We start from the raw sequence: 57671 nt of genomic DNA on the forward strand, positions 1-57671 counted from the left end.
AAGGTGAGACAAAATCCTGGTGAATTTTTCGCGATTAGCGCCGATTTCGGGATTCATTTTACGCCGACCGGCGGAATCCTCCAGATTATCGCCGGTAAAGGGACATTCGCGTGCCTCTGCGGGCACCGGACGGGCCTCTCATTGCCAGCCGCACACCCAGGACCTAATAGGAATCGAGAGATTGAAGGGAGCGGAGATGTTGCTTCTCAATGAAAAGCTGGTGCCGGCAGCACCGACCCGGCAAATTAAGATCCTTGCTTATCACCATGCGCGGGGCATGCGGGCGTGACATATAGAGTACCCCCATTGCCGGAGCTGCCGGTCTCGCATGTGCTTGCCGATATCGGCGCGGCACTCGCCAGCAAGCGGCGTGCCGTGCTTTCCGCACCGCCGGGCGCCGGCAAGACGACGCTGGTGCCGCTTTATCTATTGGGTCAAGGCTGGCGCGGCGATGGCAAGATCATTCTTCTGGAACCACGGCGGCTGGCGGCAAGGGCCGCTGCTGCCCGAATGGCCACGCTGCTTGGCGAACAGGTCGGCGATACCGTCGGCTATCGCATGCGGCTCGACAATCGCATCTCTGCCAAGACCCGCATCGAGGTGGTGACCGAGGGCGTGTTCGCCCGCATGATCCTCGACGACCCGGAGCTCACCGGCATCTCCACCGTCATCTTTGACGAATTCCACGAGCGCTCCTTGGATGCCGATTTCGGTCTGGCGCTGGGGCTCGACGTGCAATCGGCGCTGCGGGAGGACCTGCGCATCCTCGTGATGTCGGCAACGCTGGACGTCGAGCGTGTCGCGGCCCTGCTTGACCATCCGCCCGTGATCGAGAGCATGGGCCGCAGCTTTCCGATCGAGATCCGCCATCAGGATCGACCGGCGGGAGAGCGGGTCGAGGATACGATGACACGGGCAATCCTCGACGCACATACCAATGAACAGGGCTCGATCCTCGCCTTCCTGCCGGGGCAGGCCGAAATCATCCGCACGGTTGAACGGCTCGACGGCCGGTTCGGCCCGGAGACGGTGATTGTGCCGCTCTACGGCAATCTGAGCCAGAAAGAACAGGATGCGGCGATCCGGCCCGCGCCGCAAGGCACCCGCAAGATCGTACTGGCGACGTCGATCGCTGAAACCTCCATCACCATCGACGGCGTGCGGATCGTTATCGACAGCGGCCTGCAGCGCCTGCCCGTCTTCGAGGCCTCGACCGGCATTACGCGGCTGGAGACCGTGCGCGTGTCTCGCGCCTCGGCCGATCAGCGCGCCGGCCGCGCCGGGCGAACCGAGCCGGGTATCGCCATTCGACTGTGGCATCCGGGGCAGACGGCGGCACTCCCGGCCTTTACGCCGCCACAGATCCTTTCGAGCGACCTTTCCGGTCTCGCACTCGATCTCGCTCACTGGGGTGTACAGGATCCGGCAACGCTCTCTTTCGTCGACCAACCACCGGCAACCACGCTTGCCGAGGCGCGGACCCTGCTGCGGCAGCTGAGCGCGCTCGATGCGGAAAACGGGCTGACGGCACGCGGCCGACTGATGCGGGAGCTCGCCTTGCCGCCACGGCTGGCAGCCATGGTGATTTCGGCTGGCGAATTCGGCCAGGCGCGCGAGGCAGCGTTGCTTTCCGTGCTGCTGACGGAACAGGGGCTTGGGGGGCAGAGCATCGATCTCGAAGACCGGCTGCGGCGCTTCAAGACGGAAAAGGGCGAGCGGGCGGAAGCCGCGCGTCGCCTTGCGGGGCGCCTCGCCCAGGCAGCCGGCGGCAACACCAGCCCCACCGCCTCATCTATTCCGCCGCTTGCCGGTGCATTGCTGCTGCATGCTTTTCCCGACCGCATCGCCCTGCAGCGCGGCGGACGAGGACGCTTCGTCATGGCCAATGGGCGCGGCGCGGAACTGCCGGAGACCGAGCGGCTGGCTGGATCGCAAATGCTCGTCATCGCCGACCTGACGGGACGTGCGGCGCAGGCGCGCATTCTCGCAGCGGCGGAGATTTCCCGCCCCGATGTCGAAGAGCATCTGCCGGGCGAGGTCCGCACCGAGGATCAGAGCTTTTTCGATAAAGCGAGCCGGCAGGTGCGGGCGCGACGAGCAACGCGGCTCGGCGCCATCATCTTCGAGGAAACGCCTCTGCCGCGCCCCTCCGGCGAGCAGGCAGCCAAAGCGCTGGCCGCGGGCATCCGCGAACTGGGGATCGGCGTCCTCCCCTTCTCCAAGGAAGCGACGCAGCTGCGCGACAGGATCGGCTTCTTATATAGGACGATCGGCGAACCCTGGCCCGATATGAGCGACGAAGCCTTGGCCGCGCGGCTCGATGATTGGTTCACGCCGTTTCAGACCGATGCGCGCGGGCTTTCCGACATCTCGGCCGGCGGGCTTTCCAACGGGCTGATGTCGCTGGTGCCGCACGAACTGCAGCGCGATCTCTCCCGGATGGCGCCGACGCATTTCGAGGCGCCGACCGGCCAGCGCCATCCCATACAATATGATGGCGAGGAGCCGCTGCTCACCATTCGCGTTCAGGAGCTCTTCGGGTTGAAACAGCATCCGGCGATCGGCGGCGGCAGATTGCCGCTGGTGCTGGAGTTGACATCGCCGGCGCATCGCCCGATCCAGACGACGCGCGACCTGCCGGGCTTCTGGGCCGGATCCTGGAAGGACGTGCGCGCCGACATGCGCGGCCGCTACCCAAGGCATCCGTGGCCGGAGGATCCGGCCGAGGCCTTGCCGACGATACGCGCCAAGCCACGAGGGACCTAAGAATGGCACGCTTCTTCCGGGGACTGGAAAAACTCTCCGAAGCCGAGATGAAGGCGCAGGAGGGCCATCACACCAGCCGGCGGCTCAGGCTGCAGACGCTGGTGCGGCTGCGCTGGCTTGCGGTCGGCGGTCAGACGGTAACTGTGATGATCGTCGCCTTCTGGCTGAAATTTCCGATGCCGCTCCTGGCCTGCTGCGTGCTGATCGCCTGCCTTGCCTGGATCAACTTCTTCCTGACGCTGCGCTACCCGCCGACCCATCGGCTGGAGCCACCAGCGGCCTTCGCGCTGCTCAGCCTCGACCTTCTGCAGCTCTGCGGGCTGCTGCTGATTACCGGTGGCCTCGCCAATCCCTTTTCGGCGCTGGTCTGCGTGCCCGTCATCATTTCCTTCGCCTCGCAGCCGATCCGCTACAGCATGCCGCTGATAGGCCTGGCGATGATCTGCATTACCGGCCTTGCCTTCTCTCCCTTCCCCTTGCCCTGGTACGAGGGCGTTTCCGTCAGCGTGCACAGCGTCATGCAGCTGGGCGTCTGGTGCTCCATCGCTTCCACCATGGCCTTTGCCGCCTTCTATGCCTATCGCGTCTCCATGGAAGCCTCGCAGCTTGCCGATGCGCTCTCGGCAACGGAACTGGTGCTGCAGCGGGAAAAGCATCTGTCGCAGCTCGACGGGCTGGCGGCTGCGGCCGCACATGAGCTCGGCACGCCGCTTGCGACCATCAGCGTCGTCGCCAAGGAGATGGAGCGCGAGCTCAGGGAGGACGATCGGTTCCGCGAGGATGTGGCGTTACTGCGCAGCCAGAGCGAGCGCTGCCGCGATATCCTGCGGCGGCTAACGACACTCTCCTCCGAGGACGAGGCGCATATGCGGCGGCTCACTCTGTCGTCCATGATGGAGGAGATCATCGCACCGCATCGCGAGTTCGGGATCAACCTGGAATTCATCGAAAAGAGCCCGCGCGCGGGCGAACCTGTTCTCAGCCGCAATGCCGGCATCATGTACGGTCTCGGCAACCTCATCGAAAATGCGGTCGACTATGCCCGCAAGACAGTGACTGTTACGGTGGAATACACCGCCGAAACTCTTACAATCATCATTGAAGACGATGGCAGCGGTTACTCGCCGGAAATACTGGCGCGGATCGGCGAGCCCTACGTCACCTCGCGCCAGCGCGACGACACGGCGGGCGGCCTCGGCCTCGGGCTCTTCATCGCCAAGACGCTGCTTGAACGCTCCGGTGCTGTTCTTTCCTTCGGCAATCGCGATGCGGAAACGCCGGGTGCGCGCATCCGCGTCGAATGGCCGCGCGTTTTAATCGACAGTAATTCGACAAAATGATTTTCGCGGCTTAAAACAGCGAGCGTCAAAATCGGTAGGAATATGCAGGCGAATGATCGCCGGGATAGAAGATAGAATGACGGATAAAGAGAGCACTGCCCCGCAGGCCGGGGCGACAGATGTCATAGCCCATGTAGGCCCGGACGCCACATTGTTGATCGTCGACGACGACGGTCCCTTTCTGCGCCGGCTGGCGCGGGCAATGGAAGCACGCGGCTTTACCGTGGAGACTGCAGAATCGGTGGCAGAAGGTGTCGCCAAGTCCAAGGCCAATCCGCCGAAACATGCCGTGGTCGACCTTCGCCTCGGCGACGGCAACGGACTGGATGTGATCGAAGCAATCCGCCAGCGGCGCGACGACACGCGCATCGTGGTGCTGACAGGCTACGGGAACATCGCGACGGCGGTGACTGCGGTCAAGCTCGGCGCGGTCGACTACCTCGCCAAGCCCGCCGATGCCGACGACGTCTATGCCGCGCTGACGCAGCGTCCCGGCGAAAAGGCGGAAGTGCCCGAGAACCCGATGTCGGCGGATCGCGTGCGCTGGGAACATATCCAGCGCGTCTATGAAATGTGTGAGCGCAATGTGTCCGAGACGGCCCGCCGTCTGAACATGCACCGCCGCACGCTGCAGCGCATCCTCGCCAAGCGCGCGCCGAAGTAGATTACTCGGAAGCGAAAGACTTGCCCGTCGCCCATTCGGCCAACAGCAAGCGCTGGGCGGCGGCGCGCGAGAAATTGAGCGTCACCGACTTGCGCGTTGCCGGCGGCAGGCGATGCTCCGGCGCCTCGCGGATCATGTGGGCGCCATAGCCGTCGGACAGGAACAGCCCGCAATCCTCCGGAAAGATTTCCAGCGGCACGTCCTTGTGCGTCGCGAAGAACATGCGGTCGCAATGCTGCCGGTATTCGGGCCATTTGCGGTCGACGCGGAAATCCTCGATCGAGGTCTTGATCTCGATGATCCAGATCTCGCCCTTTTCCGAGAGACTGATGAGATCGGCGCGGCGACCGCTTGAAAGCGGCAACTCCGGCAAGACCGCATGTCGCATGTCATGCAGTAATAGTTGCACGCCCTTGCGTACAAGCATGGCCCGTTCCGACTGCCGGCCATCTATTAACGGATTGTTATTGTAAACGTTCAAAATCGTCATGAATTGTCTCGGGGACAGGCCCGGCGTTGTTGCAAAAAAACCATGTCCTTCTAATTTGCGCGCCGGCGCTATTTTTGTAGGGCCAGAGCAGCTTGCAAAGCCAAGTTTAATGGAAAATAAACTTTAGACAAAGATGGTTGACAGCCATCAGTTTCCCGCCACGAAAATTCAAGAGACTTCCATGCGCATCCGTAATGCTATGACCGCACTCGGCCTTGTCGCAACGCTCGCATCGGCTGGCTATGCCACCACCGCCGCAGCAGCGCCGGCCGCAACCGCAAATTCGGCCACCGAGACCATCAAGACTTTCGATGGCGACTACGGTGTCACGAGCGACAACGGCTTCCAGCTGCCGGCGATCCCGATCCAGAAGGTGAAGCCGCAGTTCCGCCGCCAGATCGTCGAATACAAGACGGATGAGGCCGAAGGCACGATCATCGTCAACACGCGCGAGCGTCACCTCTATTACATCCTCGGCAACGGCGAAGCGATGCGCTATGGCATCGGCGTCGGCAAGCAGGGCTTCTCCTGGTCCGGCACCGCATACGTCGCCTGGAAGCAGGAATGGCCGAATTGGCATCCGCCGAAGGAAATGGCTGTTCGCCGTCCGGAAATCGCCAAGTATGTCGATGGCGGCATGAACCCGGGCCTGTCGAACCCGCTCGGTGCACGCGCCATGTATCTCTACAACGAAAAGGGCCAGGACACGCTGTTCCGCCTGCACGGCACGCCGGAATGGGCTTCGATCGGTACCGCAGCCTCCTCGGGCTGCATCCGCCTGATCAATCAGGACGTGATCGATCTCTACAGCCGCGTTCTTCCAGGCCGCAGCACCAAGGTCATCGTTATCCAGTAATTTGCTGGCATTCGAATTGAAAAAAGCCGCCGGATATCGATTCGGCGGCTTTTTTGTTTGGAGAGCTCGGGATCGGTCCTAACCGTTCCACCCGCCCTCGTCCTTCGAGGCTCCGCCCCCTTCGACAAGCTCAGGGCCTGCGCACCTCAGGATGAGCGCTGACCTCTTTTCCCAGAGCCTTTGGGTTCTCGCAATTCCAGGAAAACCGCTACGCACTTTTCCTGGAATTGCGCTAGCCGCAAACTCACTCCACCTCATCCTGAGGTGCCTTGCCGTCGAAGCATCAGCGTAGACGGCAAGGCCTCGAAGGGTCGAGGTGGCCTCCGATGGAGAGAAGGATCACTTCGCCTGCTTTGCCTTCAGCTCGATGCGGCGGCGGTGCAAGACCGGTTCGGTATAGCCGTTCGGCTGCTCGCGCCCCTTGAGGACGAGATCAAGCGCTGCCTGGAAGGCGACCGAACCGTCGAAATTGCCGGACATCGCGATGTAGCTGGGATCGTCAGCATTCTGCTGATCGACGACGGCGGCCATGCGCTTCATGGTTTCGACGACCTGCGCTTGCGTGATGACCTTGTGGTGCAGCCAGTTCGCCATATGCTGCGCCGAGATGCGCAGGGTGGCGCGGTCCTCCATGAGGCCGACATTGTTGATGTCAGGCACCTTGGAGCAGCCGACGCCCTGATCGACCCAGCGCACGACATAGCCGAGGATGCCCTGGCTGTTGTTGTCGATCTCTCGCTGAATTTCCTCCGGCGACCAGTTCGGCCGCGAGGCGACCGGGACGGAGAGGATATCGGAGAGCTTGGCGCGGCCGCGGCTCTTCAGGCTCTTCTGCACGTCGGCGACATTGACGCGGTGATAATGCGTGGCATGCAGCGTGGCGGCCGTCGGGGACGGCACCCAGGCGGTGTTGGCACCGGCCTTCGGGTGGGCGATCTTCTGCTCGAGCATGGCGGCCATCAGGTCGGGCATCGCCCACATGCCCTTGCCGATCTGGGCATGGCCGGACAGGCCGCATTCCAGGCCGATATCGACGTTCCAGTTCTCGTAGGCGCCGATCCAGGCGGCCTGCTTCATGTCGCCCTTGCGGATCATCGGGCCGGCCTCCATCGAGGTATGGATTTCGTCGCCGGTGCGATCGAGGAAGCCAGTGTTGATGAAGACGACGCGCTCGCGGGCGGCGCGGATCGCTTCCTTGAGGTTCACCGTCGTGCGGCGCTCCTCGTCCATGATGCCCATCTTCATGGTGTTTCTGGGCATGCCGAGCAGGTCTTCGACGCGCGTGAAGATATCGACCGCGAAGGCGACTTCTTCCGGGCCGTGCATCTTCGGCTTGACGACATACATGGAACCTGTGCGCGAATTCTTGCGGCGGCCGTTCGGACCGATATCATAGAGCGCGATCAAGCCGGTGATGACGGCATCCATGACGCCTTCCGGCACCTCGTTGCCATCCCGGTCTAGGATCGCAGGATTGGTCATCAGATGGCCGACATTGCGCACCAGCATCAGCGAGCGGCAATGCAGGTCGAAGGTGCTGCCGTCGGGTGCGGTATAGGTGACATCGGGGTTGAGCCGGCGCGTAAAGGTCTTGCCGCCCTTGGCGACGTCCTCGGTCAGGTCGCCCTTCATCAGGCCGAGCCAGTTGCGATAGACCTCGGCCTTGTCTTCGGCATCGACGGCCGCGATCGAATCCTCGCAGTCCATGATCGTCGTGATCGCCGATTCCAGCCGGACGTCCGAAATGCCGGCCGGGTCGGTCTTGCCGATGGCTGTGCTGGCGTCGATGACGATCTCGATATGGATGCCGTTCTGCTTCAGAAGAATATGCGTCGGGGTGGCGACATCGCCGAGATAGCCGGCGAAATGGCCGCCATCGGCGAGCTTTACGGCGCCGCCCTTGGCCGCGATCGCCAGCGTGCCATCCTTGACCGCAAGGCCGGTGATATCCTTCCAGCTTGCGCCATCGAGCGGCACGGTGGAATCGAGGAAATCGCGAACCCAGGCGATAACCTTCTCACCACGCTTGGGATTGTATCCCTTGCCCTTTTCGGCGCCATCCGTCTCGGGGATGGCATCGGTGCCGTAGAGCGCGTCGTAAAGCGATCCCCAGCGGGCATTGGCCGCATTCAGGGCGTAGCGGGCGTTCATGACGGGAACAACGAGCTGCGGGCCGGCAATGTGGGAAATCTCGGGATCGACATTGGCGGTCGACACGGCAAAGGCCGGACCTTCGGGCACGATATAGCCGATGTCGCGCAGGAAGGCTTCGTAGGCGGCGAGATCGACGGGCGCGCCGTTCTTGCGATACCAGTCGTCAAGCGCTGCCTGCATGCGGTCACGCTTGGCGAGAAGCTCGCGGTTCCTCGGCGCGAGATCGTGGACGATCTCGGAAAAACCGGCAAAGAAGGCATCGGCATCCACGCCCGAACCCGGCAGCGCCTCCTTGACGAGGAAATCGTAAAGGACCTGCTCGATCTGAAGCCCGTGTTTATCAATGCGGCTCATGCCATATACTCCTCAAGGCCGTTCTACGGCTCAATTTTTACATGTTGCCACTTTGCTCACGGTTTCACTTCTGTCAATTTGGCAATAGTTCGAAAGATTTATGCTTCTGCGGAAATAATTAGTCCGCAGCGATTCGCGGGCGACCGCTGGCGATGGCGATAAACCGCGCCTCGATCAGTTTGCGATTGCCCTCAACCTCCGGCGCATCAATCTGCTCGTCCACCGCCACGACGAGATCGACCGCACCATTCAACCTTGCCTGCGCCATCGCGGCTTCGACGGCCCGCGAGCGGGCATCGGCAAAGCTTCTGCTCTCGTCGGTGAAGCGCAGGCTCTCGCCGGCGCCGTTCAGGATATAGATGCCATCTTCCGGCATGGTGACGAAGACGATGGCGCTGGCCCTCACCTGGCCGACGACAGCGCCGACGGCATTGGCGACATCCGAATCACCCGGAATGGCGCTCTCGGTCGCCAGCATTTCCGCGATCGCCGGATAATAGACCGGCGCGGACGCGCCGAGCCCGACGAGCGGGCGATCAAGGGAAATGGCGAAGCGGGCAATTCCCGGCGCGCGACGAAGGGCGCGATCGATGGAGGTGGATTTGGCGGGATCGAGATCGGCCACGCCGTCCTCGGCCAGGCAGGCGGCAAGGATGACATCGGCCGACTGGCGGGTAAGGCGATCGACGATCCTCTGCGCGAGTTCCTCGACAGATGCCGCGATGGGGCGGCCGGAGCCATCCTTCAGCCGCATCGCCAGCGCCAGTCCCAAGCTGGCCGCTTCGGCATTCCACTGGCTTTGCCGGCCAAGCACATGCATGGCATCCGATGGCGTCAGGCCGCTCAGATGCACGAGGCCGCGCGCGACAAGCCGGTCCAAAGTCGCCTTCTGCGACGTCATCGTCAGAAGCTTGTCGAGCGCGACGGGAACGGCACCGATCCGGTCGAACAACGCCTGCTCGGGTGCTGTAAGACCGCTGGCAAGATGATCAGGTACGCCGGTGCGGAGCGCAAAGCGGCCGGCGTTGCGAGCGAGATGCGTCGCCCGCAACTGCTGCTCCAGCACATTCAGGACGGCATCGCCATGCATGTGAGCGGCAAGGCTGAGCGGCAACAAGCGACGTGGGCCGAGCTCGAAGGCAGCGACAAGGCCGCGATCGCTGATCTTCACTTCGGAATCGCCGCCGAGACCATAGGTGCGCATGGCAACGGCCTCGACCATGGTGCGATAGCCTCCAACCACGGCGCCATCGGCATCCAGCCGCGGCCGGCCATCCTCCATGACGGCGACATCGGTAGTGGTGCCGCCGATATCGGAAACGACGGCATTGTCGAGACCGGTGAGATAGCGCGCGCCGACGAGACTTGCTGCCGGACCCGACAGGATAGTCTCGATCGGCCGGAGCTTTGCCTCATCGGCCGAAATCAGGGCGCCATCGCCGCGCACCACCATCATCGGCGCGGAAATGCCGCGCGTCGCCAAAAACCCTTCGCAGGCGCCGACCAGACGATCAATCATCGAGACGAGGCGGGCATTGAGCAGCGTCGTCAAGGCGCGGCGCGGCCCGCCGAGCTTGGAGGAAAGCTCATGGCTGCAGGTGACGGGCAGATGCGAGATCTCGCGGATGCAGTCCCGTACCCTGATTTCATGAGCCGGATTCCGCACGGCGAAATAGCCGGCGACGGCAAATGACGACACCGATTTGGCCAGTTCCGGCAAGGCCTCTTGCAGTGCTGTCAGATCGAGCGGGTTTTCATTGCCGTGAACATTATGGCCACCGGGAAGATAGATCACCGGATCCGACCCCAGCGCCTCCGCCAAACCATCGCGCTTGAGATCCTCCGGGCCGAAGCCGATCATGACTAGCCCGGCGCGGCCGCCCTGCCCTTCGACAAGCGCATTGGTGGCAAGCGTCGTCGACAGCGACACGAGGCCGATGGCTGAGACGGGAATCTCGGCCTTGGCAATCACGGCATCGACGGCGCCGGCAATGCCGACGGCCAGATCATGCCGCGTGGTCAGGGATTTCGCCTTGGCGATCACGCCATCGGTTTCATGGAAGAGAACGGCATCGGTGTAGGTTCCACCCGTATCGATGCCAAGCAGGAAGTGAGACGTCACGCTGATATAAAACCTCTGGAGCGGGTAATGACCATGAACTTCCACAACGTCTATGAAGATGTGAACGGAGCGGCGAGCGCAGAGCCTATCTCGCCCTTGGCGGGCGAGAAAGCAATTTCATTGGTTTAGGAATTGCGGCACCAGAAGTTCCACACGTCCAAAGCTCGGCGCAATTTCTAAATCATTGAAATTGCAAGAGAGGGGGCTTTTCTTGCTCGAATGATGTCGAGCAAGGTGCGCCCCTGCCTACCCCCGCCCTTGCAATTTCTAAGAATTAGATGAGGGAGAGCCCTCACCTAATCCCAAGAAATTGCTTTCCGCCCGCCAGGGGCGGGATAAGCCCGCATTCTCAGCCGTCAGCTCTTCGCTTTCGCTCCGAGCGTTCGTCACTGCAATCGATTCACCGGATCGATTGCTTCGGCTTTGCCGAACCATTCCTCACCGTGACCCGCATCGGCAATCCGCCGCGCGGCTGGGTCGTGAGCTTCTGCACCGGCCAGGGATCGGTTTCATCTGTCAGATCGAAGCGGAAGCGGCGCATCATGACGGCGAGGGCAATGACCGCCTCCTGAAGCGCGAAAGTCGCGCCGATGCAGACGCGCGGGCCGGCGCCGAAGGGTAGATACTGGAAACGGTTGATCTTCGCCCGGTTTTCCGGAAGAAAGCGCTCGGGCATGAAGGCGCGCGGCTTTTCCCAGTAGAGTTCATGACGATGCAGCGTCCAGGGCATGATCAGGACCGTGATCCCCTTCTCTATCGTCACCCGCTCGCCCTTGGCGCTTGTCCATTCGTCATCGGCGATCGCGGCGCGATTGATCGACGGCGCCGGCGGATAGAGGCGCATTGCCTCCTCGAAGGCAGCGCGGACATACGGCATCAGGTCGAGCCAGGCGACCGGCTCCGCATCGGTTGCGAGCACCCGGTCGATTTCCTCTTCCATAGCCTGGCGAATGTGCGGACTGTTGGCGACGCAATAGAGTGTCCAGGCAAGCGCACGGGCTGTCGTCTCGTGGCCTGCGCCAATGAAGGTGAGGATATTGTCCTCGATCTCCTCCATGGTGAGGCCATCCGGACCGGCCTTTTCCAGCAGCAGCGTCAGAAAATCATCCGGCGCGCTGGCGCGATCCCTGCGCATCTTGTCCAGACGCAAGTCCATGGTGTTGCGGACGATCCCGCGGAATTTGTCGAGCATGCGCTGACCGCCGATGCGGGTAAGGCGCGGCACCCATCCGGGTGCGCGCAGGAGATCCATGGGATCGACCCGACCCATGCGGTGCAGCAGCTCGTTGACGTCGTCGGAAAAACTCGTGCTTTCGGTGACGATCTCGCCGGAGAACAGGGTCTCCGCCAGGATGACGAAGGTCAGCTCGGTCATGTCGGCCGCGATATCGAACACCACGCCTTCGTCACCGATTTCCTCATACTTCTGCAGATAATCCAGGCTCTGGCTCAGCATCTGCCCGGCGAAACCCTGGGCATGGCGCGGCGTGAAGACCGGTGCAACCGCCTTGCGCGAGCGCTTCCATACCTGCCCTTCCGCCGTCAGCAGACCATCGCGCAGGATCGGCCGCAGCACGAGCTGGCGAATATCCGCCATGCGGTAGTTGGCGGCGTTGTCGACCAGAACATGCTTGATCAGGCCGGGATCGTTGACGATCAACGTCCGCTCGTTGAAGAACTTCGTCTTGATCCAGGGCAGCGTGTAGGAAGGCTCACCCCAAAGCTCGAGCGGATTGCGCAGGATGGTCTTGATGATCGTCCACCGCGACGGCGGGACGGTGCGCGGAATCGGCGCCGGCGGGGAGAAGGCTTCCGGAATCATGTCCATGGGATCCATTCTCCTCGAAACTGGGCGGTATTTGATCTAACACAGCATGAGCGACGCACCCATCCGATATGGTGGGTGCCGCCCGCAAAATCCAGACGATAAAACGTCGCGCCGCGCGCCTAAAGCGCATCGCGATCTTTCAGATTCGCTTCTCGCGCTTTAGGTTCTTGATTGTGCGCATGTCGCTATCGCAAAACCGCTGCGCAGTTTTGCGCGACATGCCTAGAGCAAAGACTTCAGGTCGCTCAGCTTATCATTGATGAGCCAGCCATAATAATTTTCTTCCGGCCAGACCGGCTGCGATGAGCCGCGGTTCTTGGCGGCAAGGGCAGCGGCGCGCTTGCGGGAGTTGCCGAGATTATAGAGCGTCGCGGTGATGCCAGGATTGCCTGAGATATCCATGCCGGCGATCGAGCGATAGTCGTCGATCGACTTGCGGATCGAGGCTGCGACAAAGGCCAGCGACAGATCCGGGTCCATGATCGCCTTGTAGACGCCACCCGCATCCTTCTCGTTGAGCTTCGGGATGCCCGAGGTGCGGCTGACGAGATCGGAAAGCTCCAGCGCCGTCAGCGGATTGACCTGACCAAGGCCGAAGGTCTGTCCGGCATAGAAGGGCTGGAAGAAGACCGCGCTGAAGCGGTTGTCGGGATAGGATTTGCCGCCGACCGTCTTGCCGCGGAAATCGTCGTCCCAGACATCCTCGCGGCAGGTCCAGAGACTATAGGAATCGCCCTTGGCCTTGCAGGTGTCGAATTGCGGGCGGGCGATGAAATCATCGACGTTTTCGCCATTATACGCGAAGCGGAAGCTCTGGCCGGCATAGGAGGCAGCCTTGACGTAATAGGACTGCAGCCCGTCATAGGCGTCGACATTATAGGTGTGCTCACCGACCAGCGCGCCGATGATATGGATCGGATCGATACCATAGGCCCGCGCCGTCGACTTGATCTTCGACATCAGTTTCGTATCGGTCGCCAGCAGCTCCCGCACCTTCTGGTACTTGCGGTCGAAGGTGGAATTGGTGCCGCGCGTACGCCGGACCGAAGCGCCGGGAACCGGCGGCTGTTCGGCGTTGCGGTTGCCCGGAGGCACTGAGGTCGCCGCCTCGGCATCGGCCGGGATCCAGGAGAGGCTGACGACTGCCAGAAGAAGAGTGATCAGTATCCGTCGCAAGATGGCTGTCCTGTCGAAGTTTCCACCGATGTTTCCGTGCGGCTGCCTGAAGGATAATCTTGGCCGAATAAAGCCATACGACACAAAGAAACGGGCCCCTAACTAAAAAGTTAACGGCCCGCTGTCGAGTGTTTACTGTTTTAAATCGCTTCCGCCGCCTGCTTACAGGATAAAGCGGGAGAGGTCGGTGTTTGTGGCGAGGTCGCCGACATGCTCGCGGACATAGGCGGCATCGATGGTTATCGAGACGCCGGCGCGATCCGAGGCGTTATAGGAGATCTCGTCGAGCACGCGCTCCATGACCGTCTGCAGGCGACGGGCGCCGATATTCTCGACGGTGGAGTTCAGATGCACGGCAACATCGGCGAGAGCGTCGATCGCGTCATCCGTGAAGTCGAGCTTCAGGTCTTCCGTTTCCATCAGTGCCTTGTACTGGCGGATGAGGCTTGCCTGCGGCTCGGTGAGGATGCGGCGGAAGTCTTCCTTGGTCAGCGGACGGAGCTCGACGCGGATCGGCAGACGACCCTGCAGCTCGGGCAGCAGATCCGAGGGTTTCGAGACATGGAAAGCACCGGATGCGATGAAGAGGATGTGGTCGGTCTTGACCGGGCCATACTTCGTCGAAACCGTCGTGCCTTCGACCAGCGGCAGCAGGTCGCGCTGCACGCCTTCGCGGGAGACACCGGCACCCATGCCGCCATCGCGGGCAGCGATCTTGTCGATCTCGTCGAGGAAGACGATGCCGTCATTCTCGGCCGACTGCACGGCTTCGCGCTGGATCGCCTCATTGTCGATCAACTTGTCGGATTCGTCGCGGATCAGCTCCTTGTAGGAGTCCTTGACCGTGGTGCGAACCTTCTTCGTGCGGCCGCCCATGGCCTTGCCGAACATTTCGGAAAGGTTGAGCACGCCGATATTGGCACCCGGCATGCCGGGGATTTCGAAGCCACCGGGCATGCCGGAGCCGGTGTCGGAAACTTCGATGTCGATTTCCTTGTCGTCAAGCTGACCGTCCCGCAGCTTCTTGCGGAAGCTGTCGCGCGTCGCCGGCGATGCAGTGGCACCGACCAGCGCATCGAGCACGCGCTCTTCGGCGCTCATATGCGCCTTGGCCTGCACCTCGGCACGCTTCTTTTCGCGCACCAGGCCGATGCCGACTTCGACGAGGTCACGGACAATCTGTTCGACGTCGCGGCCGACATAGCCGACTTCGGTGAATTTCGTGGCTTCGACCTTGATGAAGGGCGCGCCGGCAAGCTTGGCAAGGCGGCGGGAGATTTCCGTCTTGCCGACGCCGGTCGGGCCGATCATCAGGATGTTCTTGGGCATGACTTCGTCGCGCAGCTCGGGCTCGAGCTGCTGGCGGCGCCAGCGGTTGCGCAATGCGATCGCCACGGCGCGCTTGGCCTCATGCTGGCCGACAATGTAACGATCGAGCTCCGAAACGATCTCGCGGGGGGAAAAAGTGGTCATTTCGTATGTTCCCTGTCAGGGCTAGAAACTATCAAGAGAGGAACTCAGGCTTCGGCATCGAGCGTTTCGACAACCACATTGTGGTTGGTGTAGACGCAGATGTCGGCAGCGATATCGAGAGCGCGGCGGGCGACATCTTCGGCAGACTTGTCGCTATCCATCAGCGCACGCGCGGCGGCGAGCGCATAATTGCCGCCGGAACCGATCGCGAGCGCGCCATGTTCTGGCTCAAGCACATCGCCGTTGCCGGTGATGGCGAGCGTTATATTCTTGTCGGCAACCAGCATCATGGCTTCGAGGTTGCGCAGGTATTTGTCCGTGCGCCAGTCCTTGGCGAGCTCGACGGCAGCGCGCATCAACTGGCCGGGATATTGTTCGAGCTTCTTTTCAAGACGTTCGAGCAGGGTGAAGGCATCGGCGGTCGCGCCGGCGAAACCGGCGATGACATCGCCCTTGCCGATGCGGCGAACCTTGCGCGCATTGCCCTTCATTACGGTCTGGCCAAGACTCACCTGGCCATCACCAGCCATCACGACCTTGCCGTCCTTGCGAATAGTCACGATTGTCGTCATTTAACACCTGTTTGCCCCCGTTTCGGCGGGCTTTCTGCCGGGCCGCGGATCGGCCCCGTCAGCACCTATGTAAGAGGGGTTTTTCCGATTGCAAATGGCGGCCGCACCCGAATGATTGCGGCAAGCCGGCTAAACGCGTAAGGCCCATGCGTAACTTCTGGATATTTCCCGATACGCCTGATAAGGAACGGCCGTATTCCGATGGAGCATCCCATGGCAGAGACCGCAGCGAGCCGCACGGCAAGCATTTCCCGCAAGACCAACGAGACCTCGGTCTCCGTTTCCGTCAACATCGACGGCAGCGGCAAATCGACGATTTCGACGGGGGTCGGCTTCTTCGACCATATGCTGGAACAGCTGTCGCGACATTCGCTGATCGACATGGAGATCGACACCAAGGGCGACCTGCACGTCGACGATCACCATGCCGTAGAAGACACCGGCATCGCGATCGGCCAGGCCATTGCCAAGGCGCTGGGCGACCGGCGCGGCATTACCCGTTATGCCTCAATCGACCTCGCCATGGACGAGACGATGACGAAAGCGGCCGTCGATCTCTCAGGTCGGCCTTTCCTCGTCTGGAACGTTTCGTTCAGTGCGCCGAAGATCGGCACCTTCGATACCGAGTTGGTGCGCGAGTTTTTCCAGGCCTTAGCGCAGAATGCCGGCATCACGCTGCATATCCTCAACCATTATGGCGCCAACAATCACCATATAGCCGAGACATGCTTCAAGGCCGTTGCGCGCGCATTGCGCACCGCAACCGAGATCGATCCGCGGCAGGCAGGCCGGGTGCCCTCGACGAAAGGCACGCTCGCCTGAGCCCCAACCTGGGGAAGTGAAGAATGGCAAGCTATCTGATTTTGACTCCGCCCGGAGCAACGAGCCGACCCAAAGTATCGGATCGGTATCGCGACGAAACGCGCTTCATCCGTGACGGCTTTTCGTGGAAGGCGTTCCTGTTTCCGACGCTCTGGATGCTCTTTCATCGCCTGTGGCTCTATGCGATCGCGACCTTTCTGTTGCAGAGTCTCGCCTTAGAACTGATGCGCCAGCCTGGCTTTCTTGCCGCCGGCGCGGCACTTCTGCTTGGTGTGCATATTCTCGCCGCCCTCGAAGGCCCGCAAGCGCTTGGCAATCGCCTTGTCGGTCGCGGCTGGAAGGTAAGCAATCTCGTCTCGGCGCATGATCTGGCGACTGCGGAGGAAATCCACTTTTCCCAGCTTGAGCAGGAACCAAACCTGGATATCCATCCGAAAAATTGGGATATTCCGGCCAAAAACACCAATACCAGCCGCCCAGGCCCGAGCTTCGGCCTTCCCGGCTATGACGGAGGACGCTGACCATGCGGGTCGCGATTATCGACTATGGTTCCGGCAATCTGCGCTCGGCCACCAAAGCTTTCGAGCGGGCCGCCCGCGAGGCAGGCATAGACGCTCACATCGACCTGACCGATGACGCTGAGCGCGTCGCCACCGCAGATCACATTGTGCTTCCCGGCGTCGGCGCTTATGCCGATTGCCGCCGCGGCCTCGATGCCGTGCCCGGCATGACGGAAGCGGTCATCGATGTCGTGGAACACAAGGCCCGCCCCTTCCTCGGCATCTGCGTCGGCATGCAGCTGATGTCATCGCGCGGGCTGGAAAAGACGATCACGCAGGGATTCGGCTGGATCAAGGGCGACGTCAAGGAGATGACGCCAAGCGACCCCAGCCTGAAGATCCCGCAGATCGGCTGGAACACGCTGGATATCCGGCATCCGCACCCGCTCTTTGAAGGCATCGAGACCGGGCCGGACGGCCTGCACGCCTATTTCGTCCATTCCTACCATCTAGCGGCTGACCACAGCGACGATGTCATCGCGACGACGAACTATGGCGGGCCGATGACCGCCTTTGTCGGCCGCGACAACATCGCCGGCGCACAGTTCCATCCGGAAAAGAGCCAGAAGCTCGGCCTTGCCCTCATCGCCAATTTCCTGCGCTGGAAGCCGTAAGGCTCGCGCTAAAAGGACAAAAACATGATTCTCTTTCCCGCTATCGACCTCAAGGACGGGCAATGCGTGCGCCTCAAGCTCGGCGACATGGAGCAGGCGACCGTCTACAACCCCGACCCCGGCGCCCAGGCGAAGGCCTTTGAAGACCAGGGCTTCGAGTGGCTGCATGTCGTCGATCTCAACGGCGCCTTCGCCGGCGAAACCGTGAACGGAGCCGCCGTCGACGCCATTCTCAAGGCAACCAAGAATCCGGTGCAGCTCGGCGGCGGTATCCGCACGCTCGACCATATCGAAAACTGGCTGTCGCGCGGGCTTGCCCGTGTCATCCTCGGCACGGTCGCCGTGCGTGATCCAGCGCTCGTCGTCGAAGCCTGCAGGCGGTATCCGGGCCACATTGCTGTCGGCATCGATGCCAAGGGGGGCAAGGTGGCGGTCGAGGGTTGGGCGGAGGCTTCCGAACTCAGCGTCATCGAACTCGCAAAGAAATTCGAGGGCGTCGGTGTCGCCGCGATCATCTATACCGATATCGACCGTGACGGCATTCTCACGGGCATCAACTGGGACTCGACGCTGGAGCTGGCCGACGCGGTTTCCATTCCGGTCATCGCTTCTGGCGGGCTCGCTTCGCTTGAAGACATCAAACGCATGATCCAGCCGGATGCCCGCAAACTTGAAGGTGCGATTTCTGGCCGCGCGCTCTATGATGGCCGCATCGATCCAGCTGAGGCACTCGCCCTGATCAAGCAGGCCAAGGAGGCAGCGCAATGACCCTGAAAGCCCGCGTCATCCCCTGCCTCGACGTTAAGGACGGCCGCGTCGTCAAGGGCGTCAACTTTCTCAATCTCGTCGATGCCGGCGATCCGGTCGAAGCCGCCAAGGCCTATGACGCCGCCGGCGCCGACGAGCTTTGCTTCCTCGACATCACCGCCTCCTCCGACAATCGCGACACGATCTTCGATGTCGTGGCCCGGACGGCGGAGCAATGCTTCATGCCGGTCACCGTCGGCGGCGGCGTGCGCACGATTGCCGATATCCGCAAGCTGCTGCTCCGCGGCGCCGACAAGGTCTCGATCAATTCGGCGGCGGTCAACAATCCGGATTTCGTGGCCGAAGCGGCCGACAAGTTCGGCAACCAGTGCATCGTCGTTTCGATTGACGCCAAACGGCGCCGGACCGAGGCACTGGGCGGCGACAATATGAGCGCGTGGGAGATCTATACTCACGGCGGCCGCAACGCGACCGGCATCGATGCCGTCGATTTCGCGCGCAAGATGGTCGAACGTGGCGCCGGCGAACTGCTCGTCACCTCCATGGACCGCGACGGCACCAAGGTCGGCTACGATCTGGAGCTGACGCGGGCGATTGCCGATGCAGTGCGCGTACCCGTCATCGCGTCGGGCGGCGTCGGCGACCTCGACGATCTTGTTGCTGGCGTCAAGGAAGGGCATGCGACGGCGGTGCTTGCCGCTTCGATCTTCCACTTCGGCACCTATTCGGTGGGCGAAGCAAAGCGCTACATGGCCGAGCGCGGCATTCCGATGCGGCTGGATTAGGAGACAGCGGACCGATGAGCGGATTTACCCTTTCCGACCTCGAACGAATCGTCGAGGAGCGCTCCAAGGCTTCGCCGGATGAATCCTGGACGGCGAAGCTTGTTGTTGCCGGCCAGCCAAAGGCGGCGAAGAAACTGGGCGAGGAAGCGATCGAAGCCGTGATGGCTGCCGTCACCAACGATCGCGACAACCTTACCTATGAGGCCGCCGATCTGCTATATCATCTTATGGTCGTATTGAAGATTGCCGGCATTCCGTTGCAGAATGTCATGGGTGAGCTCGAAAGGCGCACCGCCCAATCCGGCCTTCAGGAAAAGGCCAGTCGGTAAGAATGCGATGACGATAGCGACCAAGACCCAGCCCGCACCCGAGACGCTCGATATTTTCCAGGCGAAAGCCTATTCGCCCTATTATTTCTTCTCTTCGGAAGAATGGGCGAAATTCCGGGCCGATACGCCGCTGACGCTGACCGCCGACGAAGTGACGCGACTGCGCTCCATGGGCGACCCGATCGATCTCGACGAAGTCAGGCGCATCTATCTGTCGCTGTCGCGGCTTTTGTCCTCTCATGTGGAATCCTCGCAGATCCTATTCGAGCAGCGCAATCGCTTCCTCAGCCTCTCCGATATCGCCAAGACGCCTTTCGTCATCGGCATTGCCGGCTCGGTCGCCGTCGGCAAGTCCACCACAGCCCGTATCCTGAAGGAATTACTCGGCCGCTGGCCGTCGAGCCCGAAGGTCGATCTCGTCACCACGGACGGCTTTCTCTATCCGAACGCCGAATTGCAGCGCCGCAACCTGATGCAGCGCAAGGGTTTTCCAGAAAGCTACGATACGGCGGCGCTGCTGCGCTTCCTCTCGGCGATCAAGGCGGGCCAGCCGAACGTGCAGGCGCCCTCTTATTCGCACCTCGTCTATGACGTGCTGCCGAACGAATTCAAGACGGTCGACCGCCCGGATATCCTGATTTTCGAAGGCATCAATGTGCTGCAATCGCGGCATCTGCCGGCTGACGGCAAGATCGTGCCGATGGTCTCGGATTTCTTCGACTTTTCGATCTATATCGATGCCGATGAGGAGCTGATCCACAACTGGTACGTCGCCCGCTTCATGCGGCTGCGTGAGACAGCCTTCCGCGACCCCAACTCATTCTTCCACCGCTACGCTTCGATCAGCGAGGAAGAAGCGCTGGCGATCGCAGAGGGGCTCTGGAAGAACATCAACCTGAAGAACCTTCGCCAGAACATCCTGCCGACGCGCCCGCGCGCCGATCTCATCCTGCAGAAGGGCAAGAACCATCTGATCGAGCAGGTGGCGCTGAGGAAGCTCTAGACCTTATCTCAGTCACCAGGACTGCAACGACAAAGGCGATTGGAACAAAAATAGCGATCCCGACACCAAGGTCGTTGGGAATATGCAAAAATAGCGGCCAGAGATACACAAGGGCCAAAAGCCATCGATTAAGCGTCCGCTCCGCTAGAAAGAAATACGCAGCCGCAATGCAAAGGGGGATGGCATCATAGCTGTACCCATATGGTGTCGCGATTATTGCCAATACTCCGGTTATGCAGACTCTTTTCAGGTGGCTCACGCTGCTGCTAGGCCGCCAGAGCCAGATCGAAAGAGCAAGGCACGCCGCAATCGCCAGTCCCTGGACCAGATAAGCGCCGGATAGGTCGAATCCCGCCCAACGCGCGAGAATAAACACCGTCATCGCGTTCTTATGGTAGGGCTGGGGGTAGGCAGCCTCCATGATTGCCCTCATGAGAGGAGCCGTTTCCGTGAGGAAAAGTTTCCAGCTTTCATAGCCGAAACAAAGAGCTGTCAAACAGACCAACACCAAGGTCGTCAGAGCGGCAGAAAAAAACGCTCGATAATTTCGGGAGGCAAGCAGGCAAACCGGCACCAATATTCCCAGATGCGGCTTGATGGTCAGCAAGCCGAAAAAGAGACCCGCGAGCCAAGGGCGCTTGGGCGCTAAAGCCAATCCACTCATCAAAAGGGCGGCCGTCAACGCACCGTTCTGTCCAAAAATCATGCTCATGATCGTGGCCGGGCTGAAAGTGACGAGCAATCTCGCTACTGGCGGAAAGCCGAATGGCTTCAGCGCACCATAGAGCAGCAGCAGGGTACACAGCGTCCAGACGATGTAGGCCCAACCTATTGGCAGTTGAGCCAGGGGCGCGCCAATAAGAAGAACCGACGGAGGGTAGCTCCACTCCTGATCCGCCAGCGATTGCCCGAACATCTGCCGCAAAGCCGCGCGGTAGCTTTCCATGTCGAACAAGTCATCGACATGGCCATGCAGCGCCATCATGGTTCCCGCCCAGAGGTTCGTGAAATCCCAATATGGCAACCGTTGGGACAGCAGCGAAAAGCCGCGCTCGTCCAGGGTCCACAATTCAAAGAGATACAGGAGGCCGGTCAGTATGCCCGCGAGTGCTACGACGATGGCAAAGCGAATCTCAGTTCTATCGCGCGCAATGACCATCCGCATCCCCGTGAAGTATTGGCCAAAATGCTAATTCACGCGTCTTAAAGTCAGGTTTATCCGCCCGCCATTCTTCAGCAATGTCGACGTTGCCGGATAGATGCGGTCGACGCCGTGGAAACACAACCGTCCCTCGCCGCCGAGAATGACGATATCGCCGCTCGCAAGCTTGAAAGACAGTGTGCGGTCGTTGCGGCTGAGACCGCCGACACGAAAGAGGCAGGCGTTTCCGAGCGAGACTGACAGGACGGGTGCGTTGAGATCCTGTTCGTCACGATCCTGATGCAGGCCCATGCGGGCATCGTCGCCGTAGAAATTGACGAGGCAGGCTTCGGGCGGCTTTTCATAGCCGGCTATATCGCGCCAGAAATCCAGCAATTGTTGCGGCATGGCCGGCCATGGGCGGCCGGTGGCCGGATGCGTCGGTTGGTAACGATAGCCGCGCTGCTTGTCCGTCACCCAGCCGAGCGAGCCGCAATTGGTCATTCGTACCGACATTTCCTTGCCGGTACCGGGCATGACCGGCGTGAACAGCGGCGCGTCGGCCACGACGGCGCGGATCGCTTCGACGAGCGCTTCCTGAGCGGGGCGATCGAGATATCCGGGCAGATGGCGAATTCCGTTCGGAAGCTGCATTTTGTTTCCTGCGATGGTGTCGGTCAGGTGAATGAGCCGATGTCGCGCCTTGGTGCATGGCCTCTCACCCCGGCCCTCTCCCCGCAAGCGGGGCGAGGGAGTTTTCGTGCCTTAAGCTAGCTGCCGCGAGCGAAAGCTAGCGAGTTTCGCTCGATCGTCCCTTCTCCCCGTCCTGAGCTTGTCGAAGGGGCGGGGAAAAGGCTAGGATAAGGGGCTAGGCTGATAGCGTCCACAAACTCGGAGCCGCCTGACTAGGCACTTTGACCCATCCAGCTCCAGACCGCAGCCCGAAAACCAAGCCTAGTCGCCGCCGACCTTGCCGCGCATCTTCTTGACCTCGGAACGCCCGGATTTCTCCTTCAGCCGGCGCTCGATGGAACCCTTTGTCGGCTTGGTCTTTCTGCGCGGCGGCGGCGGCGGGGCAGCGGCTTCGAGGATCAGCTCCTTCAGACGCTCGCGCGCATCCTCGCGATTGCGGTCCTGGCTGCGAAAGCGGCTGGCCTCGATCAGCAGCACGCCTTCCTTGGAGACGCGCCGGCCGGCAAGCCTGATCGCATTCGTCTTGACGCGCTCCGTCAGCGAGGGGGAATTCTGAACATTGAAGAACAGCTGGACAGCAGTTGCGACCTTGTTGACGTTCTGGCCACCAGGGCCGCCCGCCAGAACGAACTGTTCCGTCAGCTCCCAGCCGGCGATCGTGATCCGGTCGTTGATGTAAAGCGCTTCGCTGGCCATGATTTTCTCCGCGCCGGTCTATCCCACATTGATGCGCGGTTGAAAATACGGTTCTGGCGAGTTTGAGGGCCGCCTCGTCCTTCGAGGCATTTCCGCGCGAGACGCTGAAATGCGCCTCAGGATGAGGACGCAGCGATCTACCGCATCGGCGGAAAAGAGCAGCCCTCATGGTAAGGCGGCCCGGAGGGCCGTCTCGAACCACGAGGGCGAGTGAGTTTCACGTGAGTCAAGGCTCGCGTGGGGCTATTTACTCCGCAGCGACCGGCATTCCCGGGGCCGCATCGCGGACGTTGCCATCCACGTGATCCTCGAACTTCGCGAAGTTGGTGACGAACATCTGCACCAGTTTTCTGGCCTGCGCATCATAGGCTTCGCCATCGGCCCAGGTGGAGCGTGGGTCGAGGATGGCCGTATCGACGCCTTCCACCGCGACCGGAACCGCAAAGCCGAAATTCGCGTCAGTGCGGAATTCGACATTGTCGAGATCACCCTTCAGGGCAGCTGCGAGCAGCGCACGCGTCGCCTTGATCGGCATGCGGCTTCCCTTGCCGTAGGCGCCGCCGGTCCAGCCGGTGTTGACCAGCCAGCAACGGGCGCCATGGCGGGCGATCAATTCCTTGAGCAGGTTGCCGTATTCGGCCGGATGGCGCGGCATGAAGGGCGCGCCGAAGCAGGTCGAGAAGGTGGCTTCCGGCTCGACGACGCCCTTTTCCGTGCCGGCGACCTTGGCGGTGTAGCCGGACAGGAAGTGGTACATCGCCTGATCCGGCGTCAGCTTGGCGATCGGCGGCATGACGCCGAACGCGTCGGCTGTCAGCATGATGATCGTCTCAGGATGACCGGAGATGCCGGATTCCGAAGCGTTCGGGATGAAATGCAGCGGGTAGGCGCTGCGGGTGTTTTCCGTCAGCGAGCCATCGTCGAGATCCGGCCGACCGTGTTCGTCAAGCACGACGTTTTCCAGCACGGTGCCGAAACGGCGGGTCGTGGCGTAGATTTCCGGCTCGGCTTCGGCCGACAGGCGGATGGTCTTGGCGTAGCAGCCGCCTTCGAAATTGAAGATCCCGTTTTCGCCCCAACCATGCTCGTCGTCGCCGATGAGCGTGCGGGTCGGATCGGCCGAGAGCGTCGTCTTGCCTGTGCCGGACAGGCCGAAGAAGATCGCGGCATCGCCTTCGGGGCCGACATTGGCCGAGCAGTGCATCGGCATGACGCCGCGTTCCGGCAGCATGTAGTTAAGCGCCGTGAAGACCGATTTCTTCATCTCGCCGGCATAGGAGGTGCCGCCAATCAGGACGATGCCGTTGACGAAATCGCAGGCGATCACCGTTTCCGTGCGGCAGCCATGACGCTCGGGATCGGCGCGGAAGCTCGGCAGGTCGATGATCGTCAGCTGCGGCACGAAGCTTTCCAGAGCCGCGCGATCAGGGCGGATCAGCAGATTGCGGATGAACAGCGAGTGCCAGGCGAATTCGGTGACGACGCGCGTCGGCAGAGCATATTCGACATCGGCGCCGCCGATCAGATCCTGAACGAACAGGTCCTTGCCGCGTGCATGAGCCAGCATATCTTCATGCAGCAGCTCGAAGTGCTCCGGCGACATCGGCTTGTTGTTGTCCCACCAGATCTGGTCCTCGGTGGTGGCATTGCGCACCACGAACTTGTCCTTGGGGGAACGGCCGGTGTGCTGGCCGGTCAAGGCCCTGAGCGCGCCATCGGCGGTCAGATCGGCTTCGCGACGGCGAATCGCCTCCTCATAAAGATGAGCTTCCATGAGGTTATAGCGTACACTGGCGGCGGCTCCCAGGCCGATCGATCCCAGTTCAGTCGCGGGATTGCGGACGCCGAATTGCTCCATCACTTTTTCCTCTACAAAGGGGCTTGGCCGTTAGAATTGCCTAAAGCGTAGAGGGCTCTTTTTAAAAGCACAAGAGCCAGAAGCAAGAAATGTTTAATGATATCAGTTATTTAATCGATTTAAATAAATTTCGATAATTTTAAATCGTTTGAATGAGGGGTGGCGGGACGTTTCGTCGCACAACTAATGCGCAAGGCTTTCGCGCCACAACAATCCTCCCCTTTATCTTTGCCACAATTTGTTCCACCTTTATCCCCATAAGCGCGCCAGGTTACCGCCGACCGAGCTGGCAGACCGCCTGGGCTGGATTCCAAATCCGGGAGACGCGCACTGATGACGGAGACGAACACCATGTTGACAATCGCGCTCGTTGACGACGACCGCAATATCCTGACTTCCGTATCGATTGCCTTGGAAGCAGAGGGATATAAGGTAGAGACCTATACGGATGGAGCCTCGGCGCTGGACGGCCTGCTGGCCCGGCCGCCACAGCTGGCGATCTTCGATATCAAGATGCCCCGTATGGACGGCATGGAGCTTTTGCGCCGCCTGCGCCAGAAATCCGACCTGCCGGTGATCTTCCTCACTTCGAAGGATGAAGAGATCGACGAACTCTTCGGCCTGAAGATGGGTGCCGACGACTTCATCACCAAGCCGTTCTCGCAGCGTCTGCTGGTCGAGCGCGTCAAGGCGGTGCTCCGCCGTGCCTCCGCCCGCGAAGCCGCGAACGCCGCCGGTGGCGGCAATGCGGCTGCCAAGCCGGGAGCGGCCCAGCAGGCCCGCTCTCTGGAGCGCGGACAGCTGGTCATGGACCAGGAACGCCACACCTGCACCTGGAAGGGCGAGCCGGTGACGCTGACCGTCACGGAATTCCTCATCCTGCATTCGCTTGCCCAGCGCCCCGGCGTGGTCAAGAGCCGCGACGCCCTGATGGATGCGGCCTACGACGAGCAGGTTTACGTCGACGACCGCACGATCGACAGCCACATCAAGCGCTTACGCAAGAAATTCAAGATGGTCGACCTCGATTTTGATATGATCGAGACGCTGTATGGCGTGGGCTATCGTTTCCGCGAAGCTGCCTAGGCCGGATGATTTTGGGTCAAACCGACCTAAAACCCCCATCCGCTCCAAAGGCAGACATCGAGCATGATATCGTCCGAAGACCCCTCATACTTTCGGCTTCATGCTCGAATAGTTAACTGGACCATGCGGCGGGCGATGGAATAAGAGCATGCGGACGGGATCGCCGATCCCGTTCTTCGAAAGGGCCGTAGGCTTGGCACAGCTGGTGCAGGACAGGGATATAGACGACTCGGAAAGCCCGAGCGGCGCTCGAATCGCGCGCCGCCGCTGGACTCATCCGTTCGTTCTGATCCGCCGCATCTTCGGCAACGCCGTCTTCTCGAGCCTGACGCGCCGCATCCTGTTCTTCAACCTGGCCGCCCTTGTCGTGCTTGTCGGCGGTATTCTCTACCTCAACCAGTTTCGCGAGGGCTTGATCGACGCCCGCGTCGAAAGCCTGCTGACGCAGGGCGAGATCATCGCCGGCGCGGTCTCGGCATCGGCATCGGTCGACACCAATTCCATCACCATCGATCCGCAGAAGCTGCTGGAGCTGCAGGCGGGCCAGAGCATCACGCCCGTTCCGAACGACGAGGACCTGGAATTCCCGATCGATCCGGAAAAGGTGGCGCCGGTGCTGACGCGCCTGATTTCGCCGACGCGCACCCGCGCCCGCATCTTCGACGCCGATGCGAACCTCTTGCTCGACAGCCGCCATCTCTATTCCCGTGGCCAGGTGCTGCGCTACGATCTGCCGCCCGTCGACGACGAGAAGCAGAGCTGGTCCGACTGGTTCAGCGGGCTGCTCAACAAGATGCTGCAGCCGGGCAACCTGCCCGTCTATAAGGAAGCGCCTGGCGGTGACGGCTCCATCTATCCGGAAGTCATGAATGCGCTCACCGGCGTACGCGGCGCAGTCGTCCGCACCACGGAGAAAGGCGAGCTGATCGTTTCGGTCGCGGTACCGATCCAGCGCTTCCGCGCCGTTCTCGGTGTCTTGCTGCTCTCGACCCAGGCCGGTGATATCGACAAGATCGTTCACGCCGAGCGCCTGGCGATCATGCGCGTCTTCGGCGTCGCGACCCTCGTCAACGTCGTGCTGTCGCTGCTTTTGTCCTCCACCATTGCCAATCCGCTGCGCCGGCTTTCAGCTGCGGCCATTCGCGTGCGCCGCGGCGGGGCGAAGGAGCGTGAGGAAATCCCGGACTTTTCCGCTCGCCAGGACGAAATCGGCAATCTGTCGATTGCGCTGCGCGACATGACCTCAGCGCTCTACGACCGGATCGATGCGATCGAGAGCTTCGCCGCCGATGTCAGCCACGAACTCAAGAACCCGCTGACATCGCTGCGCAGCGCCGTCGAGACGCTGCCGCTTGCCAAGAGCGACGATTCGAAGAAGCGGCTGATGGATGTAATCCAGCACGACGTGCGCCGCCTCGACCGCCTGATCAGCGATATTTCCGACGCATCGCGTCTCGATGCCGAGCTTGCCCGCTCCGACGCGAAGTCGCTCGATCTGGAGGTGCTGCTGCGCGACATGATCGATATTTCGAGGCAGGTCGGACACAGCAAGAAGGCCGTCGAGATCGAATATGTCGTCGACCGCAAGCCGGGCAATAAGGCGAAATTCTCCATCGACGGTCACGATCTGCGTATCGGCCAGATCGTCACCAATCTTATCGAGAACGCCCGCTCCTTCGTCCCGAAGGAAACCGGCAAGATCACCGTCCGGCTGACGCGGACGCGGACGCGTTGTGTCATCTATATCGAGGATAACGGTCCCGGCATTCAGGCCGAAAACATCGATCGCATCTTCGAACGTTTCTATACCGACCGGCCTGAATCCGAAGGATTTGGACAGAATTCCGGTCTCGGCCTCTCCATCAGCCGGCAGATCGCCGAGGCGCATGGCGGGTCGTTGCGCGCCGAAAACATCGTCGACGGCGATGGCGCGACGCTGCTCGGCGCCCGCTTCATCCTGTCACTGCCGGCCCAGACGCCGGCGTGAGCGGCCACATGACCGGCGAAACGACCAATATCCACGCAACGGCGATCGTCATCGGCAAGACCGGGCTCCTGTTTCTCGGCCCCTCGGGCAGCGGCAAATCCACCCTTGCCTTCTCCTGCCTGGCAGCCGCCAAGCCGCTCGGACTGACGGCAAGCCTGGTCGCAGATGACCGGGTGCTGATTGCCGAACAGAACGGCTCCATTATTGCGAAATGCCCACCCTCGATCGCAGGGCTTATGGAAATCCGCTACACCGGGATCGTTCGTCTGCCTTATGTTTCACAGGGCGAAATGCACTTCGCCATCCACACTGCCGACCCCGCTACGGCAGAAAGGATGCCACCTGAAGGCGAGCAGATCGATATTACCGCATCCGTGCGGTTGCCATTGATCCGATTGGCTGCACCCTCTGCGAATCCGCTCGCCATAATAATGGCGAAAATCGGCGCGAGTTTGGATGAATCGGCCATTTAGGCCCGCACAGGCGCGCGTATCCTGTATTTTAAGCTTGCACTTCGTCTTTTCATCGCCAAGATGTCCCCCCACTGGTGGACGACATTGCTGCATTGCGATATGGGCCACCTGTTTGCGGATGCGATGGGAGCAGTAATATCATGATTGGACTTGTGCTTGTCACTCATGGCAAGCTGGCTGAAGAGTTTCGGCATGCTGTCGAGCATGTCGTTGGTCCGCAGAAGTTCATAGAAACGGTATGCATTGGTCCCGAAGACGACATGGACAAGCGGCGCCAGGATATCCTGCAGGCCGTTGCCGGTGCCGACGACGGGCACGGTGTCATCATCCTCACCGACATGTTCGGCGGCACTCCTTCCAATCTCGCAATCTCCGTCATGAATAGTGGCCACACCGAGGTCATCGCGGGCGTCAATCTGCCGATGCTGATCAAGCTCGCCGGCGTGCGCGGCGACAACAACATGGAAAGAGCCCTGGTGGAAGCTTCAGAGGCCGGGCGCAAATATATCAACGTGGCCAGCCGTGTGCTCAGTGGCAAATAACGAGGCAAACACCGCCCCCATGACCGAGCTCTCCCGGGAACTCCTGATTATCAACAAGCGAGGGCTGCACGCTCGCGCCTCCGCAAAGTTCGTGCAGACCGTCGAAGCCTACGACGCCGCGATCACAGTTTCGAAGGACGGCACGACGGTCGGCGGCACGTCGATCATGGGCCTGATGATGCTGGCGGCCAGCCCCGGCTGCAGCGTGCTTGTCACGGCAAGCGGCAATCAGGCCGTCGAAGCGCTCGAGGCGCTCGATCAGCTCGTCGCCAACAAGTTCGGCGAGGAGATGTAGGCTTTTTCCTACTATCGCCAGCTGGATATAAAGACATAAAGACCTCTTTATATCATCATTGATTTCCGCCCTGAAGCCTGCTACACGGCATCATCCTACACGCTATAGCGTGCAATTCTTGTTGCATTCGGCTGAGGCGTCTGCCCGCGGCGCGATTGCATCGTTCAGGCTGGAGACCTTCATGAGCACTGAAAAGGACTACATCGTCGCGGATATCGGCCTTGCCGACTTCGGCCGCAAGGAAATCACGATCGCCGAAACCGAGATGCCGGGCCTGATGGCTTGCCGCGCTGAATTCGGCGAAGCACAGCCGCTGAAGGGCGCCCGCATCACCGGCTCGCTGCACATGACCATCCAGACTGCCGTTCTTATCGAGACGCTGGTGGCGCTCGGTGCACAGGTACGCTGGGCATCGTGCAACATCTTCTCGACGCAGGATCATGCCGCTGCGGCAATCGCCGCCTCCGGCGTTCCGGTCTTCGCCATCAAGGGTGAGAGCCTCGAGGACTACTGGACCTACACGGACAAGATCTTCCAGTGGACCGATGGCGGCGTTTCCAACATGATCCTCGACGATGGCGGCGACGCCACGATGTACATCCTGCTCGGCGCCCGCGCCGAAGCCGGCGAGGACGTGCTCTCCAACCCGCATTCGGAAGAAGAGGAAATCCTCTTCGCGCAGATCAAGAAGCGTCTGCAGGCTTCGCCGGGCTGGTTCACGAAGCAGCGCGACGCCATCAAGGGCGTGACCGAAGAAACCACCACAGGCGTCAACCGCCTCTACCAGCTCAGCCAGAAGGGCCTGCTGCCCTTCCCGGCCATCAACGTCAATGACAGCGTCACCAAGTCGAAGTTCGACAACAAGTACGGCTGCAAGGAATCGCTGGTTGACGGTATCCGCCGCGCCACCGACGTCATGATGGCCGGCAAGGTTGCCGTCGTCTGCGGTTACGGCGACGTCGGCAAGGGTTCTGCCGCTTCGCTCTCCGGCGCCGGCGCCCGCGTCAAGGTCACGGAAGTCGACCCGATCTGCGCGCTGCAGGCTGCCATGGACGGTTACGAAGTCGTTCAGCTCGAGGACGTCGTTTCCTCGGCCGATATCTTCATCACCACGACCGGCAACAAGGACGTCATCCGCATCGACCACATGCGTGCGATGAAGGATATGGCGATCGTCGGCAACATCGGTCACTTCGACAATGAAATCCAGGTTGCCGCTCTGCGGAACCTGAAGTGGACGAACATCAAGCCGCAGGTCGACATGGTCGAGTTCGCCAAGGGCAACCGCATCATCCTGCTGTCGGAAGGCCGCCTCTTGAACCTCGGCAACGCCACCGGCCATCCGTCCTTCGTGATGTCGGCGTCCTTCACCAACCAGACGCTGGCCCAGATCGAGCTTTTCACCAAGCCCGGCCATTACAAGAACGAAGTCTACGTGCTGCCGAAGCATCTCGACGAGAAGGTCGCGCGTCTGCATCTTGCCAAGCTTGGCGTGAAGCTGACGGAGCTTTCCGAAGAGCAGGCTTCGTATATCGGCGTGACGCCGAAGGGTCCGTTCAAGTCCGACCACTACAGATACTGATTACTAAAACAGTATCCACAACATCTTGTGGCCCTGGCATTGACAAATGCCGGGGCTTATTTTTTAGCCAGCTCCCTTCCCGCAGATTCCCTTAGGCAGTATTGTTTTTACACTTGATTCGTGACGAACCAGGCATGCCTGGAGCCATGAAAATGGGATGTCTTGTCAGGATGCGGCACAGTAGAGCCGGATGATTTTAGGTCTGTTCGGCCTAAAATCTGAATCCGATCTACAATCAAATAAGTAGAGCATGATGTCATCCGAAAACCGCTTACACTTTTCGGCATCATGCTCTGAAAGACGGAGACAGACCTCTTATGTTTGAAGGGGAAGACAACCTGCATCAGTCAGCGTTGCGCCGAGCGGCGGCGCGGTTGCAGCAGGGCAGTGCATATCGGCTTTCGGCAGGAGCAAAGTGCGGCAAAGGCCGACTGGCCTCCTTTAGCCGCCTGCTGCGGTTCAGCGTTTTCGGCGGTCTGGTGACCGGCCTGGCAGGACCCGTTCTCGCACAGGGCAATGATGCCGCTCAGACGAGCATGCGCCTCTTCACCTCGTCGGAAATGGCCGTCTTCTCCGTCATCATCGGCGTGATTTCCGCCGCACTGCTGTCGACCATGTGGATGGTCCGCCAGCGCGGCAACATGGAGAATGAAAGCCGCGAGATCCGCACGGCGCTTTCCGACGCCAACCAGCGCATTTCACAATATCAGGCACTGATTGCCGACAAGAACCGCCGGATCGTCATCTGGGACGGCCAGAATGCACGGCCGGAGCTGCTCGGTCAGCTGCCGGTCGAGACCGGCGCGCCGCAGGACAATGAATTCCTCGCCTTCGGACGCTGGCTGAAATCATGGTCGGCCGGCGAACTCGACAAGGCGATCGACAAGCTGCGCGGCAGCGGCCAGAGTTTTGACATGGTGGTTGAAACCAACCGCGACGAAATTCTGGAAGCGCAGGGCCGGATTTCCGGCGGACGCGCCTTCGTCCGCTTCATCGCGCTCAACAATCTGCGCGCCGAACTCGCCGAACTGAAGATCGAGCGTGACCGGCTGATGACCTCGATTTCGGCTTTCCAGAATCTTCTCGATGCCATCGACCTGCCGGCCTGGCAGCGTGATGCGGAAGGCACGCTGACCTGGGTAAACCAGGCCTATAGCGAGGCGGTGGAAGCCGTCTCCTCCGAAGAAGCGCTCCGCGAAGGGCGGGAATTCCTGACGACCGTGACCCGCGAGCGCATTCGCGCTGCCGCCACGCCGGAATCGCCGTTCCACGATAAGATTTCGACCGTGGTGCACGGCAACCGCACCTTCTTCGATGTTGTCGACGTCCGAGCCCCCAACGGATCCGCCGGCATCGCCATCGACGTCTCCGAGGCGGAAGGCGTTCGGGCGGAGCTTGCGCGCACGCTGAAGAGCCATGCCGAAACGCTTGATCATCTTGCAACACCGGTTGCGATCTTCGACGGCGAGCGGCGGCTGCAATTCTACAATCAGGCTTTCGTCCAGCTCTGGGAACTCGACATCGCCTTTCTGGAAAAGCGGCCCGACAATAGCGAGCTTCTGGACAGGCTGCGCAGCGCCAAGAAGCTGCCCGAACAGTTGAGCTGGAAGACATGGAAGGACGGCGTCCTTTCGGTCTACCGCGCACTCGACACGCAGACGGATCTCTGGCACCTGCCCAATGGCCAGATCCTCCGGGTTTTCGCCACGGCGCATCCGCAGGGCGGCGCCACCTGGGTATTCGAGAACCTGACCGAGCAGGTCGATCTCGAAACGCGTTACAATACGCTGGTCAAGGTCCAGGGCGAAACCATCGACCATCTTTCCGAAGGCGTTGCCGTTTTCGGTCCGGATGGCCGCATCCGCCTGTCGAACCCGGCCTTCCGCATCCTCTGGAACATCACCGAAGCGCAGGCGAAGCCGGATACGCATATCCAGGCATTGGCCGAAGCCTGCGCTCCCTCCTATGACCGGCCAGATGGCTGGAAGCGCTTTGCCGAGCAAATCACCAGTTTCGACGACGAGCGGCCATCCTCGCAAGGGACGCTGGAGCTCTATTCCAATCTGGTGCTCGACTACGCCGTCATTCCGCTGCCGAACGCACAGACCATGCTGACCTTTGTCAACAAGACCGATAGCGTACGCGCCGAACGGGCATTGACGGAAAAGAACGACGCGCTGCTGAAGGCGGACGAGCTGAAGAACGATTTCGTCCAGCATGTCTCCTACGAACTGCGCTCGCCGCTGACCAACATCATCGGCTTCACCGATCTCCTGAAGACGCCAGGCATCGGCTCGCTGAACGATCGACAGGCCGAATATATCGACCATATCTCGACCTCGTCTTCGGTGCTTCTGACGCTGGTCAACGATATTCTCGACCTGGCGACGGTCGATGCCGGAATCATGCGGCTGAATTATTCCGAGATCTTGCTCTCCGACCTGCTCGATGAAGTGTCGATGCAAATCGCCGACCGGCTGCAGGAAAGCGGCGTAACGCTCGAAATCACCGTCCCCGCCCATCTTGGCTCCATCGTTGCCGATCAACAGCGGCTGAAACAGATCCTGCTCAAGCTTCTGACCAATGCCGCCAATTTCGCGCCCGAGGGATCGACGATTTTGCTGAAATGCGGACGCGAAGGTGCGGATTTCGTCTTCTCGGTCGTCGACAAGGGGCCAGGCATACCCGAGGATTTGATCAACACGGTTTTCAACCGCTTCGCCTCCGGCGGCAAGGGCGGCAAGCGCAGCGGCGCAGGCCTCGGCCTTTCCATCGTCGAAAGCTTCGTCAGCCTGCATGAGGGCGAGGTTTCGATCGAAAGCCAGCCTGGCAAGGGAACGACGGTCACCTGCCGAATCCCTTCGGCCGACCTGCCCCATTCCGTCGCAGCAGAATGACAGCCTCAGACAGCAGCATTTCCCTTTTCCTCGCAGATGACGCCGCCACGGCCGAGCTCGGCGGGGATCTGGCGCTGGCCTTAAAGGCTGGCGATTGTCTGGCACTGTCAGGCGATCTCGGCGCAGGCAAATCATCGCTGGCGCGCGCGCTGCTACGGGCCATGGCCGACGACGCCGAACTGGACGTACCGAGCCCGACCTTCACGCTCGTGCAATCCTACGAGCTGCGCATTCCCGTCTCGCATTTCGATCTCTATCGCCTCGGTGATCCCAGCGAACTGGCGGAGCTCGGCTTCGACGAGGCCCTGCAGACCGGCATCTGCCTCGTCGAATGGCCCGAAATGGCCGAAGGCGAGCTGCCGAAGGAACGCATCGACCTAAAGCTCACACATGAGGGTGACGGGCGGCGGGTTATGATCACGGCACCGGCCAAGCAGATGGCGCGCATCGAGCGCATGCTTGCTATCCGCGCCTTTCTCGATGCGCACGGCTATCGCGGCGCTGTCAGGCGATTCCTGACGGGCGATGCTTCGCTGCGGGCTTACGAATCCGTCTATCCGAAGGATGGAGGACGCCGCGTGATCCTGATGGATTGGCCGGGCTTGCCGGAAGGGCCGCCCGTGCTTGACGGCAAGCCCTATCCCAAGGTCGCGCATCTTGCCTGGGACACCTATCCCTTCGTGGCGATCGCCAATATCCTCAGAGAGAACGGTTTCGCCGCTCCGGAAATCCTTGCCGCCGATTACGACAAGGGTATCCTCCTGATCGAGGATCTCGGCACCGACGGCGTGCTCGACGCGGAGGGAAAGCCGATTGCCGAGCGCTATCGCGCCAGCGTCGCCTGCCTCGCACATCTGCACGGTCTTTCCATTCCTCATGACATTCCGGTCACGCCGGACCACGTCCATCACATTCCGGATTTCGACCGGACCGCGATGAAGATGGAGGCGCGGCTGCTTCTCGACTGGCATCTGCCGTGGAAGCGCGGCGCGCCGGCAAGTGACGAGGAACGCGCCAACTATCTGGCGATCTGGGACAAGCTTATCGATCAGCTCGAAGACGCGGAAAAGAACCTGCTGCTGCGCGACATGCATTCGCCGAATATCATCTGGCAAGCGCATCAACAGGGCATAAAGCGCGTCGGCATCATCGACTTTCAGGACGCAATGATCGGACCGACCTCCTATGATGTGGCCTCGCTGGTGCAGGACGCCCGGGTGACGATCGAGCGCGATCTGCATGACCAGATGATGTCAGACTATCTCGCACTGCGCCGTGCCCAGGGTGGCTTCGACGAGGCCAAGTTCCTGAAAAGCTGGGCGATCATGTCGGCGCAGCGCAATTGCAAGCTTGCCGGCCTCTGGGTGCGGCTGCTGCAACGCGACGGCAAGCCGGGATATTTGAAGCACATGCCGCGCACGCTCGCCTATCTCGCCATCGCCTTCGAACACGAAGCGCTCGCCCCCTTACGCGAATGGTGCGAGAAGGCCGGGATCGGCCGGGCATAACAGCCGCAGACCCCGCGACGGCTTTCCGGCCCTGTGCTATGAAAATCAGAGAGCGAATCGAAAGTTCGAGACGAAATGACCATCAAGCAAGCCATGGTATTGGCCGCGGGGCTTGGAACCCGCATGCGGCCGATCACCAACACCATACCGAAGCCGCTGGTGAAGATCGCCGGCAAGCCGATGATCGATTATGTGCTGGATGCGTTGGTGCAGGCAGGTGTCGAGCGGGCTGTCGTGAATGTCCATCACCATGCCGACCAGATGGAGGCGCATCTGCGCGGCTATCGCGGCCTTGAAATCCTGGTCTCCGACGAGCGCGATGCGCTGATGAACAATGGCGGCGGGCTGGCCAAGGGATTGAAGTTGCTTGACCGTGATCCCGTTTTCGTCATGAATTCGGATCTCTTCTGGATCGGTGAGAAAGAAGGTCAACCGACCAATCTAGAGCGCTTAGCCGGATTCTTCGACGTGGGCCGCATGGACTTCGGCATGCTCTGCGTCGATTTGGACAAGACGACGGGCCACAACGGCAAGAATGATTTCAGCATGGCTGAAGATGGCAGTCTCTCGCGTTACAGCGCCGGTACAGGCAACGGCGTGGTTTACGCCGGCACGCTGGTCATCAATCCTTCGTTTCTCGATGACGCACCCGGTGACGCTTTCAACATTAACACCTATTACGACAAGGCGATCGCGCGCGGCCGACTCTACGGCACCATGCTCGACGGCCACTGGCTGACGGTGGGAACACCGGAGGCTGTCGGCGAGGCTGAGGAAACGATCCGGAACTTCCGGGCGTTTGCGTGAGCCTATGGCGGGCGGACACCGGCAGCGCATCCTGACGATTCCGGCGGGCCTGCCCTTCCTGAAGACCCTTGCGACAGCGCTCTGCGATGGCCGGCTGACCGAGCATTTCCGCCACGATCCGGACGACCCGCTGTCGCTCGCAAAGGTCAGCATCTTCCTGCCGACGCGGCGTGCTGCCCGCGTGCTGCGCTCGGAATTCGTCGAGCTGCTTGGCGGCCGCTCCGCCATCCTCCCCGTCATTCGTCCGCTCGGCGAGACCGATGACGATAGCGGCTATTTCGAGGAAGCCCTGCCCGAAACGGCCGATCTGGCGCAGCCGCTTGCCAACACTGCCCGGCTCCTGGAACTGGCGCGATTGATCCTCGCTTGGCGCAACAAGCTGCCGCAGATCGTGCGCGACATTCACTCCGATTCGCCGCTGGTGGCGCCTGCAAGCCCGGCGGATGCCATCTGGCTCGCACGCAATCTCGCCGAACTCATCGATTCCCTTGAAACCGAGGATCGCGAGTGGAGCGAGCTTGCCAATCTCAGCGCTGAAGACCATGCGCTCTGGTGGCAGCTGACTGCGGAATTTCTGCGCATTGCCAGCGCCTTCTGGCCGGCGCGCCTCGAAGAGCTCGGCAAATCCTCGCCCGCCCGTAACCGCAACGCCGTCCTGCGCGCCGAAGTGCAGCGGATATCGACCATGCGGCATCCCGGCCCCGTCATCATTGCCGGCTCGACCGGTTCCGTGCCCGCAACGGCAGAGCTGATCGCCGCCGTTGCCGCCCTGCCGCAAGGCGTGATCGTGCTGCCCGGTCTCGATCTTGCTATGCCGGAGGAAGATTGGCAGCTCGTGGCGCCGGAAACCTCCATCGGAGAAAGAGCCGATCCGACCACGCGCAGCCATCCGCAATATGGTCTTTCGCTGCTCCTGAAGCGGCTGCGCGTCACGCGGCGCGATGTCGAGCCCATCGCGGATGCGGCTGAAGTCATGCAGATGCGGGCGCAGATCCTGTCGCGAGCGCTGGCGCCGGCCAAGGCGACGAGCGGCTGGGGAAGCTGGCGCAAGACGCTCGCTCCCGATGCGATAGCTGACGCATTCGCCGATGTAGCGCTGATCGAAGCGGCCAACGAGCGTGAGGAGGCAACCGCCATCGCCATCGCCCTGCGGCTGGCGCTGGAGAAGCCCGGCCGCAACGGTGGCGAAAGCCAAGCGGCCCTGATCACGCCCGACCGCAATCTCGCCCGGCGCGTGACTGCCGAGCTTGCCCGCTTCGGCATCACCGCCGACGATTCGGCCGGCACGCCGCTCAACGCCACGCCGCAAGGCACGCTGCTGCAATTGCTGCTGGAGGCGTCCCTTCGCCCCGGCGACCCAGTCGCCGTCGTGGCGCTGCTGAAACATCCCCTCGCGTTATTCGGTCTGTCTGCGGAAACCCACCGGCCGGGCGTCGATGCGCTGGAGATCCTGGCGCTCAGGGGCGGCGTCGCCAATGTCGATATTGGCGGGCTGGAAGCTCTGCTCGATGAGCGCGTCGCCGAGCAGGCCAATGACCGCCATGCGCCGCAGTGGCGCAAATCGCTGCTGCCTGAGGCAATCGAGCATGCACGCGCCCTGGCGCAGCGTGTGACCGCAGCATGCGAGCCGCTGGCATCGGCTCTTTCCCTGCCCGCGTCAGAGGGGCTGCTGACCCTTTCGGACTGGGCCGAGCGCACGGGCCGTGCGCTGGAAGCCGCAGCGGTCGACGAGCGCGGCAGCCTCGCGGGCCTCTGGTCGGGCGAGGCCGGGGATACGCTTGCCAGCCTGCTCCGGGATGTCATCGAGACCGACGGCCAGCTTGAAGCCGATGGCGTGCAGTGGATCGATATCATGGCGGCGCTCTGCGTGGGCCAGGCGGTGAAACCGCGGGCACTCAGCCATCCCCGCCTCTTCATCTTCGGCACGCTGGAGGCCCGCCTGCAGAGTGTCGATACGCTGATCCTCGGCGGGTTGAACGAGGGTTCCTGGCCGGGGCAAACGGCGAACAACCCCTTTATCTCCCGCAGCATGAAGACCGAAATCGGCCTGGAGCCGCCGGAGCGCCGCATCGGCCAGCTCGCGCATGACTTCGAAATGGCGAACGGCACGCGCGACCTGATTTATTCCCGCGCCCTGCGCCAGGGCTCGACGCCGACGGTCGCCTCGCGCTGGCTGCAGCGCCTGATCGCCCTCGGCGGTGAAGAACTGGAGGACGCCATGAAGCTCCGCGGCGACCAGTATCGCCATTGGGCCGCAATGATCGACGAGGGTGAAAACCAGGCGCCGGCGCTGCGCCCCGCCCCGAAGCCACCCGTGGAATTGCAGCCGAAGAGCTACTCCTTCAGCGAAGTGGGCCGGCTGCGGCGCGATCCCTATTCGATCTACGCCCGGCGCGTGCTGCGGCTCGATCCGGTCGATCCGTTCAACCGCGATCCCGGCCCGGCCGAGCGCGGCACACTCTACCACAAGATCATCGATCGCTTCGTTCGCGAAGGACATATTGCCGGCACGCCGGATGCGACCCTGGCCATGGATCGGATCATCGCGGAGCTCTTCGATGCGGAGCGGCTGCCCGTGCATATCGACAGCGTCTGGCGGCCGCGTTTCCGCGAAGTGGCCCGTGCCTTTCTTACCTGGGAAGCGGAACGGCGACCCGAGGTGCGCCAAACGGCAACCGAAGTACCGGCCGGCGTCGAGATCGAGCCGATCGGCATCCGCCTCACCGGCGTTGCCGACCGCATCGACATCAAGAGCGACAAGGGCGCCGACCTCATCGATTACAAGACCGGCTACAATCCTTCTCCACCGCAGGCGCGCGCGCTGCTCGACCCACAGCTGGCACTGGAGGCCTATGCGCTGAGGGCTGGCGCCTTCCGCAATATCGGCGCGCTGGTGCCGGAAAACCTGCTTTATGTGCGGTTGCGGCCCGGTGACCGCTTCAAGGTCGACCAGGTCAACAACGAACACTCCAGCCGCGGCGGCAAGACGGAAACGAAGTCGGCTATGGATCTCGCGCAGGAATCGATGGATCAACTCGTCAAGTTCGTCTCGCTGCTGCAATCGGGCGAGAAGGGCTTTTCCTCACGGCTGATCCCCGCCCAGCAGTTCGAATATGGCGGCGATTACGATCACCTCGCCCGCGTCTCGGAATGGTCGACGGCCGAAACCGAGCAGGAAGGCGGCGGCGATGAGTGATTTTCCTGCCGATGACATCGCTACCCTGCCGGAAAGCGACGATCCCGGCGTCTGGATCGGCTGGACGACCATCCAGCAATCGATCGCCTCCGACCCCGAACGCTCGGCCTGGGTCTCGGCCAATGCCGGCTCCGGCAAGACGCATGTGCTGACGCAGCGCGTCATCCGCCTGCTTCTGGCAGGCGCGCGGCCCTCGGCCATCCTTTGCCTCACCTATACCAAGGCGGCAGCATCCGAAATGTCGAACCGCGTCTTCGACCGGCTGGCGGCCTGGGCGACGATGCCGGACGAAGAGCTGAAGACGCGCATTGCCGATATCGAAGGCAGGGAGCCGGATCTCTTCAAGCTTGCCGAGGCCCGCCGGCTCTTTGCCAAGGCGCTGGAAACGCCGGGCGGGCTGAAGATCCAGACCATCCATGCCTTCTGTGAAGCCTTGCTGCATCAGTTCCCGCTCGAGGCCAACGTCGCCGGGCATTTCTCCGTTCTCGACGATCGAGCGGCCGAAGTCCTGCTCGACGATGCGCGCCGCGCACTGCTGACCTCGACCACGCCGCACGGCGATGCCGAGCTGGTGCGGGCCTTCGACTATGTGCTCGACCTCGGCGACGAATCCGGGCTCGAGACGCTGCTCGGCGATATCGTCGCCAATCGCAATGCCATCCGCCGCTTCACGGAGAGTGTTGACCGCAAGGGCAGCATCGAGGCCGCGTTGCTTGCTCGGCTTGGCCTTTCGCCCGGCGAGACGGAAACGAGCATTGCGGAGCAATACTGGCCGCTGCCGGGCCTCTCCGGCGCGACGCTGGAGCTTTACCTCAGACTCGCCGACGATAAGGGCGGCGCCAAGGCCCACGAAGTGGCTTACGCACTACGCCTTGCCAAGCGCGAGACAGATCCGATCGCGCGCGCCGAAATCCTCGAAAGAGCCGTGCTGACCGCCAAGGGCGAACCGAAGTCGGACAGCCAGTTCTTCGTCAAGGCGATGCTTGCGGATGCGCCGGCACTGGCCGATGCCGTGGCTGAGGCACGCGCCCATGTCGTTGCCTGCCGCGACCGGCTGAAGCTGATGCGGATGTACCGGGCCACACATGCCGCCCTCATCCTCGCCGATCGCCTGAACCGCGACTATGAGGAGCTGAAGAAGCGGCGCAGCCAGCTCGATTTCGAAGACCTCATCACCCGCACGGCCGATCTTTTGACCAAGAAGGATGTCGGACCGTGGATTCATTACAAGCTGGATCAGGGCATCGACCACATCCTCGTGGACGAGGCGCAGGATACCAGCCCGATCCAGTGGAGCGTCATCCAGTCGCTGGCGGAGGATTTCTTCTCCGGCGACAGCGCCCGGCCGACACTGCGCACGATCTTTGCCGTCGGCGACGAGAAGCAATCGATCTATTCGTTCCAGGGTGCGCGTCCAGAGCGTTTTTCCGAGGAGAGCGACCGCACCCGGCGGCGCGTGGCGGCGAGCGGCCAGCAATTCTCGTCGATCCGGCTGCCCCTCTCCTTTCGCTCGACGGCCGATGTGCTCGGCGCGGTCGACCATGTCTTCACCAGCCCGGACAATGCCCGGGGCCTCAGCGCCGTCAACGAACCCGTGGTGCATCGCTCCAGCCGTATCGGCCATCCAGGCGCCGTCGATCTCTGGGAGATGATCGCGCCGGAACCCGCCGCCAAGGAGGAGGACTGGACGGCACCCTTCGATTCGACGCCGGAAAGTGCGCCCGCCGCCATTCTGGCACGGCGGATGGCGCACATGATCGGCAATCTCGTTGGCCGGGAAAAAATCATCGAGAAGGGCAAGGCCCGTTTCATCGAGGCCGGCGACATTCTCGTGCTGGTGCGCAAGCGCGACAGCTTCGTCAACGCGCTGACCCGCGCCCTGAAGCGACGCGGCAACATTCCCGTCGCTGGCGCCGACCGTCTCGTGCTGACCAGCCATATCGCCATTCAGGATCTTCTGGCGCTCGGCCGCTTCCTGCTGCTGCCGGAGGACGATCTTTCGCTTTGTGCCCTGCTGAAGAGCCCCTTGTTCGACCTCAGCGAAGAGGATGTCTTTGCCGTTGCGGCCTATCGCGACGACGAGGAAAGTGTCTGGGGGCAACTGCAGACCTTTGCAAAGGATGGCCATGAGCGCTTCAGCCAGATGGTCGAACGCCTGAGAACCTTCCTTGCTATGTCGAAGAGCCTTCCGGTCCACGATTTCTATGCGCGCGTGCTCGGCAGCTTCGGCGGCAGACGGCAGTTTCTGGCGCGGCTCGGCACCGAGGTCAGCGATATCCTCGACGAATTCCTGACCTTCACGCTCGATCACGAGACGAGCGGCCTGCCCGGCCTGCAATCCTTCATCTCGACACTTGAGCTGGAAGCACCGACGGTCAAGCGCGAGCAGGACAAGGGCCGCAACGAAGTGCGGATCATGACAGTGCATGCCTCGAAGGGGCTGGAGGCACCGATCGTCTTCCTCGTCGATGGCGGCGGCAAGGCTTTCACCCACACGCATCTGCCGAAGATGCGGCTGATCGAAACCAGAGGAGATGAGATCCCGCTGCCGGTCTGGGTTCCGGTCTCGGCCCTTGCCAATTCGCTGACGCAAGCCGATACCGCGCGGCTGCAGTCGCTGGCGGAGGAGGAATATCGCCGCCTGCTCTACGTAGGGATGACGCGCGCCGCCGACCGGCTGATCATCTGCGGCTATCGCGGCATCCGCGAAAATGCCGATACCTGGCACGCCATGATTTCCGCCGCCCTGCGCGGGGACGAGGTGCATTGCACGCAGAAGACTTTCTCCGGACCCGACGGCGACTGGGAGGGGTTGAGCTGGCGGGTTGCCCAGGTTCAGCTCGAATTCGAGACCGCTAGGGAGCATGAAAAGCGTTCCGAGCGCGTTGGTCTGCCTGACAGTCTCCATCGGCCGCTGCCGCCGCAAAAAAGCTTGCCGCGGCCGCTCAGCCCATCCGGCGTCGGCACCGTCATCAACGAGGAAGCCGACGATCTGCTGGTGACTTCAGCGCTTTTCGGCGAGAAAGCCAAGTCCGATCGCGCCCTGCAAAAGGGCCGCTTCATCCACCGGATGCTGCAGACCTTGCCCGAGATCGCACCGGAGGAGCGGGCCGATGCCGCCCGACGCTATGCCGAGCGCGCCGCGCGCTTCTGGCCGCAGGCCGAACGGGATGCACTGATCAATTCCGTCATGGCGCTACTGTCGCATCCGGATCTGCAGGGCACGTTCAGCACCCGTGCACAGGCGGAAGTCTCGATCATGGGCACGCTGAAGCTCGGCAACCAGTCCTACGCCGTCTCCGGCCGTATCGATCGGCTGGCTGTGCTGGACGACCGTGTCGTCATTCTCGACTACAAGACGAATCGCGTGCCGCCTGGCGAGGAACGCACCATTCCCTTCGCCCACCGCGCCCAGCTGGCGATCTACCGTGAGATCCTTTCGCCGCTCTATCCGGGAAAACGCGTCGACTGCATGCTGGTCTATACCGAAAATGCCTCGATCCATACGCTGTCCGACCAGGCACTCGCATTGGCGCTTGCGGAGCTCAAGACAAAGTGAAATACCAAATATTGAAATTTGGGCACCGCACCATCACATATCTAGCAACCCGCAAATTCTGGTAAGGAGCAGCCTATGGCTACCGTTAAAGTCGATACCTCCAACTTCGCCACCGAAGTGCTGCAGTCTGCAGAGCCTGTCGTCGTTGATTTCTGGGCCGAATGGTGCGGTCCGTGCAAGATGATCGCCCCGGCTCTGGAAGAGCTCGCCGTGCAGTTCGAAGGCAAGGTCAAGGTCGCCAAGCTCAATATCGACGAAAACCCGGAACTGGCCGCCCAGTTCGGCGTTCGCTCGATCCCGACGCTTGCCATGTTCAAGGCCGGCGAAGTCGCTGACATCAAGGTCGGTGCCGCCCCCAAGACGGCCCTGCAGAACTGGATCTCCAGCGCAGCCTGATCGGTATCGATCGCATGAAACAAAAAAGCCCCGCTTCGGCGGGGCTTTTTTGTTGGTTGGAGAGCACGGTCATCCTCGCCCTTCAAGACTTCTCACCCCAGCAACCGTGTCGTGTTTGCGCTTGCCCCATGGGCCGCCCTGATCCTTCGACAAGCTCAGAATGAGGCGGAGCAAGTTGAGAGCCAGATAAGGGAGCAGCCCTCATGGTGAGGAGGCCCATAGGGCCGTCTCGAACCACGAGGGCGGGTGATGAGTAACCACCCTACCGGAATTACCGCGGCGGCGTGCCGTTGTCTGCAAGAACATCGCCGACGAGATAAAGCGAACCGCCGATCAGAATGCGTGGGGCCGGCACATTCGGCACCGCTTGAGCCTTGATCGCATCCAAAGCCTCAGCAACGCTGGACATCGGCTCGGCGATGAGGCCGGCATCATAGGCGGCATTCGCCAGAATGACCGGATCGGTCATGGCATCGCTGCCGCGGATCGGCACGCAATAGACCTTCTCTGCAAGACCGGCAAAGGCCTGGAAATATCCCACAGGGTCCTTGGTATTGATCATGCCGATGATCAGGAAGAGCGGCCGCGGCTGGCGCTCCTCGAAATTGGCCATGGCCTCGGCGATGACTTCGCCGGCGCCGGGATTATGACCGCCATCGACCCAGATCTCGGCGCGCTCGGGCGCATGCTGCATCAGCTCGCCTTCCGTCAGCCGCTGCAGGCGCCCCGGCCATTCGACCGAGGTCATCGCCTTTTCCATCATCGTTTCGGTGACGACGAAACCGGCGGCCTTGACCGCACGGATGGCGGCGGCGGCATTGCCATATTGGTGGCGACCCGGCAGGCGCGGCAGCGGCAGGTCGGCAAGACCAAACTCGTCCTGATAGACCAGCTTGCCATATTCCTCATGGGCCGAAAAATCCTGACCAAAGACGGCGGTCGGGCAACGGAGCCGCTCGGCCGTCGAGATCAGCACGTCAAGTGCTGCATCATATTCCTGATGGCCGATGACGACCGGATGGCCCGGCTTCATGATGCCGGCCTTTTCGGCCGCGATCAGTTCGACGCGATCGCCGAGATAGGGCTGATGATCGAGCGAAATCGGCATGATGACCGATGCGGCCGGATCGGAAAGGACGTTGGTGGCGTCGAAGCGACCACCAAGGCCGACCTCGATCACGGCAATATCGGCCGGATGCTCGGCAAAGAGAAGGAAGGTCGCGGCCGTCAAAATTTCAAAGACGGTGATCTTCTGTCCGTCATTGGCCTTGGCGATGCGCCTCAGCACATCGGCAAACACGGCATCGTCGACGAGCTTGCCGCGACCACCCTTGACGCCGATGCGATAGCGCTCATGCCAATTGACGAGGTGCGGCGAGGTGTGGACATGTACGCTGTAGCCGCCGGCTTCGAGCAGCGCGCGGCAGAAGGCCGTGACGGAGCCCTTGCCATTGGTGCCGGCGACATGGATCACCGGCGGCAATTTCTGATGAGGATTGCCGAGGACGTCGAGCAGCCGGGTTATTCTCTCCAGAGAAAGATCGAAGCCCTTGGGGTGCAACCCCATGAGCTTCTCGATCTCGCGTGCTGCCTCGCTCATTGCGGACTGGTCCATAGACGTCATCCCGCACCTCCGCCCATCGGCAATCTATAATGTCAGGCGCTCGCTGCCACCGGCAGTGCAGCGCCATTCTTGCTCTTGGCCGACACATCGTTTGCCGGCGCCTTGGTCAGGATCTTCAGAAGCGTCGCCAGGGTGTCCGGAATGTCGTGACGCTTGACGACCATGTCCACCATGCCGTGCTCCAGCAGATATTCCGAGGTCTGGAAGCCCTCGGGAAGCTTTTCGCGCAGCGTCTGCTCGATCACGCGTTTGCCGGCAAAGCCGATTTCAGCGCCGGGTTCGGCCAGATGAATGTCACCCAGCATGGCATAGGAGGCCGTGACGCCGCCTGTGGTCGGGTTGGTCAGAACCACGACGTAGGGCTGGCCTGCTTCCTTCAGCATGTCGACGGCAACGGTCGTGCGCGGCAGCTGCATCAGCGACAGGATACCTTCCTGCATGCGGGCGCCGCCCGAGGCCGGGAACATGACCAGCGGACATTTCTCGGCGATGGCACGCTCGAAGGCCTTCACGATGGCTTCGCCGGCGGCCATGCCGAGCGAGCCGCCGATGAAGTTGAACTCATGCACGACGGCGACGAGCTTCAACCCGCGAACCTTGCCGATGCCGGAAAGGATCGTGTCTTCCTGCTCGGTCTTGATGCGGCTGTCCTTGAGGCGATCGATGTATTTCTTCGAATCGCGAAATTTCAACGGATCCTGCGCGACCTTCGGCTGCGGCAAGGCTTCATATTCGCCGTTGTCGAAAAGATCGGCAAGGCGAGCCTTGGCCGGCATCTTCATATGGAAACCGGAAGCGGGGATGACCCACTTGTTGCCTTCCAGATCCTTGTGGAAGACCATCTCGCCCGTTTCCGGGCACTTGATCCAGAGATTCTCCGGAACCTCGCGACGGCCCAGCATGGAATTGATCCGCGGGCGGACGTAGTTCGTGATCCAGTTCAATTCGAAACTCCTAATCGACGAATGTATCGATAACCCAGTCGCCACCAAATGCCCATAGGCCTTTTCCTCAATCCGCAGAGGATTGATTGCTGGCCTATATGGGTAAACTATTCGGCGGCAACAAGGCGGGCGGAACGGGTGCCTGTCGACAGGCCGCGCACCAGGGTCGCAACCGCCTGGATGGTGTCCGGCGTCGCCTTGCCATCCTTGCTGAGGCTGGTCGCGATCTGGTTGACGATGGCAGTGCCGACGACAACGCCATCGGCCGCAGCGCCGATCAGCTTGGCATGCTCGGCCGTCTTGACGCCGAAACCGACGCAAACCGGCAGTTCGGTATGCTGCTTGATGCGCTTGACGGCGCCTGAAACCAGCGATGGATCCGGCAGCGCCGAACCGGTGATGCCGTTCATCGAGACGTAATAGACGAAACCCGTCGTGTTCTTCAAAACCGTCGGCAGGCGCTTGTCGTCGGTGGTCGGCGTTGCCAGGCGGATGAAGTTGATGCCCTTGCGGATGGCCGGAATGCAAAGCTCGTCGTCCATTTCCGGCGGCAGGTCGACGACAATGAGGCCGTCGATGCCGGCGGCGATCGCATCGTCCAGGAACTTTTCGACGCCGTAGATGTAGATCGGATTGTAATAGCCCATCATGACGATCGGCGTATCCGCATCGACTTTACGGAAATCGGCCGCGAGCTGCAGCGTCTTCTTCAGCGTCTGGCCGGCCTTCAGGGCGCGCTGGCCGGCAAGCTGGATCGCCGGGCCGTCGGCCATGGGATCGGAAAAGGGCATGCCGAGCTCGATGACGTCGGCGCCGGCTTCCGGTAGCGCCTTCATGATGCCGAGCGAGGTCTCGTAATCGGGATCGCCACCCATGAAATAGGTGACGAGTGCCGGGCGGCCTTCAGCCTTCAGAGCGGCGAAGCGTTTGTCCATACGTGCGGTCATGGCGTCTAACTCACATTCCCAGAATCTTGCCGACGGTGAAGATGTCCTTGTCACCACGGCCGGAGAGGTTCATCAGGATGATCTCGTCCTTGCCCATCTTCGGGGCGCGCTTGATCACCTCGGCGAGCGCATGGCTCGGCTCGAGCGCCGGAATGATGCCTTCGAGGCGCGTCAACGTCTGGAAGGCTTCCAGAGCCTCGTGGTCCATGATCGGAACATATTCGGCGCGGCCGATATCGTTCAGCCAGGAATGTTCCGGACCGATGCCGGGATAGTCGAGGCCGGCCGAAATGGAATGACCTTCCTTGATCTGGCCGTCGCCGTCCTGCAGCAGGTAGGTGCGATTGCCATGCAGCACGCCGGGCGAACCGGCAGTGATGGAGGCGCAATGCTCGTCACCTTGCAGACCCTTGCCGCCAGCTTCGACGCCGACGATCTTGACGCCCTCGTCATCGAGGAAGGGATGGAAGATGCCAATGGCGTTCGAGCCGCCGCCGACGGCCGCAACCACGAGATCCGGCAGGCGGCCTTCGGCCTCCAGGATCTGCGCGCGGGCTTCGGTGCCGATCACGGCCTGAAAATCGCGGACCATTTCCGGATAGGGATGCGGACCGGCAGCCGTGCCGATCAGGTAATAGGTGTCGTCGACATTGGTAACCCAGTCGCGCAGCGCTTCGTTCATGGCATCCTTCAGCGTGCCGCTGCCGGCCGTCACCGGGATGACCTCTGCGCCCAGCAGCTTCATGCGGAAGACGTTCGGCGCCTGGCGCTCGACATCGGTCGCACCCATGTAGACGACGCAGGGAAGGCCGAAGCGGGCGGCGACGGTCGCAGAGGCGACGCCATGCTGGCCGGCACCGGTTTCAGCGATGATGCGGGTCTTGCCCATGCGCTTGGCGAGCAGGATCTGGCCAATGCAATTGTTGATCTTGTGCGAGCCGGTGTGGTTCAGCTCTTCGCGCTTGAAATAGATCTTCGCGCCGCCAAGCTCGGCCGTGAGGCGCTCGGCGAAATAAAGCGGGCTCGGGCGGCCAATATAGTGCGTGCCGAGAGACTTCAGCTCCGCCTGGAAGGCCGGATCGTCCTTCGCCTTCGCCCATTCCTCCTGCAGGTCCAGGATCAGCGGCATGAGCGTTTCGGCAACGAAACGACCGCCGTAAATGCCGAAACGGCCATCCTCATCGGGGCCGGAGCGGAAGGAATTGGGTTTAGGCGTCTGGTTCACTTTCTACTCCCTGCTGCCGGTTCCGGCAGGCATGCTTCTGCAAAAGCGTCGAAAAACTGGTCGATCTTCCCGAGATCCTTCACACCGGGCGCACTTTCAAGCGCGGAGGAAAGATCGATGCCACTGGCCTTGGTGGATGCCAGCGCCTCGGCGACATTGTCCTTGTTGACGCCGCCCGACAGCATGTAATCCACGCTATCGTCGAGCCAGCTCATCAGGCTCCAATCGAAGGACACGCCGTTTCCGCCCGGCAGCACAGAACCGGCGGGCGGCTTGGCATCGAAGAGGAAGCGGTCGGCAATGCCGATATAGGATTCCACCCGCTTCAGGTCATCGGCCTCGCGCACCGACATGGCCTTCATGACGGGGACATTATAGACCGCTTTGATGGTGAGCACACGCTCCGGGCTTTCGTTGCCATGGAGCTGCAGCATATCCGGCTTCACCAGCGACATGATCTCATCGAGATCGTCATTGGTGGGATTGACCGTGACGGCAACGATCTTCGCCTTGCCGCGGGCGCGCTCGGCCAGCTCGCCGGCGAGATCCGGCTCGATATAGCGCGGGCTCTTTTCAAAGAAGATAAAGCCGATATGGGTGGCGCCGCGCTCAAGAGCACGATCCACCGCTTCCGGCGTCTTCAGACCACAAATTTTGACATCGGGGTTCATGGCAGCGGAGTGACACGAAATTTCGAAAGAGTCGAGCCTAAAGGCGACGATCGAGCGCGCTTTTTAGGCCTGTGACCCACTCAACGACCCTTTGAAACAACGGTTCGCTCTTTACTTCACGGCAATCACGACCTTGCCCTTGGCGCGGCCGGTCTCGACATAAGCCAGCGCCTCATTCGTGTTCTGGAACGGGAAGACCCGATCAACGACCGCTCTTATGGCTCCTGCCTCTATCAACGAGGTGATCTCGCCGAGTTGTCCGCCGTTCGCGGTCATGAAGAGGAACGAATAGCTGACGCCGTGGCGTTTTGACTTTCTCCGGATACCGGAGCTCAGCAGGGCCATGAGCTGCTGAAACAACCATCCCGAACCGTTCTGCCTGGCAAATGCAGTATCCGGCGGACCGGAGATCGAGATGAGCTTCCCACCCGGCTTCAGGACGCGAAGCGATTTCTCCAGCGTTTCCTTGCCTAGACTGTTCAGCACGACATCATATCCCTTTAGGGTGTTTTCGAAGTCGTCCTTCTTGTAGTCTACGACGACATCGGCTCCGAGACTTCTGACGAGATTGATATTGGCTGTGCTCGTCGTCGTCGCCACGTATGCCCCCATATGCTTGGCGAGCTGGATGGCAATTGCACCGACACCGCCGGAGCCGGCGTGGATAAGAACCTTCTGTCCCTTCTTCAATTTCGCTCGTTCGACAAGCGCCTGCCAGGCAGTCAACGCGACCAGCGGCAGTGACGCCGCCTCTTCCATCGTCAGATTCTTAGGCTTCATCGCCACGTCGGCCTCGTTCATTGCAATGAACTCCGCGAAGGTTCCGATACGATCCTGCGCCGGACGTGCATAGACTTCGTCACCTGGCTTGAAGCGACGAACCTTGGACCCGACCCGGACCACGACGCCGGCTACATCGTTGCCGAGAATGAGCGGGAGGCGATATGGCAGGATAAGCTTGAACTCACCGTCTCTGATCTTGGCGTCCAGCGGATTCACGCTTGTGGCATGAATCTGGACCAGGACATCATGTTCACGCAATTCCGGCTCGGGTACTTCGCCAAGTTGTAGAGTACCGCCTTTTGCATAGCGATCGATCAGGAATGCCTTCATGAGTCGTGACTTTCTTCCTTTGAAGTTGCAGTGGCGGAGGTCAAGCGGGAAGCCTGCTGAATTTGCGGAGGCTCTTGTCGACGAATGACTCCGGCAGGAACCGGCGCAGGAAGCGAACCTGTCTTGCCGCCTTGCCTGCAGTATAGCGCCTCTTGGGCGAAACAGCGTTGGCGGCTTTGACCACTATGTCGGCCACCACCTCCGGCGCGTCCCCCGTCTCGACAATCTCACGCATCAGCTTCTCGGCATCGGCGCGCGCTGCGTCGTACGGCGGGAGCGGTCGATCCGGCCGCGTGATATTCTCTTCGAAGGACGTACGGGTGACACCCGGTTCAATGAGAACGACGCGGATGCCCTGCGTGCGGACTTCGTGGTCAAGGGATTCGGAATAGCCTTCAATCGCATGCTTGGTCGATGCGTAGAGGGCATTGAAGGGAGCGGGAATCAGCCCGAGAATGGAGCTCATATTGATAATTCTGCCCTTCCGCTGCCGTCTCATCACAGGCAGGATTGCATTCGTCATGCGCAGGACTCCAAAGACATTCACATCGAAGAGAGCCTTTGCCTGCAATGGGGAGGACTCCTCCGCGCCGCCAAGCAATCCAATCCCTGCATTGTTGACGAGCAGATCGATCCGTCCAGCCTGGACCAGTATGTCATCGACTGCCGTCTGCACGGATTTTTCGTCGGTGACGTCGCAGACTAGCATCGTCACGCCGTCCGGTGCGGCAACCATCGGCTTCCGGCTGGTTCCAAACACCCTATATCCATCGCGCCGCAACGCCTGCGCAGTCGCCAGCCCAATACCGGAAGAGGCGCCCGTGACCAAGGCGACGCCGCGTTCTGTCTTGCTCATCGGTTTCAGCTTTCACTTTGGCATGGAACATCGATGAGCATTCTGTTACTATCAAATCAATAGTAAGTCACTATCAAAAAGATATCGACATGAAGAATCTTTCAAACCAGCCGTGCCTGATCGCCCGTAGCCTCGCATTGGTGGGCGATGCGTGGAGCATGCTGATCATGCGGGACGCCCACGCGGGGCTCACTCGCTTCGACGATTTTCGCAAGAGTCTTGGCATCGCGCCGACGATGCTGACGGCGCGGCTGGCTGCGCTTACGGAAGATGGCTTGCTGGAGAAGCGACGCTACTCGGAGCGGCCTCCGCGCGATGAATACGTGCTGACGGAAGCTGGCCGGGACTTCCTGCCCGTGTTGTTCGCGATCGGTGCGTGGGGGCGAAAGCACCGCAACGCGGACGGTGTAACCCGTTTCTTTGATGCCGAAACTGGAACCGAGATCGATGCCGTCACAATCGACCGCGCGACCGGTGCTCCCATCGGAACACGTCCGATCCGCATCGTCGCACCGGAATGACTGCCCGTTAGATAGTAGCCACACTTGGCGGAAAGCTGCGGTCGGTTACCGAACGGCGGAATATCCGAAACGACTTTCAAATACCGTCGTCGATCCAAACAGCCTGTTCAATCGAAGTCGATCGCATGCAGCTGGCTGCCGTGGCGCTTCAGCCAGGCCTTGGCCTCGTCCATGTCGGGGCAGAGCTTGCGACAGAGCGCCCAGAAGCGCGGGCCGTGGTTCATTTCGCGCAAATGCGCGACTTCGTGGGCGGCGAGGTAGTCGATGACCAGTGGCGGCGCCATGACGATGCGCCAGGAAAAACTCAAGTTCCCCTGCGAGGAGCAGGAGCCCCAGCGGCTGCGGGTATCCTTCATGGTGATGGAAGTCACAGTGGCGCGGATGGACTTGGCATGCACCGCCACGAGTTTTTCCAGATCGGCGCGGGCCTCCTTCTTGAGGAAGGTCGCGATGCGGCGACCGGCATGCTCCGGCATACCGCTCACGCGTAGCACCGGCAGGCCTTCGATCACAATCGCTTCGGTAAGACCGCGCAGGGTGCCGGTATGCTCGATGCGATGGCGCACGCCACGCAGGAGGATTTCGCTGCCACCGCGCAGGCTGTTGTCGGCCGTGAATTTCGCGAGCTTGGTCAGAAGCCAGCCCTGGTGCCGGTCGAGAAAGGCATTGACCTCGCGGGCGGCAAGGCCGCGCGGAATGGTCATCTTCAGCGATCGTCCGCCGGGCTCGATCCTGAGCGTAATACGGGTCGCGCGCTCGTGCTGGCGGATCGTCAGCGGCATCAGCCGGCCGGCGACATCGAGGGTGCGCGTTTCCGGCGCGGCCAACTTGGCCTGCGGTTTGCGGGATCTGGAGAGCAGCGGAAACATGAAGGCAGTTTTATATGATTCGCCAAAGCGCGTCGCAATCTTTCAGATTTGCTCCTTGCGCTTTGGTCCTCGATTTTCGCATGTCGTTATCGCAAAACCGCTGCGCACTTTTGCGCGACTTGCTTTGCTGATTCTGGCAAAGGAAAACCGGCATCATCCGATGCCGGTTTTGACTATGTGATGCGGTTGTTCTCACAGCCCATCACGGAGTCTGGAATTCGGTCGGCGAGCCGCCATTGTCATTGCGCTTGACGCTGTTGCGCTCGCGCATGAAGCGGTCGAACTCTTCCTGATCCTTGGCACGGCGAAGCTCGCGGGCATAGGCGTCGAACTCGGCGCGCATTTCGTCCAGCTTGCGGCGTTCCTGCTCGAGGCGCTCAAGCTCTGCCCGGCGCCAGTCGTCGAAGGCGACGTTGCCGGTGGAGGAATAGGAATGGCGATGACGATTGCGATGGCGTCCGCAGCCAGCAAACATGCCGTCGGTCCTTTCGTTTACATCCCGTTTGAAATCCCGCAGACGTTCTCCGAAGAGAATATAGGCGAGCATGGCAAAGCCCAGCGGCCAGAAGACCACGAAGCCAAGCACCATGAGGGCAATAGTAGCCGGAGTCCAATCCGGGCGAAGCAATGCAGATTGGTTCATTGTCAGGTATCCTCGCACGGCGCATCGGCCCATCGACCGATAGCGATCAATGGAAAGGCTTCTGCGCGGTTTTTAAAGCTCTACCTGCATCTCAGCGCGTTCCAAGGGCGCGCGGCGCGGTAAACGGCCCGATCTTTGCGGTACCGCTGGAATCGAGATGGTAACCTCTTCGTGAGGCTTCAATGGTCCCGGCAGACTGAATCGGACAAGTATTTGAATCTGCGCGAATAATTCAACAAAAGCTAATAGTTTGCGCTGGCGGGAATTTGGCTTGCGCAGGCACGATGGGGGCTTTGACCGCCATCATGCCTTGCTTCTGACCTTTTGAATGGCCTCAGGCGGACTTGCCGCCCTTGATGACCCGCTTGACGACAGAGCGACCGGTACGGGCATGTTCGCGCGTGAAGGCCAGGATGCGCGGGGCGATCTCGCGGCGGAAGCGCGAGCCGTTGAAGACGCCGTAATGGCCGACATCCGGCTGCAGATAGTGCATGCGCATATGGTCGGGAATATTGGTGCAGATGGTCTGCGCCGCATGCGTCTGGCCGACACCGGAGATATCGTCGTTCTCGCCTTCGACGGTCAAAAGCGCGATGTTGCGGATGGCCGAGGGATCAACGCGCTCACCGCGATGCATGAGCTCGCCCTTGGGCAAGGCATGCTTGATGAAGACCTGGTCGACGGTCTGCAGATAGAATTCCGCCGTCAGATCCATGACGGCCAGATATTCGTCGTAGAAATCACGGTGCTTTTCGGCCGGCTCGCCGTCATTCTTGACGAGATGCACGAAGAAATCCTTGTGAGCGATCATGTGGCGATCGAGGTTCATCGACATGAAGCCGGAAAGCTGCAGGAAGCCGGGATAGACCGGACGCATGAAGCCCGGCTGCGGCCAAGGCACGTTCATGACGACATTGTCGGCAAACCATTCCAGCGGCTTGTCCTTGGCAAGCTGGTTGACTGCCGTCGGATTGATGCGGGTGTCGATCGGGCCGCCCATCAGCGTCATCGACGAGGGCGCCAGGCGATCCCCCGCCGCTTCCATCACGGCAGCTGCGGCCAGAACCGGCACCGAGGGCTGACAGACGGCAACAACATGCGTATCCGGGCCGAGATGATGCAACATCTCGATGACGTAATCGATATAATCTTCCAGATCGAAGGTACCCTCGGTCATCGGCACCATGCGGGCATCGATCCAGTCGGTGATGTAGACGTCGGCGCCCGGCAGCAGCGCTTCCACCGTGCCGCGCAGCAGCGTCGCATAGTGGCCCGACATCGGCGCGACGATGAGGATACGCGGATCGGCGCTATGGCCGGCGGGCAGGCTGCGCTCGAAATGGATGAGATTGCAGAAGGGCTTCTTCCAGACGATCTTTTCATGCACCGAGACCGTCTTGCCCTCGATCTGCGTCTGATGAAGGCCGAATTCCGGCTTGCCATAGCGTCTGGTCGTGCGCTCGAAAACTTCGAGGCTTGCCGTCAAGGTACGGCCAAACACGGTATGCGAGAGGGGATTAAGCGGATTGGCATAGGCCAGGCGCATCATGTCTGCCGCAGCGCGAAAGGGGGCGAGAGCGGCATGATTAAGTTCGTAAAACTGATAAAACATGGGGGCTTTACCTCTTGTGATGCGGGCATGAGACCACGCAGATCACCTAAATCATTGAAACGCACGCGCCTTGCGTGTCGCTTGCCTTCGCTGCAGCACTTCTCCAGTCGCGCCATGCAGCGGGATGATCGCGGCTCCTCTGTGCGCTTCATCCTTTAAGTCTTACTATTCAGCCTAGCAGCTTTTGTTGCAGAGCAACATAACGACTGCCGATTCTTCCTATAAAAAACGTCGGAGAATCGCTTCTCCGGCATCAACAATGATCTCAAAAAGTTAAAGTTCCTGAGCTTCGCACGCCTTACGCGTCAGCCAAGAAGGTCTGCTTCTGGGTGCCCAGGCCTTCCATGCCGAGCTCGACGACATCGCCCGGCTTCAGGTACTGCGGCGGCTTCATGCCCATGCCGACACCCGGAGGCGTGCCGGTGGAGATAACGTCACCCGGATGCAGCGACATGAACTGGCTGAGATAGGAGACGAGATAAGCGACGCCATAGACCATGGTCTTGGTCGAGCCGTTCTGCATCATCTTGCCGTTGACCTTGAGCCACATGCCGAGGTTCTGCGGATCGGCGATCTCGTCCTTGGTGACGAGCCAGGGGCCGATCGGGCCGAAGGTGTCGCAGGACTTGCCCTTGGTCCACTGTCCCGAACGTTCGGTCTGGAAGGCGCGTTCGGAGACATCGTGGGAGACGCAGTAACCCGCCACATAGTCGAGAGCGTCGGCTTCGCTGACATATTTCGCCGTCTTGCCGATGACGACGCCGAGTTCGACTTCCCAATCGGTCTTTTCAGAGCCGCGCGGGATCAGCACATTGTCGTTCGGGCCAACGATGGCCGAGCTTGCCTTCATGAAGATGATCGGCTCCGGCGGCACGGTGGCGCCGGTTTCGGCGGCGTGGTCGGAGAAATTCAGGCCGATGCAGATGAACTTGCCGGTGCCGGCAACGCAAGCGCCGAGGCGGCCTTCCGCCAGCTCGGGCAGGCTCTTCGGATCGAGGGCTGCGATCTTTGCCAGGCCCGCGGGCGAAATGGCTCCGCCGCCGATATCGGCAACGTGGGCGGAGAGATCGCGGATCTTGCCGTCGCTATCCAGAAGCGCCGGCTTTTCCTTGCCGACTTCGCCAACACGCAACAGTTTCATGGATTTTCCTTCCCTGCATTTTCAAAGACGAGATTGCTTTTAAGACAAAATTGCTGACACCATATATGAACGAGTTATTCACCAGTGTCACCAATCGATTTTGCAGAGCCTAGCATGGCTCAGCCCTTCGCGCTGGAAAAACAGCTTTTCTAACCCGGGGATAATGATCTTGCGATTTCGACGATGACGTCGAAAGCCGTGTCGATATCATCAGCTGTCGCCTCGAACTGGCCGGCCTGAAAGCGAATGACCAGCCGACCGGAAACGCGGGTCTGCGTCAGGTAGATGCGCCCGTCATTGTTGATCGCGTTCAGCAGGCGCTGCGTGTGGCTTTCCTGATTGACGCCCTCGGGCGCCTTGTGATCGAAGGAAAACAGCGACAGGAACGGCTCGGTGACGATTTCAAAATCCGGCTCCGCCGCAAGACGCCTGGCCAGATTCTGTGACCAGGAAACATGGTTGCGGATCATCGTGCGCAAACCTTCCAGGCCGTGATAGCGCAGCAGGAACCAGAGTTTCAGCGCGCGGAAGCGACGGCCGAGCGGCACCGACCATTCCGAATAGTTGATGATGCCGTCATGGCCGTGGGTGCGCAGATATTCCGGCTGTATCGCCAGCGTGCGGACCAGCGTCTCCGGCTCGCGCACGAACTGGACGGAACAATCGAATTGCGCGCCAAGCCACTTATGGGGGTTGAAGACAATGGAATCGGCCTGCTCGACGCCGTGCCACAGGGTGCGGAATTCGGGGCAAATCATTGCCGAACCCGCCCAAGCGGCATCGACATGCACATAGAGCCCGTGCGCATGCGCCACTTCGACGACGGCGGCGATATCGTCGCAGGCGCCGACGCTGGTACCGCCGACGCAGGCAATGACGCCGGCCGGCAGCAGCCCGGCAGCAAGATCGCGCTCGATCGCCGCGGCTAGAGCCTTCGGATCCATGGCTTTGTTGGGACCGCCAGAGGGTATGCGCACCAGATTTTCTTCGCCGACGCCGGCAATCCAGATGGCGCGGTCGATCGACGTGTGAACCTGATCGGTGGAGTAGATGCGCACCGCCTTGTTGCCGGCGAGCCCGCTCCTGTTGCCCTGCCAGTTCAGCGCTCTCTCGCGCATGACAAGAACGGCGGCGAGAGTCGCGGTCGACGCGGAATCCTGAATGACGCCGGTGAAGGTTTCCGGCAGGCCGAGTGCCTGGCGCAGCCAGTCGACGACCTTCGTTTCAAGCTCGGTGGCGGAGGGCGAAGTCTGCCAGAGCATGCATTGCGCAGCGATGGCGCTGACCAGATATTCGGCCACGACCGAGACCGGAGCGGCATTGGCGGGGAAATAAGCAAAGAAGCGCGGATGTTGCCAGTGCGTCATGCCGGGAACAAGGATATCCTCAAAATCCTTGAAGATATCCTCCATTGCTTCGCCTGTTACCGGCGGGGAATCGGCGATGTGTGCGGCGATCTCACCCGGCGCCATCTTCGCCCGGACCGGCCTGTCACGAAGCGACGCGCGATAATCCGCGCCCCAATGCGCCGCCTTCTCCGACCACTGCCGGAACTCTTCCCAATTCATGACGGTCCTCCCTGATCCATCGAACGGGGCGGACCTTAGACCGCTTTTCGAAGGCGGTCGAGTATCAGAACAGCTCGTCCAACGCCGGCCCGAGTGGCACGATCCCGCTCGGATTGAGAGATGCGATCGAGTAGTAACCGCGCTTGATATGATCGAAGTTCACGGTTTCGGCAACACCGGGCCAATCGAGCATTCGGCGGCAGAAGGACTGGAGATTGGCATAGTCGGACAGCCGACGCAGATTGCATTTGAAGAGGCCGTGATAGGCGACATCGAAACGGACAAGGGTGACGAACAGCCTGATGTCGCTTTCTGTGGGATGATCGGCGAAAAGGAAGTCTCTGCCCTCCAGCTCGGTCTCGATCTGATCGAGGCAGTCGAACACCTCGCTGAAGGCCTCTTCATAGGCAATCTGCGTCGTGGCGAAGCCGGTGCGATAGACGCCATTGTTGAGGGCCGGGTAGATCCGGGCATTGAAAGCTTCGATCTCTTCCCGCTTGCCGGCCGGATAAAGATCGATGTCATTGCGGGCGAGATCACCGAAG

At 61.2% G+C, this 57671-nt stretch carries 48 protein-coding genes (1 of these 48 running past the window's edge); 24 read left to right on the top strand and 24 right to left on the bottom strand.

Annotation, left to right across the window (positions count from 1 at the left end):
• Window positions 1-285: 285 nt before the first annotated feature.
• The 3 genes from hrpB to AC13Q5_RS10580 all read left to right on the top strand — a co-directional run bounded on the left by hrpB (window position 286) and on the right by AC13Q5_RS10580 (window position 4770).
• Complete coding sequence (gene hrpB, locus AC13Q5_RS10570) at window positions 286-2766, top strand: ATP-dependent helicase HrpB (protein ID WP_488501636.1); 2481 nt, start codon at window positions 286-288, stop codon at window positions 2764-2766.
• Between the two features lie 47 nt (window positions 2767-2813).
• The gene (locus tag AC13Q5_RS10575) at window positions 2814-4106 is read left to right on the top strand and encodes an ActS/PrrB/RegB family redox-sensitive histidine kinase (protein ID WP_488501999.1); all 1293 of its coding nucleotides are present in this window, start codon (window positions 2814-2816) and stop codon (window positions 4104-4106) included.
• A gap of 76 nt (window positions 4107-4182) precedes the next feature.
• On the top strand, window positions 4183-4770 hold the full coding sequence (locus tag AC13Q5_RS10580; RefSeq protein ID WP_075853786.1) for an ActR/PrrA/RegA family redox response regulator transcription factor: 588 nt from the start codon (window positions 4183-4185) through the stop codon (window positions 4768-4770).
• Window position 4771: 1 nt separating this feature from the next.
• Here AC13Q5_RS10580 and AC13Q5_RS10585 read toward each other — a convergent pair whose 3' ends face one another.
• Window positions 4772-5260, bottom strand: a complete 489-nt coding sequence (locus AC13Q5_RS10585; RefSeq protein WP_488501637.1) for an MmcB family DNA repair protein — start codon at window positions 5258-5260, stop codon at window positions 4772-4774.
• Window positions 5261-5441: 181 nt separating this feature from the next.
• On the opposite strand from AC13Q5_RS10585, the gene AC13Q5_RS10590 reads away from it, so the two are divergent.
• Window positions 5442-6116, top strand: coding sequence for a L,D-transpeptidase (locus AC13Q5_RS10590; protein ID WP_075853787.1), 675 nt, complete (start codon window positions 5442-5444; stop codon window positions 6114-6116).
• A gap of 339 nt (window positions 6117-6455) precedes the next feature.
• Here the strand turns inward: AC13Q5_RS10590 and AC13Q5_RS10595 are convergent, their stop codons facing one another.
• From AC13Q5_RS10595 to hslV, 6 genes are all read right to left on the bottom strand, one after another.
• Window positions 6456-8624: a malate synthase G gene (locus AC13Q5_RS10595; RefSeq protein ID WP_488501638.1), complete on the bottom strand. Its 2169-nt coding sequence runs from the start codon at window positions 8622-8624 to the stop codon at window positions 6456-6458.
• 118 nt (window positions 8625-8742) lie between these two features.
• A complete protein-coding gene (locus AC13Q5_RS10600) occupies window positions 8743-10746 on the bottom strand; it encodes a hydantoinase/oxoprolinase N-terminal domain-containing protein (RefSeq protein WP_488501639.1) in 2004 nt (667 codons plus the stop codon).
• Between the two features lie 400 nt (window positions 10747-11146).
• Complete coding sequence (locus tag AC13Q5_RS10605; protein ID WP_488501640.1) at window positions 11147-12574, bottom strand: cytochrome P450; 1428 nt, start codon at window positions 12572-12574, stop codon at window positions 11147-11149.
• A gap of 222 nt (window positions 12575-12796) precedes the next feature.
• On the bottom strand, window positions 12797-13750 hold the full coding sequence (locus tag AC13Q5_RS10610; RefSeq protein WP_488501641.1) for a DUF1402 family protein: 954 nt from the start codon (window positions 13748-13750) through the stop codon (window positions 12797-12799).
• Between the two features lie 162 nt (window positions 13751-13912).
• Complete coding sequence (gene hslU / locus AC13Q5_RS10615) at window positions 13913-15223, bottom strand: ATP-dependent protease ATPase subunit HslU (protein WP_457881569.1); 1311 nt, start codon at window positions 15221-15223, stop codon at window positions 13913-13915.
• Window positions 15224-15267: 44 nt separating this feature from the next.
• Window positions 15268-15795 (bottom strand): ATP-dependent protease subunit HslV, encoded by a 528-nt coding sequence (hslV, locus tag AC13Q5_RS10620; RefSeq protein WP_075853301.1) that lies wholly within the window; start codon window positions 15793-15795, stop codon window positions 15268-15270.
• 213 nt (window positions 15796-16008) lie between these two features.
• Between hslV and hisB the strand changes: the two genes are divergently transcribed.
• Genes hisB through coaA form a run of 7 tightly spaced genes read left to right on the top strand, consistent with a single transcriptional unit; the run spans window position 16009 to window position 20676 of the window.
• Window positions 16009-16617: an imidazoleglycerol-phosphate dehydratase HisB gene (gene hisB / locus AC13Q5_RS10625; protein WP_106999690.1), complete on the top strand. Its 609-nt coding sequence runs from the start codon at window positions 16009-16011 to the stop codon at window positions 16615-16617.
• Between the two features lie 23 nt (window positions 16618-16640).
• A complete protein-coding gene (locus AC13Q5_RS10630; protein ID WP_488501642.1) occupies window positions 16641-17138 on the top strand; it encodes a DUF2628 domain-containing protein in 498 nt (165 codons plus the stop codon).
• Between the two features lie 2 nt (window positions 17139-17140).
• Window positions 17141-17791: an imidazole glycerol phosphate synthase subunit HisH gene (gene hisH, locus AC13Q5_RS10635; RefSeq protein ID WP_488501643.1), complete on the top strand. Its 651-nt coding sequence runs from the start codon at window positions 17141-17143 to the stop codon at window positions 17789-17791.
• A gap of 24 nt (window positions 17792-17815) precedes the next feature.
• On the top strand, window positions 17816-18559 hold the full coding sequence (gene hisA, locus AC13Q5_RS10640) for a 1-(5-phosphoribosyl)-5-[(5-phosphoribosylamino)methylideneamino]imidazole-4-carboxamide isomerase (RefSeq protein ID WP_488501644.1): 744 nt from the start codon (window positions 17816-17818) through the stop codon (window positions 18557-18559).
• Entirely contained in the window at window positions 18556-19344 is a 789-nt protein-coding gene (hisF, locus tag AC13Q5_RS10645; protein ID WP_075853306.1) for an imidazole glycerol phosphate synthase subunit HisF, read from the top strand. Before hisA ends, hisF begins: the two co-directional genes overlap by 4 nt.
• A gap of 14 nt (window positions 19345-19358) precedes the next feature.
• Window positions 19359-19673, top strand: a complete 315-nt coding sequence (locus tag AC13Q5_RS10650; RefSeq protein WP_075853307.1) for a phosphoribosyl-ATP diphosphatase — start codon at window positions 19359-19361, stop codon at window positions 19671-19673.
• 7 nt (window positions 19674-19680) lie between these two features.
• On the top strand, window positions 19681-20676 hold the full coding sequence (gene coaA / locus AC13Q5_RS10655) for a type I pantothenate kinase (protein ID WP_075853308.1): 996 nt from the start codon (window positions 19681-19683) through the stop codon (window positions 20674-20676).
• On the opposite strand, the gene AC13Q5_RS10660 is transcribed toward coaA, so the two are convergent.
• The 4 genes from AC13Q5_RS10660 to AC13Q5_RS10675 form a co-directional block, all read right to left on the bottom strand.
• Complete coding sequence (locus AC13Q5_RS10660) at window positions 20618-21835, bottom strand: glycosyltransferase family 87 protein (RefSeq protein WP_488501645.1); 1218 nt, start codon at window positions 21833-21835, stop codon at window positions 20618-20620. The two genes, coaA and AC13Q5_RS10660, sit on opposite strands and share 59 nt — an antisense overlap.
• 30 nt (window positions 21836-21865) lie before the next feature.
• Window positions 21866-22471 carry an alpha-ketoglutarate-dependent dioxygenase AlkB family protein gene (locus tag AC13Q5_RS10665; protein ID WP_488501646.1) on the bottom strand — a complete coding sequence of 202 codons (606 nt, stop codon included), beginning with the start codon at window positions 22469-22471 and terminating at the stop codon, window positions 21866-21868.
• A gap of 300 nt (window positions 22472-22771) precedes the next feature.
• Window positions 22772-23206: an alternative ribosome rescue aminoacyl-tRNA hydrolase ArfB gene (arfB, locus tag AC13Q5_RS10670; protein ID WP_488501647.1), complete on the bottom strand. Its 435-nt coding sequence runs from the start codon at window positions 23204-23206 to the stop codon at window positions 22772-22774.
• 247 nt (window positions 23207-23453) lie between these two features.
• Window positions 23454-25064, bottom strand: coding sequence for a phosphoenolpyruvate carboxykinase (locus AC13Q5_RS10675; protein ID WP_488501648.1), 1611 nt, complete (start codon window positions 25062-25064; stop codon window positions 23454-23456).
• Between the two features lie 351 nt (window positions 25065-25415).
• Here AC13Q5_RS10675 and AC13Q5_RS10680 point away from each other — a divergent pair, with 351 nt between their 5' ends.
• From AC13Q5_RS10680 to trxA, 12 genes are all read left to right on the top strand, one after another.
• Window positions 25416-26150, top strand: coding sequence for a response regulator transcription factor (locus AC13Q5_RS10680; RefSeq protein WP_208621542.1), 735 nt, complete (start codon window positions 25416-25418; stop codon window positions 26148-26150).
• 193 nt (window positions 26151-26343) lie between these two features.
• Window positions 26344-28137, top strand: coding sequence for a stimulus-sensing domain-containing protein (locus AC13Q5_RS10685; RefSeq protein ID WP_488502000.1), 1794 nt, complete (start codon window positions 26344-26346; stop codon window positions 28135-28137).
• Window positions 28138-28145: 8 nt separating this feature from the next.
• The gene (locus tag AC13Q5_RS10690; protein WP_488501649.1) at window positions 28146-28610 is read left to right on the top strand and encodes an HPr kinase/phosphorylase; all 465 of its coding nucleotides are present in this window, start codon (window positions 28146-28148) and stop codon (window positions 28608-28610) included.
• Between the two features lie 140 nt (window positions 28611-28750).
• Entirely contained in the window at window positions 28751-29152 is a 402-nt protein-coding gene (locus AC13Q5_RS10695; protein ID WP_015338202.1) for a PTS sugar transporter subunit IIA, read from the top strand.
• Window positions 29153-29171: 19 nt separating this feature from the next.
• Window positions 29172-29447 carry an HPr family phosphocarrier protein gene (locus AC13Q5_RS10700; protein ID WP_075853316.1) on the top strand — a complete coding sequence of 92 codons (276 nt, stop codon included), beginning with the start codon at window positions 29172-29174 and terminating at the stop codon, window positions 29445-29447.
• A gap of 181 nt (window positions 29448-29628) precedes the next feature.
• The gene (gene ahcY / locus AC13Q5_RS10705; protein WP_174176447.1) at window positions 29629-31029 is read left to right on the top strand and encodes an adenosylhomocysteinase; all 1401 of its coding nucleotides are present in this window, start codon (window positions 29629-29631) and stop codon (window positions 31027-31029) included.
• Between the two features lie 317 nt (window positions 31030-31346).
• Window positions 31347-33926, top strand: a complete 2580-nt coding sequence (locus AC13Q5_RS10710) for a sensor histidine kinase (RefSeq protein ID WP_488501650.1) — start codon at window positions 31347-31349, stop codon at window positions 33924-33926.
• The gene (gene tsaE / locus AC13Q5_RS10715) at window positions 33923-35434 is read left to right on the top strand and encodes a tRNA (adenosine(37)-N6)-threonylcarbamoyltransferase complex ATPase subunit type 1 TsaE (protein ID WP_488501651.1); all 1512 of its coding nucleotides are present in this window, start codon (window positions 33923-33925) and stop codon (window positions 35432-35434) included. Before AC13Q5_RS10710 ends, tsaE begins: the two co-directional genes overlap by 4 nt.
• 75 nt (window positions 35435-35509) lie before the next feature.
• Window positions 35510-36241 (top strand): nucleotidyltransferase family protein, encoded by a 732-nt coding sequence (locus tag AC13Q5_RS10720; RefSeq protein WP_488501652.1) that lies wholly within the window; start codon window positions 35510-35512, stop codon window positions 36239-36241.
• A gap of 4 nt (window positions 36242-36245) precedes the next feature.
• The gene (gene addB / locus AC13Q5_RS10725) at window positions 36246-39437 is read left to right on the top strand and encodes a double-strand break repair protein AddB (RefSeq protein ID WP_488501653.1); all 3192 of its coding nucleotides are present in this window, start codon (window positions 36246-36248) and stop codon (window positions 39435-39437) included.
• Window positions 39430-42996, top strand: a complete 3567-nt coding sequence (addA, locus tag AC13Q5_RS10730; protein ID WP_488501654.1) for a double-strand break repair helicase AddA — start codon at window positions 39430-39432, stop codon at window positions 42994-42996. The genes addB and addA overlap by 8 nt, the downstream gene beginning before the upstream one ends.
• A 75-nt stretch (window positions 42997-43071) precedes the next feature.
• Window positions 43072-43392 (top strand): thioredoxin, encoded by a 321-nt coding sequence (trxA, locus tag AC13Q5_RS10735; RefSeq protein ID WP_015338194.1) that lies wholly within the window; start codon window positions 43072-43074, stop codon window positions 43390-43392.
• A gap of 271 nt (window positions 43393-43663) precedes the next feature.
• Here the strand turns inward: trxA and AC13Q5_RS10740 are convergent, their stop codons facing one another.
• From AC13Q5_RS10740 to AC13Q5_RS10770, 7 genes are all read right to left on the bottom strand, one after another.
• On the bottom strand, window positions 43664-44992 hold the full coding sequence (locus AC13Q5_RS10740) for a bifunctional folylpolyglutamate synthase/dihydrofolate synthase (protein ID WP_457881587.1): 1329 nt from the start codon (window positions 44990-44992) through the stop codon (window positions 43664-43666).
• Window positions 44993-45048: 56 nt separating this feature from the next.
• Entirely contained in the window at window positions 45049-45960 is a 912-nt protein-coding gene (gene accD / locus AC13Q5_RS10745; protein ID WP_075853324.1) for an acetyl-CoA carboxylase, carboxyltransferase subunit beta, read from the bottom strand.
• A 107-nt stretch (window positions 45961-46067) separates the two neighbouring features.
• Complete coding sequence (gene trpA / locus AC13Q5_RS10750; RefSeq protein WP_075853325.1) at window positions 46068-46907, bottom strand: tryptophan synthase subunit alpha; 840 nt, start codon at window positions 46905-46907, stop codon at window positions 46068-46070.
• 10 nt (window positions 46908-46917) lie between these two features.
• Entirely contained in the window at window positions 46918-48132 is a 1215-nt protein-coding gene (gene trpB / locus AC13Q5_RS10755; protein ID WP_075853326.1) for a tryptophan synthase subunit beta, read from the bottom strand.
• On the bottom strand, window positions 48129-48803 hold the full coding sequence (locus AC13Q5_RS10760) for a phosphoribosylanthranilate isomerase (RefSeq protein ID WP_488501655.1): 675 nt from the start codon (window positions 48801-48803) through the stop codon (window positions 48129-48131). Before AC13Q5_RS10760 ends, trpB begins: the two co-directional genes overlap by 4 nt.
• Window positions 48804-48914: 111 nt before the next feature.
• On the bottom strand, window positions 48915-49916 hold the full coding sequence (locus AC13Q5_RS10765; protein ID WP_488501656.1) for an NADP-dependent oxidoreductase: 1002 nt from the start codon (window positions 49914-49916) through the stop codon (window positions 48915-48917).
• A 40-nt stretch (window positions 49917-49956) separates the two neighbouring features.
• On the bottom strand, window positions 49957-50772 hold the full coding sequence (locus AC13Q5_RS10770) for an oxidoreductase (protein WP_075853329.1): 816 nt from the start codon (window positions 50770-50772) through the stop codon (window positions 49957-49959).
• 89 nt (window positions 50773-50861) lie between these two features.
• Here AC13Q5_RS10770 and AC13Q5_RS10775 point away from each other — a divergent pair, with 89 nt between their 5' ends.
• Window positions 50862-51293: a winged helix-turn-helix transcriptional regulator gene (locus AC13Q5_RS10775; protein WP_457881533.1), complete on the top strand. Its 432-nt coding sequence runs from the start codon at window positions 50862-50864 to the stop codon at window positions 51291-51293.
• A 107-nt stretch (window positions 51294-51400) separates the two neighbouring features.
• Here the strand turns inward: AC13Q5_RS10775 and AC13Q5_RS10780 are convergent, their stop codons facing one another.
• From AC13Q5_RS10780 to AC13Q5_RS10805, 6 genes are all read right to left on the bottom strand, one after another.
• Window positions 51401-52162 carry a M48 family metallopeptidase gene (locus AC13Q5_RS10780; protein WP_349956872.1) on the bottom strand — a complete coding sequence of 254 codons (762 nt, stop codon included), beginning with the start codon at window positions 52160-52162 and terminating at the stop codon, window positions 51401-51403.
• A 202-nt stretch (window positions 52163-52364) separates the two neighbouring features.
• Window positions 52365-52805, bottom strand: coding sequence for a DUF2852 domain-containing protein (locus AC13Q5_RS10785; RefSeq protein WP_075853333.1), 441 nt, complete (start codon window positions 52803-52805; stop codon window positions 52365-52367).
• A gap of 334 nt (window positions 52806-53139) precedes the next feature.
• A complete protein-coding gene (locus tag AC13Q5_RS10790; RefSeq protein WP_075853334.1) occupies window positions 53140-54417 on the bottom strand; it encodes a polyhydroxyalkanoate depolymerase in 1278 nt (425 codons plus the stop codon).
• A 298-nt stretch (window positions 54418-54715) separates the two neighbouring features.
• Window positions 54716-55558 carry a fumarylacetoacetate hydrolase family protein gene (locus AC13Q5_RS10795; RefSeq protein WP_457881529.1) on the bottom strand — a complete coding sequence of 281 codons (843 nt, stop codon included), beginning with the start codon at window positions 55556-55558 and terminating at the stop codon, window positions 54716-54718.
• A 149-nt stretch (window positions 55559-55707) separates the two neighbouring features.
• Window positions 55708-57126 (bottom strand): pyridoxal phosphate-dependent decarboxylase family protein, encoded by a 1419-nt coding sequence (locus tag AC13Q5_RS10800; RefSeq protein ID WP_075853336.1) that lies wholly within the window; start codon window positions 57124-57126, stop codon window positions 55708-55710.
• Between the two features lie 64 nt (window positions 57127-57190).
• On the bottom strand, window positions 57191-57671 hold the 3' portion of the coding sequence (locus tag AC13Q5_RS10805) for a glutathione S-transferase family protein (RefSeq protein ID WP_488501657.1). Its footprint extends 473 nt past the window's final position; 481 of the gene's 954 nt are visible here — the last part of the coding sequence; its start codon lies beyond the right edge, outside the window — the gene reads right to left on this strand; it ends in the stop codon at window positions 57191-57193.

Source organism: Martinezella sp. CNPSo 3964, from assembly GCF_057784375.1.

What these genes read in the sequence shown, in the direction of transcription:
- AC13Q5_RS10575 (WP_488501999.1), top strand. Translation starts at nt 2,814, where the DNA reads ATGAAGGCGCAGGAGGGCCATCACACCAGCCGGCGGCTCAGGCTGCAG.
- AC13Q5_RS10580 (WP_075853786.1), top strand. Translation starts at nt 4,183, where the DNA reads ATGACGGATAAAGAGAGCACTGCCCCGCAGGCCGGGGCGACAGATGTC.
- AC13Q5_RS10585 (WP_488501637.1), bottom strand. Translation starts at nt 5,260, where the DNA reads ATGACGATTTTGAACGTTTACAATAACAATCCGTTAATAGATGGCCGG.
- AC13Q5_RS10590 (WP_075853787.1), top strand. Translation starts at nt 5,442, where the DNA reads ATGCGCATCCGTAATGCTATGACCGCACTCGGCCTTGTCGCAACGCTC.
- AC13Q5_RS10595 (WP_488501638.1), bottom strand. Translation starts at nt 8,624, where the DNA reads ATGAGCCGCATTGATAAACACGGGCTTCAGATCGAGCAGGTCCTTTAC.
- AC13Q5_RS10605 (WP_488501640.1), bottom strand. Translation starts at nt 12,574, where the DNA reads ATGGACATGATTCCGGAAGCCTTCTCCCCGCCGGCGCCGATTCCGCGC.
- hslU (WP_457881569.1), bottom strand. Translation starts at nt 15,223, where the DNA reads ATGACCACTTTTTCCCCCCGCGAGATCGTTTCGGAGCTCGATCGTTAC.
- hslV (WP_075853301.1), bottom strand. Translation starts at nt 15,795, where the DNA reads ATGACGACAATCGTGACTATTCGCAAGGACGGCAAGGTCGTGATGGCT.
- hisB (WP_106999690.1), top strand. Translation starts at nt 16,009, where the DNA reads ATGGCAGAGACCGCAGCGAGCCGCACGGCAAGCATTTCCCGCAAGACC.
- AC13Q5_RS10630 (WP_488501642.1), top strand. Translation starts at nt 16,641, where the DNA reads ATGGCAAGCTATCTGATTTTGACTCCGCCCGGAGCAACGAGCCGACCC.
- hisH (WP_488501643.1), top strand. Translation starts at nt 17,141, where the DNA reads ATGCGGGTCGCGATTATCGACTATGGTTCCGGCAATCTGCGCTCGGCC.
- hisA (WP_488501644.1), top strand. Translation starts at nt 17,816, where the DNA reads ATGATTCTCTTTCCCGCTATCGACCTCAAGGACGGGCAATGCGTGCGC.
- hisF (WP_075853306.1), top strand. Translation starts at nt 18,556, where the DNA reads ATGACCCTGAAAGCCCGCGTCATCCCCTGCCTCGACGTTAAGGACGGC.
- AC13Q5_RS10650 (WP_075853307.1), top strand. Translation starts at nt 19,359, where the DNA reads ATGAGCGGATTTACCCTTTCCGACCTCGAACGAATCGTCGAGGAGCGC.
- coaA (WP_075853308.1), top strand. Translation starts at nt 19,681, where the DNA reads ATGACGATAGCGACCAAGACCCAGCCCGCACCCGAGACGCTCGATATT.
- AC13Q5_RS10660 (WP_488501645.1), bottom strand. Translation starts at nt 21,835, where the DNA reads ATGGTCATTGCGCGCGATAGAACTGAGATTCGCTTTGCCATCGTCGTA.
- AC13Q5_RS10665 (WP_488501646.1), bottom strand. Translation starts at nt 22,471, where the DNA reads ATGCAGCTTCCGAACGGAATTCGCCATCTGCCCGGATATCTCGATCGC.
- arfB (WP_488501647.1), bottom strand. Translation starts at nt 23,206, where the DNA reads ATGGCCAGCGAAGCGCTTTACATCAACGACCGGATCACGATCGCCGGC.
- AC13Q5_RS10675 (WP_488501648.1), bottom strand. Translation starts at nt 25,064, where the DNA reads ATGGAGCAATTCGGCGTCCGCAATCCCGCGACTGAACTGGGATCGATC.
- AC13Q5_RS10680 (WP_208621542.1), top strand. Translation starts at nt 25,416, where the DNA reads ATGTTGACAATCGCGCTCGTTGACGACGACCGCAATATCCTGACTTCC.
- AC13Q5_RS10690 (WP_488501649.1), top strand. Translation starts at nt 28,146, where the DNA reads ATGACCGGCGAAACGACCAATATCCACGCAACGGCGATCGTCATCGGC.
- AC13Q5_RS10695 (WP_015338202.1), top strand. Translation starts at nt 28,751, where the DNA reads ATGATTGGACTTGTGCTTGTCACTCATGGCAAGCTGGCTGAAGAGTTT.
- AC13Q5_RS10700 (WP_075853316.1), top strand. Translation starts at nt 29,172, where the DNA reads ATGACCGAGCTCTCCCGGGAACTCCTGATTATCAACAAGCGAGGGCTG.
- ahcY (WP_174176447.1), top strand. Translation starts at nt 29,629, where the DNA reads ATGAGCACTGAAAAGGACTACATCGTCGCGGATATCGGCCTTGCCGAC.
- AC13Q5_RS10710 (WP_488501650.1), top strand. Translation starts at nt 31,347, where the DNA reads ATGTTTGAAGGGGAAGACAACCTGCATCAGTCAGCGTTGCGCCGAGCG.
- tsaE (WP_488501651.1), top strand. Translation starts at nt 33,923, where the DNA reads ATGACAGCCTCAGACAGCAGCATTTCCCTTTTCCTCGCAGATGACGCC.
- AC13Q5_RS10720 (WP_488501652.1), top strand. Translation starts at nt 35,510, where the DNA reads ATGACCATCAAGCAAGCCATGGTATTGGCCGCGGGGCTTGGAACCCGC.
- addB (WP_488501653.1), top strand. Translation starts at nt 36,246, where the DNA reads ATGGCGGGCGGACACCGGCAGCGCATCCTGACGATTCCGGCGGGCCTG.
- addA (WP_488501654.1), top strand. Translation starts at nt 39,430, where the DNA reads ATGAGTGATTTTCCTGCCGATGACATCGCTACCCTGCCGGAAAGCGAC.
- trxA (WP_015338194.1), top strand. Translation starts at nt 43,072, where the DNA reads ATGGCTACCGTTAAAGTCGATACCTCCAACTTCGCCACCGAAGTGCTG.
- AC13Q5_RS10740 (WP_457881587.1), bottom strand. Translation starts at nt 44,992, where the DNA reads ATGAGCGAGGCAGCACGCGAGATCGAGAAGCTCATGGGGTTGCACCCC.
- trpA (WP_075853325.1), bottom strand. Translation starts at nt 46,907, where the DNA reads ATGACCGCACGTATGGACAAACGCTTCGCCGCTCTGAAGGCTGAAGGC.
- AC13Q5_RS10760 (WP_488501655.1), bottom strand. Translation starts at nt 48,803, where the DNA reads ATGAACCCCGATGTCAAAATTTGTGGTCTGAAGACGCCGGAAGCGGTG.
- AC13Q5_RS10765 (WP_488501656.1), bottom strand. Translation starts at nt 49,916, where the DNA reads ATGAAGGCATTCCTGATCGATCGCTATGCAAAAGGCGGTACTCTACAA.
- AC13Q5_RS10770 (WP_075853329.1), bottom strand. Translation starts at nt 50,772, where the DNA reads ATGAGCAAGACAGAACGCGGCGTCGCCTTGGTCACGGGCGCCTCTTCC.
- AC13Q5_RS10775 (WP_457881533.1), top strand. Translation starts at nt 50,862, where the DNA reads ATGAAGAATCTTTCAAACCAGCCGTGCCTGATCGCCCGTAGCCTCGCA.
- AC13Q5_RS10780 (WP_349956872.1), bottom strand. Translation starts at nt 52,162, where the DNA reads ATGTTTCCGCTGCTCTCCAGATCCCGCAAACCGCAGGCCAAGTTGGCC.
- AC13Q5_RS10785 (WP_075853333.1), bottom strand. Translation starts at nt 52,805, where the DNA reads ATGAACCAATCTGCATTGCTTCGCCCGGATTGGACTCCGGCTACTATT.
- AC13Q5_RS10790 (WP_075853334.1), bottom strand. Translation starts at nt 54,417, where the DNA reads ATGTTTTATCAGTTTTACGAACTTAATCATGCCGCTCTCGCCCCCTTT.
- AC13Q5_RS10795 (WP_457881529.1), bottom strand. Translation starts at nt 55,558, where the DNA reads ATGAAACTGTTGCGTGTTGGCGAAGTCGGCAAGGAAAAGCCGGCGCTT.
- AC13Q5_RS10800 (WP_075853336.1), bottom strand. Translation starts at nt 57,126, where the DNA reads ATGAATTGGGAAGAGTTCCGGCAGTGGTCGGAGAAGGCGGCGCATTGG.